Annotated in this window: 52 protein-coding genes (1 of these 52 only partly in view); 25 read left to right on the top strand and 27 right to left on the bottom strand. The window is 49.7% G+C overall.

Features of this window, described 5'->3' with window-relative positions:
* The 3 genes from HMPREF3022_RS03310 to HMPREF3022_RS03300 all read right to left on the bottom strand — a co-directional run.
* Nucleotides 1–1139, bottom strand: the 5' portion of a protein-coding gene (locus HMPREF3022_RS03310; protein WP_049330895.1) for an NADH-dependent flavin oxidoreductase. 4 nt of this gene lie to the left of the window's left edge; only the first 1139 of its 1143 coding nucleotides appear in the window; the start codon lies at nucleotides 1137–1139; its stop codon lies beyond the left edge, outside the window.
* Between the two features lie 118 nt (nucleotides 1140–1257).
* Nucleotides 1258–2322, bottom strand: a complete 1065-nt coding sequence (locus HMPREF3022_RS03305) for a 2,3-butanediol dehydrogenase (RefSeq protein WP_003745670.1) — start codon at nucleotides 2320–2322, stop codon at nucleotides 1258–1260.
* Nucleotides 2323–2556: 234 nt separating this feature from the next.
* The gene (locus HMPREF3022_RS03300; protein WP_049330896.1) at nucleotides 2557–3615 is read right to left on the bottom strand and encodes a histone deacetylase family protein; all 1059 of its coding nucleotides are present in this window, start codon (nucleotides 3613–3615) and stop codon (nucleotides 2557–2559) included.
* 176 nt (nucleotides 3616–3791) lie between these two features.
* On the opposite strand from HMPREF3022_RS03300, the gene yajC reads away from it, so the two are divergent.
* The 4 genes from yajC (at nucleotide 3792) to HMPREF3022_RS03280 (ending at nucleotide 8131) form a co-directional block, all read left to right on the top strand.
* Nucleotides 3792–4058, top strand: coding sequence for a preprotein translocase subunit YajC (gene yajC / locus HMPREF3022_RS03295; RefSeq protein ID WP_049330898.1), 267 nt, complete (start codon nucleotides 3792–3794; stop codon nucleotides 4056–4058).
* 75 nt (nucleotides 4059–4133) lie between these two features.
* Nucleotides 4134–5987, top strand: coding sequence for a protein translocase subunit SecD (gene secD, locus HMPREF3022_RS03290; RefSeq protein ID WP_049330899.1), 1854 nt, complete (start codon nucleotides 4134–4136; stop codon nucleotides 5985–5987).
* A gap of 3 nt (nucleotides 5988–5990) precedes the next feature.
* Nucleotides 5991–6926: a protein translocase subunit SecF gene (gene secF / locus HMPREF3022_RS03285; protein ID WP_003686183.1), complete on the top strand. Its 936-nt coding sequence runs from the start codon at nucleotides 5991–5993 to the stop codon at nucleotides 6924–6926.
* A 323-nt stretch (nucleotides 6927–7249) separates the two neighbouring features.
* Nucleotides 7250–8131, top strand: coding sequence for a carbohydrate kinase family protein (locus HMPREF3022_RS03280; RefSeq protein ID WP_049330901.1), 882 nt, complete (start codon nucleotides 7250–7252; stop codon nucleotides 8129–8131).
* Between the two features lie 79 nt (nucleotides 8132–8210).
* Here the strand turns inward: HMPREF3022_RS03280 and HMPREF3022_RS03275 are convergent, their stop codons facing one another.
* The 5 genes from HMPREF3022_RS03275 to rimP form a co-directional block, all read right to left on the bottom strand.
* Nucleotides 8211–8768 carry a nitroreductase family protein gene (locus HMPREF3022_RS03275; protein WP_049330902.1) on the bottom strand — a complete coding sequence of 186 codons (558 nt, stop codon included), beginning with the start codon at nucleotides 8766–8768 and terminating at the stop codon, nucleotides 8211–8213.
* A 110-nt stretch (nucleotides 8769–8878) separates the two neighbouring features.
* A complete protein-coding gene (locus HMPREF3022_RS03270) occupies nucleotides 8879–11617 on the bottom strand; it encodes a calcium-binding protein (RefSeq protein ID WP_070765128.1) in 2739 nt (912 codons plus the stop codon).
* A gap of 351 nt (nucleotides 11618–11968) precedes the next feature.
* The gene (gene infB / locus HMPREF3022_RS03265; RefSeq protein ID WP_070765127.1) at nucleotides 11969–14842 is read right to left on the bottom strand and encodes a translation initiation factor IF-2; all 2874 of its coding nucleotides are present in this window, start codon (nucleotides 14840–14842) and stop codon (nucleotides 11969–11971) included.
* 11 nt (nucleotides 14843–14853) lie between these two features.
* Nucleotides 14854–16359 (bottom strand): transcription termination factor NusA, encoded by a 1506-nt coding sequence (gene nusA / locus HMPREF3022_RS03260; RefSeq protein ID WP_049330906.1) that lies wholly within the window; start codon nucleotides 16357–16359, stop codon nucleotides 14854–14856.
* Between the two features lie 27 nt (nucleotides 16360–16386).
* Entirely contained in the window at nucleotides 16387–16818 is a 432-nt protein-coding gene (gene rimP / locus HMPREF3022_RS03255) for a ribosome maturation factor RimP (protein WP_003685973.1), read from the bottom strand.
* A gap of 343 nt (nucleotides 16819–17161) precedes the next feature.
* Between rimP and serC the strand changes: the two genes are divergently transcribed.
* Nucleotides 17162–18268, top strand: coding sequence for a phosphoserine transaminase (gene serC / locus HMPREF3022_RS03250; RefSeq protein ID WP_049330907.1), 1107 nt, complete (start codon nucleotides 17162–17164; stop codon nucleotides 18266–18268).
* Between the two features lie 63 nt (nucleotides 18269–18331).
* Here the strand turns inward: serC and HMPREF3022_RS03245 are convergent, their stop codons facing one another.
* The 4 genes from HMPREF3022_RS03245 to rnhA all read right to left on the bottom strand — a co-directional run bounded on the left by HMPREF3022_RS03245 (nucleotide 18332) and on the right by rnhA (nucleotide 20756).
* Nucleotides 18332–19525: an LD-carboxypeptidase gene (locus tag HMPREF3022_RS03245; protein WP_070765126.1), complete on the bottom strand. Its 1194-nt coding sequence runs from the start codon at nucleotides 19523–19525 to the stop codon at nucleotides 18332–18334.
* Nucleotides 19526–19598: 73 nt separating this feature from the next.
* Nucleotides 19599–19997 carry an HIT family protein gene (locus HMPREF3022_RS03240; protein ID WP_070765125.1) on the bottom strand — a complete coding sequence of 133 codons (399 nt, stop codon included), beginning with the start codon at nucleotides 19995–19997 and terminating at the stop codon, nucleotides 19599–19601.
* Nucleotides 19994–20308, bottom strand: coding sequence for a hypothetical protein (locus tag HMPREF3022_RS03235; protein WP_070765124.1), 315 nt, complete (start codon nucleotides 20306–20308; stop codon nucleotides 19994–19996). Before HMPREF3022_RS03235 ends, HMPREF3022_RS03240 begins: the two co-directional genes overlap by 4 nt.
* A gap of 10 nt (nucleotides 20309–20318) precedes the next feature.
* Complete coding sequence (gene rnhA, locus HMPREF3022_RS03230; protein WP_036473212.1) at nucleotides 20319–20756, bottom strand: ribonuclease HI; 438 nt, start codon at nucleotides 20754–20756, stop codon at nucleotides 20319–20321.
* 324 nt (nucleotides 20757–21080) lie between these two features.
* Here rnhA and HMPREF3022_RS03225 point away from each other — a divergent pair, with 324 nt between their 5' ends.
* From HMPREF3022_RS03225 to tehB, 4 genes are all read left to right on the top strand, one after another.
* On the top strand, nucleotides 21081–21476 hold the full coding sequence (locus HMPREF3022_RS03225) for a DUF5376 family protein (protein ID WP_003745696.1): 396 nt from the start codon (nucleotides 21081–21083) through the stop codon (nucleotides 21474–21476).
* Nucleotides 21473–21823, top strand: coding sequence for an EndoU domain-containing protein (locus tag HMPREF3022_RS03220; protein WP_003745697.1), 351 nt, complete (start codon nucleotides 21473–21475; stop codon nucleotides 21821–21823). The genes HMPREF3022_RS03225 and HMPREF3022_RS03220 overlap by 4 nt, the downstream gene beginning before the upstream one ends.
* A 2-nt stretch (nucleotides 21824–21825) precedes the next feature.
* Nucleotides 21826–22200, top strand: coding sequence for a DUF5376 family protein (locus HMPREF3022_RS03215; protein WP_049330917.1), 375 nt, complete (start codon nucleotides 21826–21828; stop codon nucleotides 22198–22200).
* 122 nt (nucleotides 22201–22322) lie between these two features.
* Nucleotides 22323–23192 (top strand): SAM-dependent methyltransferase TehB, encoded by an 870-nt coding sequence (gene tehB, locus HMPREF3022_RS03210; RefSeq protein WP_049330918.1) that lies wholly within the window; start codon nucleotides 22323–22325, stop codon nucleotides 23190–23192.
* 56 nt (nucleotides 23193–23248) lie between these two features.
* Here tehB and HMPREF3022_RS03205 read toward each other — a convergent pair whose 3' ends face one another.
* Together HMPREF3022_RS03205 and HMPREF3022_RS03200 are read right to left on the bottom strand one after the other, a co-directional pair.
* Entirely contained in the window at nucleotides 23249–23749 is a 501-nt protein-coding gene (locus HMPREF3022_RS03205; protein ID WP_049330919.1) for a GNAT family N-acetyltransferase, read from the bottom strand.
* A 13-nt stretch (nucleotides 23750–23762) separates the two neighbouring features.
* Nucleotides 23763–24299, bottom strand: a complete 537-nt coding sequence (locus HMPREF3022_RS03200; protein WP_049330920.1) for an isochorismatase family protein — start codon at nucleotides 24297–24299, stop codon at nucleotides 23763–23765.
* Between the two features lie 153 nt (nucleotides 24300–24452).
* Between HMPREF3022_RS03200 and argS the strand changes: the two genes are divergently transcribed.
* A complete protein-coding gene (gene argS / locus HMPREF3022_RS03195; RefSeq protein ID WP_049330921.1) occupies nucleotides 24453–26171 on the top strand; it encodes an arginine--tRNA ligase in 1719 nt (572 codons plus the stop codon).
* Between the two features lie 154 nt (nucleotides 26172–26325).
* On the opposite strand, the gene HMPREF3022_RS03190 is transcribed toward argS, so the two are convergent.
* Together HMPREF3022_RS03190 and HMPREF3022_RS03185 are read right to left on the bottom strand one after the other, a co-directional pair.
* On the bottom strand, nucleotides 26326–26682 hold the full coding sequence (locus HMPREF3022_RS03190; protein ID WP_049330922.1) for a SpoIIAA family protein: 357 nt from the start codon (nucleotides 26680–26682) through the stop codon (nucleotides 26326–26328).
* 18 nt (nucleotides 26683–26700) lie between these two features.
* Entirely contained in the window at nucleotides 26701–27591 is an 891-nt protein-coding gene (locus HMPREF3022_RS03185; RefSeq protein WP_049330923.1) for a DMT family transporter, read from the bottom strand.
* 175 nt (nucleotides 27592–27766) lie between these two features.
* Here HMPREF3022_RS03185 and HMPREF3022_RS03180 point away from each other — a divergent pair, with 175 nt between their 5' ends.
* A complete protein-coding gene (locus HMPREF3022_RS03180) occupies nucleotides 27767–28114 on the top strand; it encodes a cupin domain-containing protein (protein WP_049330924.1) in 348 nt (115 codons plus the stop codon).
* A gap of 73 nt (nucleotides 28115–28187) precedes the next feature.
* Here the strand turns inward: HMPREF3022_RS03180 and HMPREF3022_RS03175 are convergent, their stop codons facing one another.
* Nucleotides 28188–28940, bottom strand: coding sequence for a CPBP family glutamic-type intramembrane protease (locus tag HMPREF3022_RS03175; protein WP_049330925.1), 753 nt, complete (start codon nucleotides 28938–28940; stop codon nucleotides 28188–28190).
* Nucleotides 28941–29146: 206 nt separating this feature from the next.
* Between HMPREF3022_RS03175 and HMPREF3022_RS03170 the strand changes: the two genes are divergently transcribed.
* The 8 genes from HMPREF3022_RS03170 to HMPREF3022_RS03140 all read left to right on the top strand — a co-directional run bounded on the left by HMPREF3022_RS03170 (nucleotide 29147) and on the right by HMPREF3022_RS03140 (nucleotide 37020).
* On the top strand, nucleotides 29147–29545 hold the full coding sequence (locus HMPREF3022_RS03170) for a DUF350 domain-containing protein (protein ID WP_192832374.1): 399 nt from the start codon (nucleotides 29147–29149) through the stop codon (nucleotides 29543–29545).
* Between the two features lie 50 nt (nucleotides 29546–29595).
* Complete coding sequence (locus tag HMPREF3022_RS03165) at nucleotides 29596–30612, top strand: SPFH domain-containing protein (protein WP_049330926.1); 1017 nt, start codon at nucleotides 29596–29598, stop codon at nucleotides 30610–30612.
* A gap of 203 nt (nucleotides 30613–30815) precedes the next feature.
* Complete coding sequence (locus tag HMPREF3022_RS03160) at nucleotides 30816–32513, top strand: DUF4178 domain-containing protein (RefSeq protein WP_049330927.1); 1698 nt, start codon at nucleotides 30816–30818, stop codon at nucleotides 32511–32513.
* On the top strand, nucleotides 32510–32911 hold the full coding sequence (gene speD / locus HMPREF3022_RS03155) for an adenosylmethionine decarboxylase (RefSeq protein ID WP_049330928.1): 402 nt from the start codon (nucleotides 32510–32512) through the stop codon (nucleotides 32909–32911). The genes HMPREF3022_RS03160 and speD overlap by 4 nt, the downstream gene beginning before the upstream one ends.
* A 6-nt stretch (nucleotides 32912–32917) precedes the next feature.
* Entirely contained in the window at nucleotides 32918–33499 is a 582-nt protein-coding gene (locus tag HMPREF3022_RS03150; RefSeq protein ID WP_239669533.1) for a hypothetical protein, read from the top strand.
* A gap of 167 nt (nucleotides 33500–33666) precedes the next feature.
* Nucleotides 33667–34320 (top strand): DUF4178 domain-containing protein, encoded by a 654-nt coding sequence (locus tag HMPREF3022_RS11855; protein WP_283119035.1) that lies wholly within the window; start codon nucleotides 33667–33669, stop codon nucleotides 34318–34320.
* 133 nt (nucleotides 34321–34453) lie between these two features.
* Entirely contained in the window at nucleotides 34454–35347 is an 894-nt protein-coding gene (locus HMPREF3022_RS11850) for a DUF4178 domain-containing protein (RefSeq protein ID WP_283119034.1), read from the top strand.
* A gap of 68 nt (nucleotides 35348–35415) precedes the next feature.
* A complete protein-coding gene (locus HMPREF3022_RS03140; protein ID WP_049330932.1) occupies nucleotides 35416–37020 on the top strand; it encodes an NAD(P)-binding protein in 1605 nt (534 codons plus the stop codon).
* Nucleotides 37021–37086: 66 nt separating this feature from the next.
* Here the strand turns inward: HMPREF3022_RS03140 and HMPREF3022_RS03135 are convergent, their stop codons facing one another.
* Both HMPREF3022_RS03135 and edd read right to left on the bottom strand, forming a co-directional pair.
* The gene (locus tag HMPREF3022_RS03135; protein ID WP_003745733.1) at nucleotides 37087–37725 is read right to left on the bottom strand and encodes a bifunctional 4-hydroxy-2-oxoglutarate aldolase/2-dehydro-3-deoxy-phosphogluconate aldolase; all 639 of its coding nucleotides are present in this window, start codon (nucleotides 37723–37725) and stop codon (nucleotides 37087–37089) included.
* A 90-nt stretch (nucleotides 37726–37815) separates the two neighbouring features.
* The gene (gene edd, locus HMPREF3022_RS03130; RefSeq protein ID WP_049330936.1) at nucleotides 37816–39651 is read right to left on the bottom strand and encodes a phosphogluconate dehydratase; all 1836 of its coding nucleotides are present in this window, start codon (nucleotides 39649–39651) and stop codon (nucleotides 37816–37818) included.
* Between the two features lie 482 nt (nucleotides 39652–40133).
* Between edd and zwf the strand changes: the two genes are divergently transcribed.
* The 5 genes from zwf (at nucleotide 40134) to pgi (ending at nucleotide 46012) form a co-directional block, all read left to right on the top strand.
* Entirely contained in the window at nucleotides 40134–41579 is a 1446-nt protein-coding gene (gene zwf, locus HMPREF3022_RS03125) for a glucose-6-phosphate dehydrogenase (protein ID WP_070765123.1), read from the top strand.
* 63 nt (nucleotides 41580–41642) lie between these two features.
* On the top strand, nucleotides 41643–42338 hold the full coding sequence (gene pgl / locus HMPREF3022_RS03120) for a 6-phosphogluconolactonase (protein ID WP_049335412.1): 696 nt from the start codon (nucleotides 41643–41645) through the stop codon (nucleotides 42336–42338).
* Complete coding sequence (locus tag HMPREF3022_RS03115) at nucleotides 42319–43299, top strand: glucokinase (protein WP_039861966.1); 981 nt, start codon at nucleotides 42319–42321, stop codon at nucleotides 43297–43299. Before pgl ends, HMPREF3022_RS03115 begins: the two co-directional genes overlap by 20 nt.
* A 77-nt stretch (nucleotides 43300–43376) precedes the next feature.
* A complete protein-coding gene (gene hexR, locus HMPREF3022_RS03110) occupies nucleotides 43377–44225 on the top strand; it encodes a DNA-binding transcriptional regulator HexR (protein ID WP_004519348.1) in 849 nt (282 codons plus the stop codon).
* A gap of 143 nt (nucleotides 44226–44368) precedes the next feature.
* Nucleotides 44369–46012: a glucose-6-phosphate isomerase gene (gene pgi, locus HMPREF3022_RS03105; protein ID WP_070765122.1), complete on the top strand. Its 1644-nt coding sequence runs from the start codon at nucleotides 44369–44371 to the stop codon at nucleotides 46010–46012.
* Nucleotides 46013–46063: 51 nt separating this feature from the next.
* Here pgi and HMPREF3022_RS03100 read toward each other — a convergent pair whose 3' ends face one another.
* The 6 genes from HMPREF3022_RS03100 to HMPREF3022_RS03075 form a co-directional block, all read right to left on the bottom strand.
* Nucleotides 46064–47161 (bottom strand): NnrS family protein, encoded by a 1098-nt coding sequence (locus HMPREF3022_RS03100; protein ID WP_070765121.1) that lies wholly within the window; start codon nucleotides 47159–47161, stop codon nucleotides 46064–46066.
* Nucleotides 47162–47456: 295 nt separating this feature from the next.
* Nucleotides 47457–48071: a CadD family cadmium resistance transporter gene (locus HMPREF3022_RS03095; RefSeq protein WP_070765144.1), complete on the bottom strand. Its 615-nt coding sequence runs from the start codon at nucleotides 48069–48071 to the stop codon at nucleotides 47457–47459.
* A 309-nt stretch (nucleotides 48072–48380) separates the two neighbouring features.
* Nucleotides 48381–49073, bottom strand: a complete 693-nt coding sequence (locus HMPREF3022_RS03090) for an ATP-binding cassette domain-containing protein (RefSeq protein WP_210399652.1) — start codon at nucleotides 49071–49073, stop codon at nucleotides 48381–48383.
* On the bottom strand, nucleotides 49073–49870 hold the full coding sequence (locus HMPREF3022_RS03085; protein ID WP_049331626.1) for an ABC transporter permease: 798 nt from the start codon (nucleotides 49868–49870) through the stop codon (nucleotides 49073–49075). Before HMPREF3022_RS03085 ends, HMPREF3022_RS03090 begins: the two co-directional genes overlap by 1 nt.
* A gap of 235 nt (nucleotides 49871–50105) precedes the next feature.
* Complete coding sequence (locus HMPREF3022_RS03080) at nucleotides 50106–51083, bottom strand: ABC transporter substrate-binding protein (protein ID WP_049331624.1); 978 nt, start codon at nucleotides 51081–51083, stop codon at nucleotides 50106–50108.
* 57 nt (nucleotides 51084–51140) lie between these two features.
* Nucleotides 51141–53060, bottom strand: coding sequence for a TonB-dependent receptor (locus tag HMPREF3022_RS03075; RefSeq protein WP_070765119.1), 1920 nt, complete (start codon nucleotides 53058–53060; stop codon nucleotides 51141–51143).
* A gap of 309 nt (nucleotides 53061–53369) precedes the next feature.
* On the opposite strand from HMPREF3022_RS03075, the gene fumC reads away from it, so the two are divergent.
* Nucleotides 53370–54758 (top strand): class II fumarate hydratase, encoded by a 1389-nt coding sequence (gene fumC / locus HMPREF3022_RS03070; RefSeq protein ID WP_049331620.1) that lies wholly within the window; start codon nucleotides 53370–53372, stop codon nucleotides 54756–54758.
* Between the two features lie 50 nt (nucleotides 54759–54808).
* On the opposite strand, the gene HMPREF3022_RS03065 is transcribed toward fumC, so the two are convergent.
* Nucleotides 54809–55333, bottom strand: a complete 525-nt coding sequence (locus HMPREF3022_RS03065) for a hypothetical protein (RefSeq protein WP_049331618.1) — start codon at nucleotides 55331–55333, stop codon at nucleotides 54809–54811.
* 168 nt (nucleotides 55334–55501) lie between these two features.
* Nucleotides 55502–56881 carry an argininosuccinate lyase gene (gene argH, locus HMPREF3022_RS03060; RefSeq protein ID WP_049331616.1) on the bottom strand — a complete coding sequence of 460 codons (1380 nt, stop codon included), beginning with the start codon at nucleotides 56879–56881 and terminating at the stop codon, nucleotides 55502–55504.
* Nucleotides 56882–57135 lie beyond the last annotated feature (254 nt).

The raw sequence follows: 57135 nt of genomic DNA, 5'->3' as shown, positions 1-57135 counted from the left end.
ATATCCATCGGTTTCCATTCTGCGCCTTTTACCGGCGGCAGCCATGATTGCGTACCGCTGGAGGCAAATCCCCACAAGGTGTCGGGGAGGCCGTAATGGTCGGCGCGCGTCGGGTCGAGTTGGGTTTCGATTTCATCTTCGCGGTCTTCACGGATTTGCGTGGCGATGTGCGGATTAATCATCACGGTTTTGCCCAATGCGATAAATTCTGCCCAGCCGGTTTCATAGGCGGCCAAAATTTGGTCGGCGGTAAACAGGTTGCCCACGCCGATAAGCGGCAGTTTGCCGTTGATGCGTTCGTGGATAAACTGCATGCGGGTTTGCGCGGTATCGCCGCCACGACGGATTTTTTTATCAAATTCCCACAAGGAAACGTGCAGATATTGCAGCGGTTTTTGTACCAATGCGTCAATCAATGCGCCGGTTTCGGTCATGGTTAAGCCGTCGTCGCCCGGTTCTTCAGGGGAGAAGCGGTAGCCGATAATGAAGTCGTTGCGCTGGTGTTTTTCACGGACGGCAACTACGGCATCGATAACGGCCAGCGGGAAGCGCATTCTGTTTTCCAAGCTGCCGCCCCATTGGTCGTTGCGGCGGTTGCTTTGGGCAGAGTAAAACTGTTGGATCAGATAGCCGTTCGCACCGTGGATTTCCACGCCGTCAAAACCGGCACGAAGCGCCAAATCGGCGGCTTGCGCATAAGAGGCGATGAGTGCTTCGACTTCTTTTGCTGTCGTTTCGCGTGCGTGTTCGGCTTCGCTGGCGGAAGCGCTGATTTTGTCGAGACCGTCCAAAAGGTCATCAATGGCTTTGGAGCCGCCGTGATGGATTTGCAAAATCGCTTTTGCGCCTTGCTGTTGCAGGATTTGTGCGGTTTCTTTCAGGCTGTCGAGGCAGTGTTCGCCTGTGGCTTCAGGTTGGCCGTGAAAGGCTTTGCCGTCTTTTTGAACCAAAGTGGCGGCAGTGATAAACATGCCCATATCGCTTGCGCGGTTGCTGAGGAAGGTACGCTCTTGGTCGCTGATTAAACCGTCGGTTTGTGAGCCGAAATGGGTCATGGGGGCGACGACAAGGCGGTTTTTGATGGTTACGCCGTTATTGAGGGTGTATGTTTGAAAGAGTGGGGCGTATTTTGGATTCATGAGATTTTGCTCTTGATAAGTGAATGGTTGGCAGAGAATTGGGTCATTCGGGAATTTATCAAGTAAACAGGCCGTCTGAAAAGTTTCAGACGGCCTGTCTATTCTTTAAACCTTAGGATTAAAGATTAGGGTTGACAATGATTTTTACTGCGGATTCGTTGTTGTGGATCAGGCGCTCGAAGCCTTCGGAAATCAATTCGTCCAGTTTGATGCGTTGGGTGATGAAAGGCTCAAGGTTGATTTTGCCTTCTTCAACCAATTTGATGGTTTCTGCGTGGTCGTTGCAGTAGGCGATGGTGCCGCGCACGTCCAACTCTTTCATCACAACGCTGTGGACGTTGATGGTAGCGGGGTGGCTCCAAATGGATACGATGACGACTTTCGCAGTCGGACGGCATGCTTCGACCATGGTGTCCAGTACTTTGTTGACGCTGGTGCATTCGAATGCAACGTCTACGCCTTCGCCGTTGGTCAGTTTTTTCACTTCTTCAACGACATCGACTTCGGATGGGTCGAGGATGTAGTCGGCCACGCCGGCTTCGCGTGCTTTGTCTTTACGTGCTTTGCTCAATTCGGTGATGATGACTTTGATGCCTTTGGCTTTCAGTACGGCAGCCAACAGCAAACCGATTGGGCCTGCACCGCCAACCAATGCGACATCGCCTTCTTTCGCACCACTGCGTACATAAGCATGGTGGCCGACAGACAGAGGCTCAATCAAAGCAGCTTGGTCCAATGGGATTTTGTCGGAAATAGGGTGTACCCAACGGCGTTTAACGGCAATTTTTTCAGACAAGCCACCACCGCAGCCACCCAAGCCGATGAAGTTCATGTCTTTGGAGAGGTGGTAGTTGCTGCCTTCGCCGGTCGGTACGTCGTCGCGGATGATGTAGGGTTCAACGACAACGTGTTGGCCGACTTTGATGTCGTCCACGCCTTCGCCTACGGCATAAACTACGCCGGAGAACTCGTGACCCATGGTTACAGGGGCAGACTCGCCAGAGATTGGGTGCGGATGACCGCAAGGCGGAATGAAAATCGGGCCTTCCATGAATTCGTGCAGGTCGGTACCGCAGATACCGCACCACGCAACATTGATGCCGACAGTACCCGGAGCTACGGTTGGCTCGGGAATGTCTTCGATGCGGATGTCGCCTTTGTTGTAAAAACGTGCTGCTTTCATTGTAACGCTCCTTTTTTTAAGTGGAGGCCGTCTGAAAAAGACGGTCAATTGGGGAAAGGGAAGCAGTGTGGCGTGTGAAATGTTTTTATTGATATGTTTTATGCCTGTTATTTTACTACTGGTAATATGGAAATGGTTTGTCTTTGCTCAAATTAAAGTTTGTAAATGAAAAAAAAAGGCCGTCTGAAATGGATAATCTGTTTTCAGACGGCCTGGGGCAATAGTTTGAATGCGTTATGGTGTAGGATTATTACTTTTGCCGCGCTTCAGATGCTTTTGGTAGGCGATGACGTAGTCGGCCTTGCTTAAGCCTGCCAATACGCGGATGTGGGCGGCGGCAGATTTAGACATGGATTCCAAGGTATATCCGCCCTCCAGCACGGAAACGATACGTCCTTGACAGCTTGCTGTTGCTTGGACGATTTTGTGTGTCAGCCAGGCAAAATCGGCTTCATGCAGGTTCAGACGGCCTGTTTCGTCTTGTTTGTGCCCGTCAAAACCGGCTGAAAGCAACACCAACTCGGGGCGGAAGGCCGTGAGCTTGGGCAGCCATTGTTCGCGGATGGTCGTGCGGAAGATACGGCTGCCTGTGCCCGGTTTGAGGGGCGTATGCAGCATATTCTTATTGCCGGCGTATTGTTCCGCCTGAGGGAAGGGAAAGATGTCGGTTTCAAACAGGTTGAAAAACATCACGCGCGGATCGTCTTGGAGAATCTCCGCCGTACCGTCGCCGAAGTGGACGTCGAAATCGATGACGGCGATGCGTTGCAAGCGGTATTGGGCAATGGCGTACATCACGCCGGCGGCAACGTTGTTGATCAGGCAAAATCCGCCGGCGCTGTTGCTGTGGGCATGGTGGCCGGGGGGGCGGATGGCGCAAAAAGCATGCCAGGCCTTTTTGTTCATCACCATATCGACTGCTTTGACAACGGCTCCGGCCGCAAAACGGGCGGCTTGGAGGGAGTCGTGGCAGATGACGGTATCGTCGTCGATACGGTGGATTTTACCGGGGAGCGGCTGGGCGGATTCCAACTCGTGCAGATAGTTGCGCGAGTGGACCAATGCCAGTTGTGCATCTTTAATTTCGGGTGCTTCAGCGGTTTGCAGATGACGCCAAATGCCTTCCTTTTTTAAGGCGGATTGAATGGCGCTGATGCGTTCTGGCTTGTCGGGGTGGTTGGTGCCTGGCTGGTGCTGCAGAAATATCGGATGGGAAATCCATACGGTGCGGGCATTTTTGCCAAGTAGTCGACGCAGCAGGGTACGCACGCGCCAAATGATTTTTTTAAGCATGGAAAGTGTGTATCGAACGAGTCGCACGGACTGCTAAATATGGTTAATAAATACGGAAATGCTTGGAAATTTTTCAGACGGCCTTTAGAATAGCTCAATTTTACAGTCCGACCAACTGCGTTTTGGGCTGTATGCAGTTTTTTACTTAATCTAAAACTTGAAAGAACGGATATATTATGAATCAAGCAGTGTCCCAATTGGTCCCTTTCGTACTGATTATGGTTTTTGCCTACTTCTTGCTCATACGCCCTCAAAACAAGAAATTCAAGGAACACCAAGCCGTGCTTGCCACTTTGAAAGTCGGTGATAAGGTTGTTTTGGCAGCAGGTTTCAGAGGTCGTATTACCAAAGTCGGCGAACAGTTTTTTACCGTGGACATCGGTCAAGGTGCGAAAATCGAAGTGGAAGTTGAGCGCAACGCGATTGCCGCGAAAGCCGAATAATCCGTTTTTTTGCAAAAAGCCGCCTCATTTTCCGAGCGCGGCTGTTTGCCTTTATAAATAAAGCAAAGGTTTACCATGAATCGTTATCCTTTATGGAAATACCTGCTGATTGCGTTCACGATTGTGGTTGCGGCTGTTTACTCGCTGCCCAACCTTTTCGGTGAAACGCCTGCCGTACAGGTATCGACCAACCGACAAGCCATCGTGATCAACGATCAAACCCAGTCTAAAGTGGATGCCGCGCTGAAACAGGCAGGTATTCAGACTGATGGTATGTTCATCGTCGACAACTCGCTGAAAGTGCGTCTCAAAGATACCGAAACGCAATTGAAAGCGCGCGACGTCATCGAAAATACTTTGGGTGAGGGCTATATTACCGCGCTCAACCTGTTGGCAGACAGCCCTGAGTGGATGGCAAAAATCAAAGCCAATCCGATGTTCCTGGGTCTGGACTTGCGCGGCGGCGTGCATTTCACCATGCAGGTGGACATGAAAGCCGCGATGCAGAAAACGTTTGAACGTTATTCCGGCGATATCCGCCGAGAATTGCGCCGCGAAAAAATCCGTACCGGTACAGTGCATCAGACTGAAAACGGTCTGACCGTGCCTTTGCAAGATGCTGCCGATGTACAAAAAGCCTTGCCTCAGTTGCAAAAATTGTTCCCTGAAGCCACGCTGCTGCCGGACGGGAACAATATCGTGCTGACTTTGTCTGAAGAGGCAATCAATAAAGTACGTTCTGATGCAGTTAAACAAAACATCAATACGTTGCACAACCGTGTGAACGAATTGGGCGTAGCCGAACCGGTTATCCAACAATCCGGCCTTGACCGCATTGTCGTACAGCTGCCGGGCGTACAAGATACTGCCAAAGCCAAAGACATTATCGGTCGTACTGCGACTTTGGAAGTGCGTATGGTGGAAGACGATCCGATCAAACTGCAAGAAGCTTTGAACGGCAATGTGCCGACCGGTTACGAATTGCTGTCAAGCGGTGGCGATCATCCGGAAACTATCTTGGTCAACAAACAAGTTGAACTAACCGGCGACAACATCAACGATGCGCAACCTAGCTTTGACCAAATGGGCGCGCCTGCCGTGAGCCTGAGCCTGGATAGTGCGGGCGGCAGCATTTTTGGCGAATTGACTTCGGCCAATGTGGGTAAACGTATGGCTATGGTGTTGATCGACCAAGGTAAATCCGAAGTCGTGACCGCGCCTGTCATCCGAGCCGCCATTACCGGTGGCCGCGTGGAGATTTCCGGCAGCATGACGACAGCCGAAGCCAACGATACTTCATTGTTGCTGCGCGCCGGTTCGCTGGCCGCGCCGATGCAGATTGTCGAAGAACGTACCATCGGCCCGTCTTTGGGTAAAGAAAACATTGAAAAAGGTTTCCACTCTACCTTGTGGGGCTTTGCCGCTGTTGCTGCATTCATGGTGATTTACTATCGCTTGATGGGTTTCTTCTCTACCATTGCCTTGAGTACCAATATCTTGTTTTTGGTGGGTATTTTGTCTGCCATGCAGGCAACGCTGACCTTGCCGGGTATTGCCGCCTTGGCTTTGACCTTGGGTATGGCGATTGACTCCAACGTGTTGATTAATGAACGTATCCGTGAGGAACTGCGTGCCGGTGTCGTACCACAGCAGGCCATCAACCTCGGTTTCCAACACGCTTGGGCAACCATTGTCGACTCCAACTTGACCTCCCTGATTGCCGGTATCGCTTTGTTGGTATTCGGTTCCGGCCCGGTACGCGGTTTTGCGGTTGTACACTGTATCGGTATTCTGACTTCGATGTATTCATCCGTGGTCGTGTTCCGTGCTTTGGTCAACCTGTGGTACGGCCGTCGCCGCAAATTGCAAAATATTTCCATCGGTTCGGTATGGAAGCCGAAAGCTGAAATGGCAGAAGGCAAGGAGTAAAACATGGAATTATTTAAAATCAAACGTGATATTCCGTTTATGAGCTACGGCAAACTGACGACTTTTATTTCGTTGGTTACGTTTATCGCCGCCGTGTTCTTTTTGGTAACCAAAGGCCTGAATTTCTCCGTCGAATTTACAGGCGGTACGGTGATGGAAGTCCAATATCAGCAGGGCGTGGATGTGAATAAAACGCGCGAACGCCTCGATACGCTGAAAATGGGTGATGTACAGGTTCAGGCCTTGGGTACGAATAAACACATTATGATTCGCCTGCCGAACAAAGAAGGCGTAACGTCTGCACAGCTGTCCAACCAAGTGATGGATTTGCTGAAAAAAGACAACCCTGACGTTACCTTGCGCCAAGTCGAATTCATCGGCCCTCAGGTTGGTGAAGAATTGGTTACCAATGGTTTGATGGCATTGGGCTTCGTGGTGGCAGGTATTATTATTTACTTGTCCATGCGTTTTGAGTGGCGTTTTGCAGTATCCGCGATTATTGCGAATATGCACGATATCGTGATTATTCTCGGCTGTTTCGCCTTCTTCCAATGGGAATTCTCATTGACTGTCTTGGCAGGTATCTTGGCTGTTTTGGGTTATTCCGTAAACGAATCTGTGGTGGTATTTGACCGTATTCGCGAAAACTTCCGCAAGCCGCATATGCGCGGCCACACTGTGCCGGAAGTCATCGACAACGCGATTACTGCAACCATGAGCCGTACCATCATTACCCACGGTTCGACCGAGGCAATGGTTGTTTCTATGCTGGTGTTTGGCGGTGCAGCCTTGCACGGTTTCTCTATGGCGCTGACTATCGGTATCGTGTTCGGTATTTACTCTTCCGTATTGGTTGCCAGCCCGCTCTTGCTGATGTTTGGCTTGAGTCGTGAGAACATTGCCAAAGAAGTGAAGAAAAAAGAAGAAGTTGTAGTTTAATCGCTGCAATGCTGCGATAAAGGCCGTCTGAAAATTGATTGAATCAGTTTTCAGACGGCCTTTTGTATTTAAATTTCAGAATATTTTGTTTTAATGAAACAGGAGGGGATAAATGTGAAAGAAAAAGAAAAAATAGGAACAATATAATTTTGTGATGAATCAAGTTTATTGTCTGATATTCCCTTAATTGCTTGTCAGTCCCAATATTTTAAAACATAATACTTTTGCCCCCGATGCTGGAGTTTTACTACAAGTACATGATTTGCAAAAATCTGTCGGGTGTGCAGACCCTGCCAATCAACCTCAAAAAAGGAAGGCCAAGAATGAAAGTAACCAGTTTCGGCGAAGTGCTGTGGGACGATTTTCCAAACGGAAAGGTATTGGGTGGTGCACCCCTAAATGTTGCTGTCCGTTTGCAGTCTTTGGGTATCGATGCTGTCATCATCAGTCGTCGCGGCGATGATGCCGATGGCGAGGAATTGCTACGTCAAATTCAAAGTAAAAACGTCAATACTGATTATTTGCAGGTTTGTCACGAATGTGCGACCAGCTTGGTGAAAGTACACTTGGACAAGTCTGGCAGTGCGTCTTATGAGATTGTTTATCCTTGCGCGTGGGACAGGATTGCGGTTGATGATGCGGCAATCAAACGTGTGGCAGAATCAGATGCTTTCGTTTTTGGCAGCTTGGCAACCCGCGATGAAGTTTCGCGTAAAAGCTTGGCGGTTTTGCTGAAAGAAGCCAAATTCAAAATTTTTGACGTTAATCTGCGTAAGCCTCATTACGATATTGACCGCTTGCTTGAGACCATGAAACAGTCCGATATGGTCAAACTCAATGATGATGAGCTGTATGAGTTGGCTGCGGCTTACGGTTCTCCTTATCACAGTATCGAACAAAATATCGGCTACCTCGTTGAGCTGACCGGCGTCAAAATCTTGTGTGTGACTTTGGGTAGTCATGGCGCGGTTTTGTATAAGGACGGCGAGTTGTACCGTCATTGCGGTTTCCGCGTCAAAGTGGTGGATACTGTCGGCTCCGGCGACAGCTTTCTTGGTGGTTTGACTTACAAGCTGCTCAATAATGCGCCTCCTCAAGAAGCCATTGCTTTTGCTTGTGCGCTGGGTGCATTGGTGGCTTCACGTCATGGCGCGACGGCGGATATTTCTTTGGAAGAAGTTGAAGCGTTTATGAATCCTGCTTGATATTTTGACAAGAGACATAAAAAGGCCGTCTGAAAACCATTAAATCAGGTTTTTCAGACGGCCTTAGTATTTTCAGGCTTTACCAATAAGTTGTAAAACATTCTAAGTTGGTATTTTTCGGGCCGCTTCCTTCTTCGGTCGGCGAACCAATCATCATCAGGCCGATGATTTTGTCTTTGTCGGCACACTCAAATGCTTCGCGCAACAATGGGCTGTTGACCCACATGCCCGTAATCCAAACATTGTCGAAGCCTTGAGCAGAAGCAGCCAGTTGTAAAGCATAGGCGGCGCAGCCTGCAGTCAGCATTTGCTCCCATTCAGGTTTGGGTTTCGCCACTTCACGGTTTGGCGCAAATGTAACGCCAATAATCATAGGCGCCATGTTGCCGACGCGTTCGGCCTTTTTCATGGCATCATCACCGAAGTTGAGTTCGGTAACGGTCTTGCCCAAAAGCTCGCGGAAACGTTGTAAGCCGGCCTCGCTTTGAATTACAGTAAAGCGGTAAGGGCGCATATTGCCGTGATCAGGTACTTGTGTTGCCGCTTGCAGCATTTGTTCCAGTTGCTCGGCATTGGGTGCAGGAGCAGTCAGTTTTTTGGAAGAGCGACGAGTGGTGAGGAGATTTAAGGCATCCATTTTTATTCTTTCTTGTGAATTCGAATGAGAATAATTATATAGCAGAACGATAAATAAATCAGCAAAGGACTAAGGCCGTCTGAATTAAGGTTTCAGACGGCCTTTGAGTTTTACAGGATACCGTTGTTTTGTGTATTTTCAGTAATCAGTGCTTTGCTGATTTCATCGGCGGTATAGCTCTTACCGTTTCCGAATACAAAGCTGTCGACATTATTGTTGGTAATGTCATGGATGGTCAGGGTGTCGCCTGTATCTTTGATGGTTAAGACCCAATCATCGCCGGTTTTCAACTGTAAATCTTTCAGCGTCAGCCCTTCTTTGAAAAGGACTTGGGTATCGCTGCCACCATACGGATTAAAGGTGTCGTTGCCGCTGTTTCTGCCAAACATGATAACGGTGTTGTCGGCACCCGGGTCGGTAATGGTATCGTTGCCGCCGGCCGTATCAACGATGTTGATGCCTCGGCCCAAAGTAATGGTTTCATCGCTTCGGTTGCCCCTGTATTCGACAACAGAAGTGTAATGCGACAAATCTAAATCGCTGTTGTCGCTATCGGCGTGGATGGTGTGATTGAAGTTGTTGTACACATCACGGTTGAGTTCTTCAACGGGTTGGCCTGTGTATTGGACGATGTTTTTGTTGCCGATCATGTGCGGGATAGACAGTTTGAAGTGGTTGATCAGCTCGCCTGTGCTGTATGAGGTATTGCCGTCAAACTGAAACTCGGAAATCGCACCATAAATACCGCTTTGGTTTTTGATGGTTAAAACATCGTCCGTGCCTTTAATGCGGATATGCCAAGTATCGCCATCCAACAGGGGGGGGGATACAAATTGGTTGCTGTCGGGTATGTCGGCAATCCCGGTTTTGTCGTAACCTTTTTCAACGGTAATTTCGAGGTCGTCAAGGGTAATGCCGCCGGTAAATTTAACGACATTAGCGTTGAGTCTGTGTAGGCTTGCCTCGCTATCAAAACCGAAGTTGTAGTCGAAAATGGTGTCGTGGCCGTAACCTTTTCCGAAAACATAGGTGTCGTTGTGTTCTCCGCCTTCCAGATAATCATTGCCTGCGCCGCCGTCGAGTAAGTCGGTGCCTACATGGGCATAGAGTTTGTCGTTACCGTTGCCACCATAGAATTTATCGTCGGAAGCAGGTTCGTTGCCGTAATAGGTTTCGCTGTGTTCGCGTAAGATGTCATCTCCGTCGTGGCCATAGAGGGTGTCATGGCCGTCGTTGCCAGCGTCAATTTCATTGTCGGCTGCATTACCATGCAAAGTGTCGTCGCCGTTTGTGCCGGCAAATTTAATGGTTTCGGCTTTCACTGGTTGGAAGGCCTGTTGGAACTGCGCGGCAGTGTAGGTTTGGTCGTTGAACTGGAAACGGTCGATGGAAATACTGCCATCCGCGCCGATTTGGTTTTGAATCAGGGCTGAACCTTGTTCCGAAGTAATTTCCCAGCTTTGGCTGCCATCATCGTTATGGATGGTCTTCAAGTTGAGCTTGGCATTGTTCAGGCCGTCTGAAAACTTGAGGGTATTGATGCCTTGGTTGTCGATAATGGTATCGTTGTTGCCGTAGATATAGGTATCGTTTCCGGCGCCGCCTTTCAGAATGTCTTTCCCCTTGCCGCCCACCAAAACATCGTTGCCTGCATCACCGTTGATGAGATCGTTACCGTCGCCGCCATCTAGATAGTCGTTGCCGTCGCCGCCGTTTAGGTTGTCGTTGCCACCCATGCCGTAAACGGTATCATCACCGCGTCCGCTGTTGAGGCGGTTGCGGCCTTCGTTACCGGTCAGGATGTTATTGCTGTTGTTGCCGGCAGCAAAAATATTGGCCGAGCCGGTCAAGGTAACATTTTCGACATGGGTAGCGGCAGTATGGGAAATGCTGCTGAATACGGTGTCTTCGCCGCCGTCAGCCTGTTCAATCACCACGTCTTTGACATCATCAATGTAGTAAGTGTCATTGCCATCCCCACCTTCCATAATGTCGGCACCGGCTTTGCCGTCGATAATATCGTCGCCGGATGTGCCGATCAGGTGGTCATTGTCGTCGCTGCCATCGATGGTCTTACCGCTTTCGGTATGCTCTGTCAGGGAAATATCAAAATATTTGGCAAAGCTGTTTACATCCAGTTTTTGTGTGCCGATGATGAATTGGGAGACTGCCGGTGTTGTACCGTTTTGAGTGTATTGGTTTTTGATGGTTAAAACGGCGTTGCTGTTTTTCACGGCAATCAGCCAGTCATGACCGCCGGTTTCATTGTTTCGGACTTCAACGGTTAAATCGTTAAGGCTCAGGTCAGTATGGAAGCGGATGCTGTTGTGGCCTTGGTTGTCGATGATGGTGTCTTGCTCGCTTTTGGCAGAGAAAAGGTAGGTGTCGTCACCTTCGCCACCTTCAAGCACATCGTTGCCTGTTTCTCCGTTGAGGGTGTCATTGCCTGTTTCGCCGAAAAGACGGTCGTCGCCTTCGCCGCCGTTGATGAAATCGTTACCGCCACCGCCGTAAACGATGTCGTCTCCGCGGCCGCTGTTGAGGCGGTTGCGGCCTTCATTGCCGATGAGGATGTTGTTGCTGTTGTTGCCTGCACCGAAGATGTTGGCTGTACCCGTCAAAACAAGGTTTTCAACGTGGTTTGGAAGGGTATAGCTGACGTTGCTGTAAACCGTATCATCGCCACCATTTGGATTTTCAATGATTTTATCGTCGCTGCGGGTTACATAATAAACGTCATCTCCCGATGTACCTGTTGTTGCTTGTGCAATAGGGGATGGCTGTAATTGCTCTAAATGTCGTAATTCAAATTGCGCATTGCGGATGCGCATTGCTTTTTCGATTGTCATGATATTTTCTTTAGATATTGATGAGAGTAACAAGGAAGTAAACGTATCCGGCATATGACCGGTATTGCTTAATTTGTATTGTGTTTAGGCTGTATATACTAGTGCCGAAATTTGAGAAAAACAACAGAAACGTTAAGATATGACAATATATAGAGAGCCTTATCAGGCTTAGTTTGCCGTCTATTCTTTTGCCAAATGGCTTTGCCTTGTGCGGCTGTTTTGTTTCTTATATACCACACATCAATTTCAATAGTTTCAAACTATGAATGGTTGTAAAAAGGCCGTCTGAAAAATTAGAAGCAGGTTTCGCATTGCAAAACCTGCTTCTAATTTTTCAGACGGTCTGTCTGATTACAGAGTACGGGCAACTTCGACGATGTCGAAACATTCGAGTTGGTCGCCTTCCATAATCTCGTTGTAGCCTTTGAGCATCAGACCACACTCGAAGCCCATGCGGACTTCTTTGACGTCGTCTTTGTAGCGTTTCAAAGAAGATAGCTCGCCGGTATGGATAACCACGTTGTTGCGGATGAGGCGGACATGGGAATCGCGTTTGACCACCCCATCGGTAACCATACAGCCTGCAATATTACCGACTTTGGAAACGGAGATAACCTGACGGATTTCGACCGTGCCGGTTACTTGCTCTTTCTCTTCCGGAGAGAGCATACCGCTCATGGCGGCTTTCACGTCGTCGATGGCATCGTAAATGATGTTGTAGTAACGGATTTCCACGTTTTCATTCTCAGCCAGTTTGCGTGCGGAAGCATCTGCACGGACGTTAAAGCCGATGATGAATGCGCCGGAAGCGATGGCCAAGTTGACATCCGATTCGGTAATGCCGCCCACGCCGCTGTGCAACACGTTCACTTTCACTTCGTCGGTGGACAGTTTTTTCAGGCTGCCAGCCAAAGCTTCGTAAGAACCTTGTACGTCTGCTTTGATGATGACGGACAAGGATTGGGCTTGGTTTTCGCCCATGTTGTTGAACATGTTTTCCAGTTTTGCGGCCTGTTGTTTGGCTAAGCGCACGTCGCGGTATTTGCCTTGACGGAAGAGGGCGATTTCGCGCGCTTTTTTCTCGTCGGCCAATACCATTGCATCTTCGCCTGCGTTCGGTACATCGGACAAGCCGAGGATTTCGACAGGGATAGACGGGCCGGCTTCATTGATGGCTTTGCCGTTTTCGTCAACCATTGCACGGATTTTACCGAATGCAGTACCGGCCAGCAGCATATCGCCTTTTTTCAGTGTACCGCTTTGAACCAGCAATGTGGCAACCGCGCCGCGGCCTTTGTCCAAACGTGCCTCAACAATGATACCTTTGGCAGGTGCATCGACTGGGGCAGTCAGTTCCAAAACTTCGGCTTCGAGCAAGACGGCTTCGAGCAATGCATCGATGTTCAGGCCTTTTTTAGCGGAAACGTCGATAAACTGTACATCGCCGCCCCATTCGTCAGGCACGACTTCGTGCGCAGTCAGCTCTTGGCGGATACGCTCAGGGTTGGCGGCTTCTTTATCGATTTTGTTGACGGCAACCACAATTGGTACGCCGGCGGCTTTAGCGTGGGCAATTGCCTCGATGGTTTGCGGCATCACGCCGTCGTCGGCGGCAACCACGAGGATCACGATATCGGTTGCTTTCGCACCGCGCGCACGCATTGCGGTAAACGCTTCGTGACCCGGAGTATCCAAGAAAGTAATCACGCCACGAGGGGTTTCAACGTGGTATGCGCCGATGTGTTGGGTAATGCCGCCAGCTTCGCCTTGTACCACTTTGGCACGGCGGATGTAGTCCAGCAGGGAAGTTTTACCGTGGTCAACGTGACCCATTACGGTTACAACTGGCGGACGTGGCAATGCTTCGGCTTCTACTGCTTCAACGCCTTCATCCAAGAATGCTTCAGGATCGTCGGCTGCGGCAGGTTTGCCGATGTGGCCGAGTTCTTCCACCACAATCAGGGCGGTGTCTTGGTCGATAGATTGGTTGATGGTTACCATCATGCCCATTTTCATCAGGGCTTTCACCACTTCGACGCCTTTAACGGCCATTTTGTGTGCCAAGTCGGCAACGGTAATGGTTTCAGGTACCAAAACTTCGTGTACGACAGGTTCGGTCGGCGCTTGGAAGGCGTGTTGGTTTGGCTCAAGTTTGAGTTTTTTGCCTTTTTTGCCGCCGCGTACGCGTTCGTCGTCGCCATTGCGTGCATTGTTGCGGTCACGGCCGCCTTTGCCGCCTTTGCCTTTGGCGTTGCGGCCTTGGTTCTCTTCATCACGGTCACGACGGTCTTCTTTTTTACCGCGCGTGTGTTCGGATTTGCCTTCGCCGGATGCTGCTTTGGCTTTCTCGGCAGGTTTATTGCGTTCGCCTGATTTGGCTTCTTTCGTAGGTTTTGAGTCTTGATCGGCCTGTTGTTTCATGGCTTCGCGGCGTGCTTGACGCTCTTGTTTTTCTTTCAACAAGGCTTCTTGATGCGCACGCAGGGCGGCGGCACGACGGGCCTCTTCATCGCGTTGAGCCTGTTCTTCCACGCTGACGATAGGTTGCGGTACGGCAGGAGCGGCAGGGTTGGCTGCCTTTTTCGCTTCTTTGCCTTTGCTGCCTTTGTCTTGTTTGGCTTTGGCAGGTTTTTTGGCTTCAACGGATTTTTCAGACGGCTTGTTGTCTGCTTTAGCCTCAACTTTTGCTTCGGCCTTAGCTTCTACGGCTTCAACCGGTTTGGCTTCTTCTTTTTTGGCTTCGGCAGGTTTGCCTTCCGCTTTTGGTGCGGTTTTGGCTGCTTTCAGTCTGGCTGCTTCGGCCTCTGCTTTGGCACGGGCTTCGGCTTTGGCGGCAGCTTCTGCTTCAGCTTTGGCTTTTTCTTCGGCAGCTTGGGAGGCTGCTTTTTCTGCTTCGGCTTTTTGGTTTTCCGCTGCTACTTTGGCTTTGGCTTCCGCTGCCAATTCTTCGGAAGAAGGAATAGTAACGGCACGGCTGCGGCGGCGTGTTTCTACTTTTACGCCGTCAACGGTGCTGACTTCGGTTTTTTTGCGGCGGATGCTGATGGTGCCGCTGTTGCTGCCGTTTTTCTTTTGCAGGTAAGCAGTCAACAGTTGTTTGTCGTCAGTGGTTATGCTGTCATTACCGCTGTTTTTATTGACCCCGGCTTCTTTCAATTGTTTAAGCAAATCATCGACGGGGCGGTTTAGTTCGGCGGCAAATTGCGCTACGGTTGTATTACTCATTCAGTACCCCCTTAGTTGTTTTCTTCAGTAAACCAGTGTTCGCGTGCAGCCAAAATCACTTTTTTGGCTTCTTCTTCGTCAACACCGGTAATTTCGACCAATTCGTCAACAGACAATTCGGCCAGATCATCGCGTTGGGTAACGCCGGCTTCGGCCAGTTTGCGCAACATGTCGGAATCTACGCCGTCCAAATTGCGCATGTCTTCAGACACTTCACCCAGTTTTTCTTCTGCGGCGATGGTAATGGTCAGGATCGCGTCGCGTGCGCGGTTGCGCAGGGTTTCAACGATTTCTTCGTCAAAGCCGTCAATGGCGAGCAATTCTGCCGCTGGAACGTAAGCAACTTCTTCCAAAGTGGCAAAGCCTTCTTCCACCAAAATATCGGCAGTTTCGTCGTCGATGTTCAAGTGGGTGGTGAAGAGGTTGCGGATAACCGCGTCTTCGGCAGCATTGCGCTCGTCGGCTTCTTCAACGGTCATGATGTTCAGCTGCCAGCCGGTCAGGATGGAAGCCAGACGGACGTTTTGACCGCCGCGGCCGATGGCCAGCGCCAGTTGGTTTTCGTCAACGATTACGTCAACGGCGTGTTTGTCTTCGTCAATCACGATGCGGCTTACTTCGGCAGGAGACAGCGCATTCATTACGAATTGTGCAGGCTCAGGAGACCACAATACGATGTCGATGCGTTCGCCGGACAATTCGTTGCTCACGGCGTTAACACGGGAACCGCGCACGCCGATACAAGTACCTTGCGGGTCGATGCGTTGGTCGTTGGCTTTAACGGCAACTTTGGCGCGTTGGCCGGGGTCGCGTGCTACTTCGCGGATTTCCAACAGGCCGTCTGCAATTTCAGGCACTTCGTTGGCGTAGAGTTTGGCCAAGAAGTCGCCGCTGGTACGGCTCAAAATGACTTGTTTGCGGCCGGTATTGCCGATTTCGTCCACACGCAGGAAGAGGGCGCGGATGCGGTCGCCGCTGCGGAAGTTTTCACGCGGAATCATTTCTTCGCGCGGAATCAGGGCGTCAAGTTTGCCCGCAACGACTTCAACGATGATGCCGTGGCGCTCGACGCGTTTTACCGTACCGGAAACGATGTCTTCTTTAGAAGCGAGGAACTCGTTCAGGTTTTGCTCGCGCTCCGCATCGCGGATGCGTTGCAGAATGATTTGTTTGGCAGTTTGCGCTGCTTGGCGGCCGAAGCCTTCGTTTGGCAGCTGCTCTTCGTAGTATTCGCCGATTTGGATGGTGGTGCCGGGAATTTCTTCTTGGATTTCCTCGATGGTTTTTTCTACGTCGGGGTAGGTATAGTCTTCATCGGCAACAATCAGCCAGCGGCGGAAGGTTTGGTATTCGCCGGTATCGCGGTCGATTTCGACGCGCACGTCCATGTGCTCGCGGTCGGCTTTTTTCTTGGCAGCAGTAGAGAGGGCGAATTCAAGGGCTTTGAATACGACTTCCGTTTCAACGTTTTTTTCACTTGCCAGCGCTTCGGCCAGCTGTAACATTTCGCGACTCATTTTCTAGAATCTCCAAGTAATCGGTTTTTAAAATTTAAATTCGGGGCGCAAACGGGCTTTGTCGATGTTGCTCAATTCGATTTGGGCAGTTTTGCCGTCGAAAGAGACGGTAACGATGTCGTTTTCGCAAGATTCGATGCGGCCGATGAAGTTTTTCTGACCATCAATCGGCAGGCGTGTTTTGATTTTGGCGTTCTGGCCGGCAAAGCGCACGAAGTCGGCGGCTTTTTTCAACGGACGGTCAAGACCCGGGCTGGAGATTTCCAAACGTTTGTAGTCGATGTCTTCAACCATAAACACGCGGCTCAGATGGTTGCTGACAGTGGCGCAGTCTTCGACGGTGATGCCGCCTTCTTTATCGATGAAAACGCGTAAATCGCCTTGTGCGGTCAGTTCAAAATCGACCAGTTCGTAGCCCAAACCGGGCAGGGTTTTATCAAGAATGCTTTGAATATCCATGCTTCTCCAGAAGTACATAAACAAAAAAATGGCCGCGCGGCCATTTTTCGTGTGATTTGAAAAATTGACCTATTATAACTGTTTTCAAGATAAAAGAAAAGCGTTGATTTGGCGTGGATTTTTTGAAGTGATTGCTTAAATGGAAGGATAGGAGGTGAGGCCGTCTGAAAAGGAAATTGTTGACAAGTTTTGATATGGCGTTTCTGAAATTATTTTGGAAAACAAAGAATTGGTATTGCTTTGTTTTCAGACGGCCTTGTATTTCCTGATTTTTCGTGCTTGCACAATGTGCAAGGCGGTTCTACAATTTCTTCATACCCACCGAATAAGAAAGAAGGTCGCCATGTCCGCACACCCGATTTACAATTTTTCCGCAGGTCCTGCCGTATTGCCGGAAGCGGTATTGCGTACCGCGCAACAGGAGATGCTCGACTACAACGGTACGGGTTTCCCCGTGATGGCGATGAGCCACCGTTCGGATATGTTTTTGAGTATTCTGCATCATGCCGAACAAGACTTGCGCCAGCTTTTGAATATTCCGTCCAACTATAAAATCCTGTTTTTACAGGGCGGTGCGACCACGCAATTTAATATGGTGGCCATGAATTTAGCGCACGGTTTTGCGACTGCCGACGCGGTGGTAACGGGCAACTGGAGCCGCATTGCCTATGAACAGATGAGCCGTTTGAGCAATGCCGAAATCCGTTTGTCCGCGCATGGCGGTGAGCAATATGCCTATAAAAACCTGCCTGCGGTGGAAGATTGGGATGTCAATCCGAATTCCGCGTTTGTTCATTTTGCGATTAATGAAACCGTAAACGGCTTGCAGTATCAAAACGTCCCCAAACTTTCAGACGGCCTGCCGCCGCTGGTGTGCGATATGTCGAGCGAGATTTTGTCGCGTGAGTTTGATGTAGCCGATTACGGCTTGATTTATGCCGGCGCGCAAAAAAATATCGGCCCCGCCGGTGCGACCGTGGTCATTATCCGCGAGGATTTGCTGGAGCGTTGTCCGAACGATATTCCTGATGTGTTCAACTACCGTTCGCACATCAACCGCGACGGTATGTACAACACGCCTTCCACTTATGCGATTTATATGTCGGGCTTGGTGTTCCGCTGGCTGCAAACACAGGGCGGTGTGAAAAAAATTGAAGCGGTCAATCGAATAAAGGCACAAACCTTGTATGAGACGATAGACGGCAGCGGCGGTTTTTACATCAACGATATCCATCCTGATGCGCGCTCCAAAATGAACGTGGTCTTCAAAACCGCAAGCGAAGACTTAGACCGCCGCTTTGTGTTGGAAGCCGAGTTGCAGGGCTTGTGCCTGCTTAAGGGTTATAAAACCGTCGGCGGTATGCGTGCCAGTATTTACAATGCGATGCCGCTTGAAGGTGTGAACGCGTTGGCCGACTTTATGAAAGATTTCCAACGACGTTACGGTTAAGATGAAGATATAAAAAGGCCGTCTGAAACTGGGTTTCAGACGGCCTTTTGATTTGAACAAGCCTTATTCGGTGACTTCTTCAGTAATGCTGTCGCGGTAGATGGTGCTGTCGTAAGTCGGAACAGGAGGCGGCAGCAGGTTGTTGAGTGTCAGCGCGGACGGGTTCAGCGTAGGGTAGCCACTGAAGGTTACGGAATAACCGCCGTTGCCGGTACTGCGGACTTTGGCATGCGCGCCCAAAGGGAAAGTGGTTTTGTTGGTGATGTGGCCGAATGGGAAGCCGGTCAACACAGGAATCTTGGCGGTGCGCGAAATGTGGTTGACTACAGCGGAGAAATCGTAGCTGGAGTCGTACACGTCGCGGATGGTGCCCATGCGGAAATCGCCGAAGATGATGGCGCGTTGTTTTTGCAAAACACCTGACAGATAAAGCGTGTTGAGCATGCGCTCGATGCGGTAGGGTTGCTCGCTGACGTCTTCGATAAAGAGGATGCCGCCTTGAATATCAGGCATGTAAGGCGTACCGGCGAGGGAGGCGAGAACGCTGAGGTTGCCGCCCCACAATGTACCTTCGACGTTGACATCGGCGCGTTGGATGGTTGGAACATCAACGATGTTGACGTTGTTGGTCGTGCCGCGGATGAACGAATCCATGGTAAAGACGCTGGGGTCTGCTTTACCGAATTCGCTGTACACCATCGGGCCTGCAAAGCTCATCATATTGCCTTTGGCCAACAGGGCGAGTTGGACGGCGCACACGTCGCTGAAGCCGAAGAACAATGTGCCGCGTTCACGCATTCTGGCGCCGAGTGAGGCAAAGTCGATTTGCGGCAGGATGCGTGTCGCGCCGTAGCCGCCGCGCAGGCCCATCAAGACTTTGGACGTTTCGATACGGCCGCTGGCAACTTCTTGAAAGTCGGCGGCGCGTTGGGAATCGCTACCGGCAAAGCGTTGGTAACGGCGGCTGCCTGCCTGTTGGTTGGTCACGGTAAAGCCTGCGTTGTAGAGGCGGGTCAGGCCGGTGGTCACACGGTTGGGGTCTTCGGCGAAGCCTGACGGCGCAACAACGCGCAGGAGGTTGTCGCCGGAACGTGGCGGATGGGGTTGCTTAGGTTGCACGGTTTTCGCTTTCGCGGTGGTAGAAGTGGTTTTGGTTTGCGGCGTGGTGGTCGTGCCTGTGCCGCAGGCTTGCAACAACCCTGCGCCTGCCGCGGCAGAGCAGGTACGCAGGAAATGGCGGCGCGTGGTGGAGTTCATTGAGGTTTTCCTTTCGTTATATGTTCAGACGGCCTGAACTTGGCATGTCGGACCTTACAGGCCGTCTGAAAGTTTAAGCGATTAAGTTTTTGATTTGTTGCGGCCAGTTTTCGGGCAAGGCCATACCGTGTTCGCGTACGGGCGCGGCCCAAATCGGCGCGGGGAAGTTGGCGTCGTTTTCAAAGCGGGCCATGACGTGCCAATGCAGGTGGGGCACAACATTGCCGAGGCTGGCCAAATTGATTTTGGCCGGGCGGAAGACTTGGCGCATTGCGGATTCAACCTGATACACCATTTCCATGATTTCGTTGCGTTCGGCAGGGGAAAGGTCGGTCATCTCGGAAACATGGTCATTCCAAATAACGCGGCAGAATGCCGGTGCGCCGGCTTCGTTGTGGACGGCGATAACGCGCAGATTGGGCGTTTGCAGCAAAATGTCTTCGTTGTCGGCAGTGCAGATGGGGCAGGTCATGGGTTTTTCTTTCTCAGTCTGAATAGGAATCGGATGATTTCAATCAGGATTTTTAGAATGAGGTAAATAGCAGTCAGCGTGATGAATGCGAAAAGCCACGGTTTGGGTATAAACCACCAAAATAAATAGGAAGGCGTGATTAAGTCGTCACATTCTTCGGCACTCTCAATGTGATCGCACAATCCAAAGTTAAAATAATCATTGACATCATGAAAGGGCGAATAGGCGAACATCAGCGCTATGGGCGTCACACAAATCAATGCAATGATGGCAATCCAAAAGAATGGTTTGAGATATTTGAGTACAGTCATGGGTGAAGTGTTATGCAAATTTTGCCGCCCCTTGATTAGCGAGTTCGTCGGCTTTTTCGTTTTCAGGGTGTCCGGCGTGGCCTTTTACCCACGTCCAGCGGACATCGTGTTGTTGAACCAAACTATCCAGCTCTTTCCATAAATCGTCGTTTTTAACCGGTTTTTTGGCGGCGGTTTTCCAGCCGTTTTTTTTCCAACCGTGTATCCAGCTTTCCATGCCGTTTTTGACGTATTGCGAGTCGGTACAGATGACGACTTGGCAGCGGCGTTTTAAGGATTTCAGGCCTTCGATGACGGCGGTCAGCTCCATGCGGTTGTTGGTGGTTTCGGCCTCACCGCCGAACAGTTCTTTTTCATGTGTGCCGTAGCGCATAAATACCCCCCAGCCGCCTGCGCCGGGATTGCCTTTGCATGCGCCGTCTGTGTAGAGGTAAACGGGTTTATCCATGGGCATGTCTTTGTCGAATAAGGCGGTATCATAACATAAGGCCGTCTGAAATATCGGCAAATACGGTTTGCGCGTGTAAAATACCCTGCACTTTATCATTCGTTAAGTTGTGCTGGATTGGCGTTGGTTAGGGCTAGAGGGATGTCGAAATCCAAGACTAAAAATGCGGTTAATTAATCAGAAGATATAGCTAAATATAGGAGGAAATCGAAATAAAGGATTGAATGAAAGGGTTTCTAATCGCCAAAAAGATCATTACATCAACGAGCAAGAAAATAAAAATGTTTATAAGGTAACAGAGCCAATTGATTTTAAGTAGAAAATATGAGAATTATATTTGAGTATTATTTTAATGAGGTAAAAAAAGAATTTATTCCAACATGTGACTCAGAGTTTAAGGGGGATTATATACCGTTAATATCTTATTTGAATGATGACTTAGGAGATAAAATTGAATATAAAGAATTTCTTAAGGATATTCTGAATATTTTGATAAATAATAGAGAAGAGGATATATCTTCTAATTCTTGGGGAGTGGATGTAGTAGGAGATAATGTTTATATATTCTTTTTATACGATTCAGATAATAAGCAATATCAAATTAAACTACCTAAAATAGAATTTATCTTTATTATTAGACGATGGATTGATTTTTTAAATAAATCGATTAAGGACCCAAACTACCAAGAAGTTATCGACTCAGAGGATGCTTATAAATGACAGTCATGATCGGTGGCCATGCCGCCTTAGGCAATATACGTGTTGATCGGATATTATATACTTATCCAAATGGCGTATATCTTGCACAAATTTCCGCTTTTGATAGTGAAACTAATCAATATATGACTAAAACTAACAATAATGGGGAGACCTTGATGTTTCCTCAAACGTGGACGGCAGATCGTATCAAAGTGGAAATTAATTCTGCTTATATGAATCAAGTAGATGATTTAGATTCTATTCGTAAAGCTGAAGGTATGTGGGTTGGCATTTCAAATTCAGGCGTACGTGTAGAAGGTTATACCTATCCTGTCGTCACAGCTTTCCCAAGTGCTGAGCAGGAGTAAAGATGAAACTTATTTTTACGTATATTCAACATAAAGGGCAAATTATTCCGGCTTGCTATTTGGAAGAAAATCACCAATTAAATCCATTAACCGGCTATTTGAATGATCCAATGGGTGGTCCAAATTATTTCTCTTTTTTGGATCATTCATTGTCAATCTTAACAGATGAGACGATTCAAGAAGCGGATATTTCTTCCAATTCTTGGGGTGTTGAGGTGATGAACGATCAAGTGAATTTTTATTTTCTCTTTGCTCAAGAAGAGGAATCACTTTATCTCACTTTGCCTCGTGGAATTATGGTTGATGTGTTAAGGTTATGGCTGATTTTCCGAAGCCAAGAACCTGAAGAAGGCTTAATACAGCACTTAGAGTTCTAGATTGGAAAGATGGTCAATTATCAAAGAGTTTTAAAATATCTCAAAATTGCCTGCACTTTATTGCCATTCAGAAAGCCTTGGCAGAAGCCGTGTTGAAACCGTCAAAATAGAAAGGAAATATGATGAGCGAACAGCAAGAATTGTTTTGTTACAAACAGATGCCGGTATGGACGGCGGACGAGATTCCCGAAGCCTTGTTGTCCAAACACAATACTGCCGCCGGTACTTGGGGCTGCCTCAATGTCCTCCAAGGCCGTCTGAACTTCAACGAAGTGGACGAGGCAGGCAATATTACGGCCACGCACGAGCTGACGCCTGAAAGCGATGATTGGATTATTCATCCGCAAGCATGGCACTTTATCGCGCCGCAAACGCAAGACACGGAAATTCAACTGTCGTTTTACTGCGAGGCGGCGGACTATTTCAATAAGAAATACGGCATGAGCGCGACACATTCGGCCGTCCGCGCTGCCGAAGGCATCGTGCCCGTCGGCAAGGTTTTGGATATGGGCTGCGGTCAGGGTCGAAACGCGCTGTATTTAGGTTTGAAAGGTTTTGACGTTACCGCTGTCGATAATAATCCGAACGCGGTTCAAAACGTGGAAGAGCTGGCGCGTATCGAAGAACTGAATGTCCGCGCGTTTGAATACGACCTCAACGCCGCCAATATTCAGGAAAACTTCGATTATATGGTGGCGACCGTGGTGTTTATGTTCCTGATGCCGCGTTACGTTCCTGACGTGATTGCCAATATGAAGGAACACACCAACCCCGGTGGCTACAACCTGATCGTTTCTGCGATGGATACGGAAGATTTCCCTTGCCCGATGCCGTTCCCATTCAAGTTTGGCGAAGGCGAGTTGCGCGAATACTATAAAGACTGGGAATTGGTGGAATACAAGGAAGAGCTGGGTTCGATGCACGCGAAAGACGAATTCGGCAATCCGATTCAGTTTAAATTCGTTACCATGCTGGCGAAGAAACCGGAATAAAGGTTTTACCGTCAAAATGCCGTCTGAATTCAGTTTTCAGACGGCCTTTGCCGTAATCAATCCACAATCCTTTTGCCCAAAATCACCACGTCTGCCAACATGGTGTCCAAATCGCAGACTTGCGGCAGCCGCCCCCATTCTTCAAAACCGAAACGGTGAAACAGGTTCAGGCTCGGATAGTTGTGGCCGAACACAAGCGCGATGACGTTGCGGATGCCTAAGGACGGCGCGCGTTCGAGCATGTGCCGCAACAGGATTTTGCCCACGCCTGCGCCGCGCATATCGTGGCGGACATAAATGCTGACTTCCGCGCTGATGTGGTAGGCGTAGCGCGGATGGTAGTCGCTGAAATTGCCCCAGGCCAATACGGTGCCGTCGGTATCGTAAAGGGCGTAGATCGGGCGTTTGTCCGTGTGCGCGGCAAACCATATTTCACGCTCGGCAACCGTGGTCGGCGACAAATCGGCCGTGGATTGGCGCGTGGCCACGGTGCTGTTGTAAATATCGACGATGGCGGGCAAGTCTTGGCGTAGGGCAGGGCGGATGGTGTATTGCATTTCAGACGGCCTGTTATTGAATCAGTTTGGAGATAGTCTTAAAGGCCGGATGTTTGGCATCGCCGAGCAGTTGGAACAAAATACTTTCGACATTGGAAACGGTAATACCCTGACGGCTCAGTTGCGCCAAACCATTGTCGCGGTTGGTCGTTGTACGCGAGGCGGTACATTCAAAAGGCAGGGATACGGCGTAACCTTGCGCCTTCAAATCCAAGGCCGTCTGAAGCATACAGATATGAGCTTCCGCTCCAACTAAAATAACGTTTTTAATGTTGTTTTTGCGTAATATTTCCTGAATTTCAGGTAAAAACGCCGAAAATTGAGTTTTCTCGACAACTGGTGTGCCTTCGGGCAACAGCAGCGATACGGCGGATACGGTGTTGCCCAAACCTTTCGGATATTGTTCGGTTACGGCAAAGGGTACGTCCAAAGCCGTCAAACCTTGAATCAGCAGGCGGCAGCGTTCCACCATTTCATCCGCGCCGGAAAGGGCGGGCAGCAGGCGTTCTTGAATATCGACAATCAGACAAAGCGTATTTTGAGGGTTCATGGTTTTTCCTTTCAGACGGCCTTTACAGCAAAATCGTTGAATCAGAATGCAATCATATAACAAGCCGCTGGAAAAGTATTGCAGCTTGCCCTGTTTTAAAGCCCGAAATTCTTTTAAAATACCGCCTGATTTGAATTGATAGAGACCGACAACATGAATTTATACCAAACCGTCGAACGCGAAGCCGCCGCCGCCTTTGCCGCCGCAGGCATCGCCGACAGCCCCGTTGTTTTGCAGCCGACCAAAAACGCCGAACACGGCGATTTCCAAATCAACGGCGTGATGGGTGCGGCGAAAAAAGCCAAACAAAATCCGCGCGAGTTGGCGCAAAAAGTGGCCGAAGCATTGGCCGACAACGCCGTGATTGAAAGCGCGGAAGTCGCCGGCCCGGGCTTTATCAACCTGCGCCTGCGTCCTGAGTTTCTCGCCCAAAACATTCAGACGGCCTTGAAAGACGCGCGTTTCGGCGTAGCAAAAACCGATAAACCACAAACCGTCGTTATCGACTACTCTTCACCTAATCTGGCCAAAGAAATGCACGTCGGCCATCTGCGTTCCAGCATCATCGGCGATAGCATTTCTCGCGTGTTGGAATTTATGGGCAACACTGTCGTCCGCCAAAACCACGTCGGCGACTGGGGTACGCAGTTCGGCATGTTGGTCGCTTATTTGGTTGAGCAGCAAAAAGACAATGCCGCATTTGAGCTGGCGGATTTGGAGCAATTCTACCGCGCCGCCAAAGTACGTTTTGACGAAGATCCTGCCTTTGCCGACACCGCGCGCGAATACGTTGTGAAGCTGCAAGGCGGCGATGAAACCGTTTTGGCATTGTGGAAACAGTTTGTCGATATTTCACTCTCGCACGCCCAAGCCGTTTACGACACCTTGGGCTTGAAACTGCGCCCTGAAGACGTGGCGGGCGAATCGAAATATAACGACAATTTGCAGCCAGTGGTCGATGATTTGGTCGAAAAAGGTTTGGCAGTCGAAGACGACGGCGCAAAAGTCGTGTTCTTGGACGAGTTCAAAAACAAAGACGGCGAACCTGCCGCATTTATCGTGCAAAAACAAGGCGGCGGCTTCCTTTATGCTTCCACCGACTTGGCGTGTTTGCGCTACCGCGTCGGCACGCTTCATGCCGACCGTCTGCTGTACGTCGTCGACCACCGCCAAGCCCTGCACTTTGAGCAACTCTTTACCACTTCCCGCAAAGCAGGCTATCTGCCGGAAGATGTAAAAGCCGAGTTTATCGGCTTCGGCACCATGATGGGCAAAGACGGCAAACCGTTCAAAACGCGCAGCGGCGACACCGTGAAACTGGTTGACCTGCTGACCGAAGCTGTCGAGCGCGCCACTGCTTTGGTGAAAGAGAAAAATCCTGAATTGGGCACAGACGAAGCCGCTAAAATCGGCAAAACCGTCGGCATCGGCGCGGTCAAATACGCCGATTTGAGCAAAAACCGCACCAGCGATTATGTGTTCGACTGGGACGCCATGCTTTCGTTTGAAGGCAATACCGCCCCTTACCTGCAATACGCCTACACACGCGTGCAAAGCGTGTTCCGCAAAGCAGGCGAATGGGGCGCAACTGCGCCAACTGTTTTGACCGAACCGCTGGAAAAACAGCTTGCCGCCGAGCTTCTGAAATTCGAAGACGTGCTGCAAAGCGTGGCGGACACGGCATATCCGCACTACCTCGCCGCCTACCTCTACCAAATTGCCACCTTGTTCAGCCGCTTCTACGAAGCCTGCCCGATTCTGAAATCAGAAGGCGCAACCCGCAACAGCCGCCTGCAACTGGCGAAGCTGACCGGTGACACGCTGAAACAAGGCTTGGAATTGTTGGGCATTGATGTGTTGGATGTGATGTAATTTTTTGAATAAAAACGATGAAAGGCCGTCTGAAACTTTGCAGGTTGCAAGGTTTCAGACGGCCTTTTTTATGCTTTGACAGATGTCGTGATGCCGTTGTTTGAGCCTAAGCGGTTTTATATTTGCTCAATAATGCGTTCAGACGGCCTTGTCTTTATTTCAAATTGCTTGCCAACAACCAAGCCTGTGCTTCGGCAGCGTCGCTGAAATATTTGGGATGTTGGTTGGTCAAGAGGCTGGAAAGGCGCGCGCCGAGTTTAATCCAGATATCGTCGGTAATGACGGCAACGCGGCCAAAATCGGTTTCGTGTTGGTTGAGGAATTTGATTTGCTCAACCGCCATATCGATGGTGAAGTCTTTCAGCATGGATAAGTCCAACAGGATGTCGGGCAGATGGATTTTTTGTTTTGCAGTCAACAAGGCTTCTTCCAATTGGCGGAAATCGTCCAAAGTGAACTCGTTGTACAGCGCTACGTTTAAGCCGTAAGATTGTTCGCGGATGGAAATCATGGTGTTCTCCTTGTTAAATTATTGCTTCATCAGAAATTTTTTGATTGAGGCCGGAGTAAAACTGCTGAACACGCCGCCTGCAACAATGATAACCATGCCGGCGGCTTCCTGCCAAGTGATTTTATCGCCGAAAAGCAGTACGCCGGATAGGGCGGAGAAAACGACGGTCAGGTAGGAAAGCGAGGCAACGGTAAATTTCTTGCCGACCTTGTAGGCGCGGGTCATGGCTAGTTGGGCAATCATGGCGGAGATGCCGATGCCGGCCAGATAGGGCAGGGAAGAGATGGTCAGCGGATGCCAGCCGGTGATGGTGCTCCAGACTGCGCCCATAATCAGGCCGGTAAGCGAGAGGTAAAACACCACGCGCCAGCCCGGTTCGCCCAAAAGTGAGAGTTCGCGCACCTGCAAATACGCCCAGCCTGACATAGCGCCGCCTGCCAAACTAACCAGCGCGGCAAATTCCTGTCCACCTTGAAAAGATGGGTTGAGCAGCAGGATAACGCCGATAAAGCCCATAACCAAAATGGCTTGGGTATAAAGCGTAATTCTTTCTTTTAAAATGAAAAATGAAAAGATGGCAAGCCAGATGGAGGATGTGTAGTTGAGCGTGACGCCTGTTGCCAGCGGCAGGTGCATGACGGAATAAAACGTGCACATCATGGCAAGCGTGCCGATGACGCTGCGGTTGAGATGGGTTTTCCAATGCGGCGTGGAAAACGTGTTGCCTTGCGCTTTGGCCATGATGCCTAAGAACAGGGTGGAGACCAGCATGCGCCAAAAGACCAGCTCACCGCTGGAAAAGCCGAATTGCGTTGAGGCGGCTTTGATGGAGAGGTTCATGACGGTAAAGCCGAGCGCGGCAATAACCATCCATGCCGAGCCAAGTGGATCTTTTCTGACGGTTTCCATTTGATGGGTATGTAAAGCGATTTTATTAATAAGAAAATATTATACAGGTCAATCAGGCCGTCTGAAAAATATCGTTGGGTTTCAGACGGCCTTTTTATTAGAAAATAAGAATTATTATTGAATAATAAAGTGGGTTTTTATAGAATAGGGGGTCTGTTTTTAAGAAAGGCTTGTCATGAAAGTTTCCAATATTTCTGCTGTATTACTGTCTGCTTTGTTTTCTGTTGCTGTTTCTGCCGCGCCTTTGGGAGAGGTTTCTTCCGAAAACGGTAAGATTTTCAGCGGCGAAAATTACATGGTTGTTAAGAAAGATATGAAAAAAGGGGAACAGATTAAGCCGCACGATCATCCGGGTTTTAAAACGTTGATTTTTGCCGTTGGAAAAGGAAGCTTTGACGTAACGTTGAATAAGACTGAAAAACATACTGTCGGCGCAGGCTCGGTGTTACGGTTTGGCGGCGATGCAGTGATTGAGGCAGTTGCAACCGAAGATGCGGATGTGGCAATTACTTTGATTAAGTAAACCGATAGATGATAAAAGGCCGTCTGAAAAATGATATTTCAGACGGCCTTGTTTATTCATACAACCGTTGCCATTAAGCGCAAATCAAATAGATGAAGCCGGAGCCGAAGATATCTGCCAAGGCGTGAATCAGGAAAAACGGCAGCAGGTTTTTAACTTTGTATTTGTAGAAGAAGTAGTACATCAAGCCGAAAACAACGCCGATAACGGTCGCCCAAAGCATGCCTTGATAAGTATGGAAGGAGATACGCACCAAGGTCGAATAGGCCAATGCCTGCCATTTGTATTTGTCTTCCACGCAGGTTAAAAGACCGAGGAAGCAGAATTCTTCGTAAAAGCCGTTTAAAAGGCCGTAGAGGATGGCCATCGGCGCAAGGGCGGCGAATTTGTCAAAAATGGATAATGGTTTGATGTATTGGAAAATTTCAGTAGTGAAGTAATTGTAGCCGCCACTTAACGAAGTTACCGCATCGGCGGTCAGACCCATCAGGATAAAAATCACAGGCGTCCAAAACAATACGCTTAAGTTAAAACGAATCGGCAATTGTTTGAAGTCGAAACGGCGAATAATGAGGTAAATCAGAGCAATAGCAAGCAGCATCAACTGCAGGCTCATGTTTTCAGAATAAGCCACGCCGGTTACCGCAGTATCGCGCACTTCTTCGGCAACCGCGGCTGTTTCTACTTGCGGCATCAGGCTGGCGATATAAAGTTGGGTAGAACGGTAGGCAAATTGACCGAACAGGATAGCGGTCACAATCAGCATGTCAAACCAGCGCAGATGGCGCAAAGGCTCTTTAGGGCGGATGACGGCGAGTATGCTCATAATTCTCCTCTTTGCTCTAATAAATAGCGGTGCGCAATAGTTACATAAACATACAAAAATCGTCAACAATTATCACAATAAAACATGAATTAAAAAACAGACCGTTTCAGACGGCCTGAAGCGCTTCTAAAAATGCCATATTTTCCGAAGGGTTTATCTTCAAAAATATGGCATAATCACTTTATTGCAAACCAAGGAATCTTATCGTGAGTATTTCTCTGTCCCAATATCTGCTCTACCTGCAATACATGTTGGCAGGTATCGCCATGACCGTTGTTTTTGCTGCCGTATATCTGCGGATTACACCCGTTGAAGAATTGCGCCTGATTAAAAACGGCAACCTTGCCTGCGCCTTATCATTTGGCGGCGCGTTGGTCGGTTTCTGTCTGACACTGGCGTCAAGTATTGCCCACAGCGTCAGCTTCATCGATTTTATCCTGTGGGCCCTTGCCGCAGCAGTGATTCAGATTTTTGTCTATTTCGCTGCAACAATGATGATTAAAGACGCTACCGAAGAACTCATTGGCAATAATGTCGCCGTCGGCGCGTTGTTTGGTGCAGTGTCCATCTCGATTGGCATTTTGAACGCTGCTTGCCTGACTTGAATACCCATACCTTGAATTTTGTATCCCGATTTATTTTATAAGGATTTGAAATGTTCAACTTTATCAAGAAACAGTTTATCGACGTCATTCAATGGCCGAATCCCGATGACAGCCTGCTGATGTGGCGTTTTCCGATTGCCGATGAGGAGATCCAAAACGGTGCGAGCCTGACTGTGCGTGAGGCGCAGATGGCGATGTTTGTCGATGAAGGCGTAACCGCCGATGTGTTCGGTCCGGGCCGTTACACGCTTAATACGCAAACGCTGCCAGTGCTGACCAACTTGAAAAACTGGGACAAGCTTTTTGAATCCCCGTTTAAATCGGATGTTTACTTTTTCAATACCAAACAACAGCTCGCACGTAAATGGGGGACGTCCCAACCAGTTACCGTGCGAGATGCCGAGTTTGGCGTGGTGCAACTGCGTTCGTTCGGTATGTATTCTTACCGTATCAGCGATCCGGCAAAATTTTTCAAAGAAGTCAGCGGTGTGGCGGCGCAATACAGCGGCGTAGACTTGGAAAACCAACTGCGCAATATTGCAGTCACCCAGTTAGCGGCTGCGTTTGGCAGCTCCAGTATCCCATTCTTGGATATGGCGGCGAACCAAGTTTTGCTGTCGCAAAAAATCGGCGAATTGCTTGGCGCGGAATTTGCCAAGCTGGGTTTGGCGCTGGAAAACTTCACTGTTGAAAGCATTACCTTGCCCGCGTCTATTCAGGCTGCGTTGGATAAGAAAATTTCGATGGGCGTTATCGGCGATTTGGGACGTTACACCCAATATCAAACCGCCGAATCTATCCCGCTTGCGGCACAAAATGAAGGCGGACTTGCCGGAATCGGTGCAGGTTTGGGCGTAGGTGCCGGCATTGGTCAGGCGATGGCGGGTGCCATGTCTGGCATGATGCAACCGAATACGACGCAACAGGCTCAGCAAAATGTTCAGCCGGCTGCCGAAGATCCGCAGGCGAAATTGGTGAAACTCAAGTCTTTGCTGGATGGTGGTTTGATTTCGCAAGAAGATTTTGATAAAGCTAAGGCTGAAGTGTTGAAGCAGCTGATTGGTTGATCAATTGAAGGCCGTCTGAAAAATATCATTCAAAGAAGCGTTGAGTTGCTTCTGTGAAAAGGTTTCAGACGGCCTTTCGAATCATTTGATTGAGTTCGTTCGGCTATTTGGTTTGTTTCTAATCTGAAATCATTGATAAAACCAGTTGATAGAAACGCTAAGGCCGTCTGAAACATTCCAACCCATTCTGTAAAAGCAAACCCATGTCTCAAACTCCTTTCTTTAAAACCGACTGCCCAAGCTGCGGCGCACCTGTCGAAGCGCATTCTGCTTCTGCCGTGACGCTGGTGTGCGGCTATTGCAACAGCATGCTGGTGCGGCAAGATAACAGCGTTGTCGACTCCGGCCGCGATTCCGCATTGCTGGAAGATTTTAGTCCGCTTCAAATCGGAACCAGCGGCACATTTGTCGCGCAACGCTTTACCTTGGTTGGACGGCTTCAGGTGCAATACGATGATGGTGCGTGGAATGAATGGTATGCGCTGTTTGACGACGGTAGGGTAGGTTGGCTTTCTGAGGCAGGTGATTTATATGTGATGACCATGCCGGTCGAAATCGATAATCTGCCGAAATTTGAAGACACGCGAGCTGGATTTAGCGAGCTGACTTTTCAAGATAAGCACTATGTTGCCTCCGATGTCCGCAAAATCAGCTTGAAACGCGCGGCTGCGCAGGGCGAATTGCCGTTTGTTTTGAAAGAGGATACAGAAAATCGGGTTTCCGACTGGCGTTGCGAAAACCTTTTCATCACGCTCGATTACAGCAACAAAACACCCGAAGCCTTCTTCGGTCGGATGGTAAACCTAGATGACTTGAAGCTGGAAAACACGCGCCAGGAAGATGAAATTAAAGAAAGCGCAGGCCGTCTGAAAGGCAGTATTACTTCAGAAAACTGTCCTAACTGCGGCTCATCCATTCATTGGGTAAACGGTCTGACTTCCCATCTGAACTGTCAAAGTTGCGGCAGCGAATTGGCAGTCGGTAAGGATAAGGCGGAGCTTATTACCGCCAATAATCTGCGTTTGTCCCAAAATACGATGTTTACTTTGCCTGTCGGCTCGACAGGTCGTCTGAAAAATAAAGAGTTTCATGTTATCGGCGCAATTAGATATTTAGAAACAGATGCGCAGGAAACATTTGATAACTTGTTCAAAGGTGCCAAACATACATTGGCACCGGAAGGGCAGTGGACAGAGTATCTGCTTTACAACCCAACTCAGGGTTTCTTATGGCTGGTTGAAGCTGATGAAGGTTGGAATATTTCCGAAACCTTGAATGATTGGCCGCGCCTCGACCGCAACCGCCAACCGCAAGGCTATGGCAAACTTTATGACTATGGCGGACGGGTCAGGATTGCCAGCGGAGCGTTTTATTGGCGTGTCCGAAGCGGTGATTTGAATTATTACAGCGATTACCGAGACGGACAAAGCCGTAAGATTGGCTCCGAACTAAACAGTCACGAAATGGCATGGACTAGAAGTGCCCCAATTGCTTATCGGGAAATTGCAGATGCGTTTAATTTGACCAATAAAATATCATCTTATACCGTGAAAATGAGTGCAGATGATATCGATGAAAAATTACGACTTCTGATGATTGCTATTTTGGTTATCGTCAATATTCCGTCATTGTTTATGAATGGCTTCGATATACTGTTCGATATATTTCTTATCGGTTGGGGTGTCTATGCTCTTTTTATAGTTGGACGGAAGAGAGATGAAAATGGCGAACAGAGTATCTCTCGAGTGGGATATGTTATTTGTGCAATGGCTTTGATTGTTTTTGTTACGATGATGAATTATGCAGATTTGTCTGATTTGGATGATGACAGTAGCCGAGTTCATTCAGGCGGAAGCTACGGTGGCTTTTCCAGCGGTAGCTATTCCGGAGGCCATAAATGACCCACATGCCCGGTAATCATGGCCTATTGGACTTATATGGCTGCGATGAAGCCATCTTAAAAGATGAAGGCCGTCTGAAAACCGCTTTGGTAGCTGCCGCACAGGCTGCAGAAGCCACCATATTGACCGAACATTTCCATACCTTCGGCGGCGCAGGCGGCGTAACCGGCGTTTTACTGCTTGCCGAGTCTCATATCAGTATCCATACTTGGCCTGAACACCGCTTCGCCGCTATAGATGCATTTATCTGCGGCGGTATGAAATTGGAAAAAGTGAAGGAAGTGTTGTGCAGGGAATTGGCGGCTGAAAGAGCTGTTTGGACGGTTGCACAACGTGGCGAAGGTATATTGGACGATATACAACATCGGTTGAACAATAAAATCTGTCAGGCCGTCTGAAAAAAATTGGCTGATAGTAAATTAGATAACAAATTTTGTATAAAAAGACTTTTAAACAAAATGCTTAAAATAAAAGATTTGAATAGCAATAGAAGCTTACCGTTGGTTATTTCTTTGTTTACAGGTTTGTTTTTGCTAGGAGTGGGAAGTGCCGAAGCAAAAAAATTAACACATGATCGTACCGAGTATTGCCGTAATCAAGTTTATGTCAGTAATAACCAAGGCGCATCCCTGCAAGCTCAACCGGACGATAAAGCATCTTCAATCGCTCAATTGCACCATATGCAATACCTTTGCGTTGTCGGTAATGACAGCAAAAATACCGAAGAAGGATACTCTTGGATAAAAGTAAAAAAAGTACCTTTGGCAATCAAAGAAAACCAAATCAGTTGTCATTATATGGGCCTGCCTGACAACTGCACCAAACCTACCGATTTCCCGGCTGAATGGAAAATCAAACCGCCCAAAGGCAAAAAATGTCGTCTTTCCACTCATGTTGATGATGAAGGTCAGTTGCTTATTGTCGCAAAAGGCGTTTGCCCGACCGGATGGGTAAAAGAGAGAGATGTACAATTTTTTGCTGATTAGTAAACTTGGCTTTAGTTAAAGAAAACAAAGTTCATCATATGGTAGAACAATCAAGAAAAAAGATTTAACTTATTCTTTATTAAAAGACAGGCCGTCTGAAAGCATATTCAATCCGTTTTCAGACGGCCTTAAACCTTGTGCTGATTAAACTGAAATATTGACGTTATATGGAAAAAACGCCTTTTTTTAAAACCGATTGCCCAAGCTGTGGTGCGCCTGTGGAGGCGTATTCCGCTACTGCCGTGACGCTCGTGTGTGGCCATTGTCACAGTATGCTGGTTGCTAGAAGCGGTAAGGGGAGGAGCGGATATTTTGTTGCCAATTCAGGGCGTGATTCTGCGTTGCTGGAGGATTTTAGTCCGTTGCAGATTGGAGCGAGAGGCGTTTTTGATGATCGGAAATTTACGCTGATTGGGCGATTGCAGGTACATTACGATGTCGGCGCATGGAATGAATGGTATGTTTTGTTTGATGACGGGCAGACCGGCTGGCTTTCCGAGGTTGGCGATTTATATGCGATGACATGTTTGCTTGCTCAGAAGAGGAGACGGGGGCCGAAAAGTTTTAAGTCGGTGAAAGCCGGTTCCAGTTCGTTGATCTTTAATGGCCAAACCTTTATTGCGTCAGACGTCCGCACCATACATTATCGTAATACTGATGCGCAAGGCGAGTTGCCGTTTAACTTATCTGGGAATCAAGCGACAGGCGAGGTTTGCGACTGGCGACGCGGCAATTTGTTTTTGACCTTGGATTATTCGACTTTTCCAATGGACTCCTACTTCGGACGCATAGTCAGTTTGGACAGTTTGAAGCTGCAGTGATGATGAAATCCGTGAAAGTGCAGGCCATCTGAAAGGAGAGATTCTTTCTGAAAACTGCCCGCATTGCGGCGCTCCTGTTCATTGGCCAAGTGGTGTTACTTCTTTCCTTTTGTGTCAGTCTTGCGGCAGCAGTTTGAGCACGACAAAAGATACTGTTGCGTTGATGGAGGCAAATGCCCAAAGAAAAGAACAAGAAAACCTGTTCACGCTTTCCATAGGTATGAAAGGCCGTCTGAACGATACAGAATATCTGATTATCGGGGCTGTAAGATTTGCCGAGATATCGTCCTATAACCAAAATCAGTCTGAATACTGGACGGAATATCTACTTTATAACACGCAACAAGGGTTTGCCTGGCTGATTGAGTCTGGAAAACGCTGGCGGTTGTCAGAAACCTTACACACATGGCCGGACTTTGATTCAAGTGGCAATCCTGCTGGTGAAATGTTGATTGATCATTACCGCGGGCAGGTTGAGGTAGCGGCTGGTGCTTTTTATTGGAAAGTCAAACAAGGCGATTTGCTTCATTACAAGGAATATAGCGGCAAGAAAAGTTATGGCCGGAATGTCATTCTGTGTTCTGAGCAGAGCAGGGATGAAATAGTCTGGAGTAAAAGCAGTCCTGTGTCTTACCGTCAAATGAGAAAGGCATTTGGCCTGTCTTTTGATACTAAGGAGATGCTCTCTTACTGGCTGAAGGGCGACAATAGAAATGTTGGGAGTAGAGATAATGTAGCCCGTATCATTGCTATGCTGATTCTTATCATCGTCAACCTTCCGGCCTGGCTGTCACCGCATCTACGTAGCCCGGTCGGCATAGTGGTCAGTCTGTGTGCATTGGTATGGATATGGGTTTCTGACAGATATAAAAACGATCGTGATTACGAAGAAGAACGGGTAGGGACGATTATTTTCTTTGCTTTCATCATTTTCCTTACGGTCTTGTTCAACTACGTCAAAGCGGAAGACAGTGATTCATCGCATTCCGGCAGCTCCTATCATGGTTATTCGGCAGGGCATAAATAACGTGAGATCTGCTTAACCTCGTTGTACCGTTTCATTTTTATTTTTTCAGACGACCTTTTTTATAAAACATGCTAACCCGCCGTCAATTTCTCAGCTATACCGCCGCGCTTGCAGCTGCGTCCACTTTCTCTTGGCAGACTTACCAATACCTCAACCGCAAACCGCCGGTTTCCATCAATCGTGTCGGCTTGCCGTTGGGGCATTTGTTGCGCGACGGGGAATTGTTGCAAGCGCCGACCCGTCGTTATGAATGCAATACGTTGATACTCGGCGGCGGTGCGGCGGGTTTGGGGGCGTTGTGGTATTTGGCGAAGCATAATCACTGCGATGTATTGTTGGCAGAAGGGTTTGAACGCAATGGCAATAATGCCGCCTATACGTCTTCAGACGGCCTGAAAGCGCCGAGTGGTGCGCATTATTTGGCTTTGCCGTCGAAAGAAAGCGTGTATGTGCGCGAGATGTTGGCGGATTTCGGTATTTTGCAGCCGGACGGTAGCTTTAGGGAAACCGATTTGGTCTATGCGCCCGAATCGCGCCTCTTGTATCAGGATAAATGGGTGGAACATTTATTGCCGAAAGAAGATGCGGATTCCAAACGGTTTTTTGATTTGATAGGCCGTCTGAAACAGGCTTACGGCGATGACGGTAAGAAAATTTTTGCCATTCCGATTGCGCTGTCATCGGCAGATGAGACATGGCGGAAATTCGATAATCTGACGTTCAAACAATGGCTTGAGCAAGAAGGTTACCACTCGCCCGAGCTTTTGTGGTATCTCGATTATTGTTGCCGAGACGATTACGGACAAGGCATCGGGCAAGTGTCTGCCTTTGCCGGATTGCATTATTTTGCCGCCCGCAACAGCGCGGAAACCGTCCTCACTTGGCCCGAAGGTTTGGCACATCTTTCTGAAAACCTGCGCCGTCATGCCGGTTTGCAGGAAGGCTGGCAATGGCCGTCTGAAAACAGTATCCGTTTGGAGAAACCTGCTTCGGTTAATGCTTCCGCCGTTAAAATCAAACCGCTTTCAGACGGCCGGATTGAAGTGTGGCTGCGTGATAATGCAAAAGGGGAAACCGTTGCCGTCACCGCGCAACACGTTATCTCAGCCATGCCGCTGATGGTTGCCGCCCGCATTATTGAACATCCAGAACAATTTGATCTGGACATTCCCGAATACGCACCATGGCTGGTTTCTAATTTTGAGTTGCACAGTTTCCCGAAAGAAAAAAACAACAGCGAACTTGCGTGGGATAATGTAGTTTACGGCAGTCAAGGGCTGGGTTATGTTGTTGCGACCAATCAGTTTATCCAGGTTGCCCGTCCTGAACGTACGATTTTTACCGCCTACGCCGCGCTCAATCACAATACGCCACAAGCCGTCCGCCGCCAGCTGCTTGAAGCAAGCGACGAAGAGCTGCTCCAGCTTGCTGCCCAAGATTTGCTTACTGCTTACGGTGAAGGCTTTTGGCGGCGCGTTTCCCATGTTGACATTACCGTTCGGGGGCATGGCATGAGCGTGCCAAAGCCCGGCTATTTAAGCGATGAGTCTTTATTAAAAATCAGAAATCGAAATACTGGATTATTATTTGCACACAGTGACTTAAGCAGCTATTCGGTGTTTGAAGAGGCTTTGTATTGGGGTGTGGAAGCGGCGCGGAAAGTATTGGCTTAATTGATATAAAAAGGCCGTCTGAAATCATATTCAGACGGCCTTTTCTCTTTTAACTTAATAACCTGATTAGGCTTTTGGTTTCAAAGCGGCAGCTTCGCGAGCCAGACGGGTGATGGTATCCCAGTCTTTGTTTTTGATGGCTTCTTTTGGGGTCAGCCATGAGCCGCCGACGCACAAGACATTAGGCAGCGCCAAGTACTCGGGAGCGGTTGCCAGGCTGATGCCGCCGGTCGGGCAGAAGCGCACGTCGGCATAAGGGCCGTACAGGGCTTTGAGCATGGCTTTGCCGCCAACGACTTCAGCAGGGAAGAGTTTGAGGGTGTCGATGCCGTGTTCCAAAGCCAGTTGGACTTCGCCCGGAGTGGCAACGCCGGGAATCAGGGGGATGCCGCTGTTGTGGCTGGCTTTGGCGAGGGATTCGTGCAAACCCGGGCTGATGGCGAAAACCGCGCCTGCGTCTTCAACGGCTTTGAGCTGTTCGGGATTGGTTACCGTACCCGCGCCGACGATGGCGTTGGGCACTTCTTTGGCAATCAGGCGGATGGCGTCGAGGCCGACAGGGGTGCGCAGGGTGATTTCGAGGGTGGGAATGCCGCCTTCGACAAGGGCATGGGACAAATCGACGGCAGTGCTCAAGTCGTCAATCGCCATTACCGGCACAACTGCGCCGGCAGTCAGAATTTCACGAGGGGTCAGTTTGGACATTTTAGGTCTCCGTTGGGGACTGTATCGTAATAGGTTCGTTAACATGGTTTCAGACGGCCTGATTGTTTTAAAAGGCCGTCTGAAAAGGATTTAGGCAAATTCGCCGCCGAAACTCATGGCGCCGGTTTCTGCGCTGCTGGTCATACTGCGGAAGTTGGCGAAGAGTTCGCGGCCGCAGCCTTGTTGGTTGGCGCTCAAGTCGATGCGCTCGACTTCGCGGGCGTTCCATTCGGCTTCGTTAATCAGGACGTTGAGTTCGCCGCTAACGGAGTCGAAGCGGATCAGGTCGCCGGTACGGATTTTGGCGATGTTGCCACCCATCAGGGCTTCAGGCGTCATGTGGATGGACGCAGGTACTTTGCCGGACGCACCGGACATACGGCCGTCGGTCAGCAGCGCCACTTTGAAGCCGCGGTCTTGCAGAATGCCCAAAGGCGGAGTCAGTTTGTGCAATTCGGGCATGCCATTGGCGCGCGGGCCTTGGTAGCGGACAACACAGACGAAATCACGTTCCAACTCGCCGCGTTCAAATGCGGCCAATACTTCGCGCTGGTCGTTGAACACGATGGCGGGTGCTTCGATGATGCGGCAACCTTCGCGCACGGCAGATACTTTAATCACGCCGCGACCGATGTTGCCTTTCATCAGGCGCAGACCACCGTCTGGGGAGAACGGATTGTCGGCTTTGCGCAGGATGTCATCGTTGCCGCTGGTTTCGGGGGCTTCGCGCCATTCGAGTTTGCCGTCGATGAGGAAAGGCTCTTTGGTGTAGTGGCGCATACCGTGTCCGACGACGGTATCGACATCGTCGTGCAATAAGCCTGCGTCCAGCAATTCGCGGATAACGAAAGGCAGGCCGCCTGCTGCGGTAAAGTGGTTCACGTCGGCTTTGCCGTTTGGATACACACGGATCAGCAATGGGATGATGGAAGAAATTTCGTCGAAGTCGTCCCAGTTCAAAATCACACCTGCAGCACGCGCCATGGCGACGAGGTGCATGGTGTGGTTGGTCGAGCCGCCGGTTGCCATCAGGCCGATCAGGGCATTGATAAAGGATTTTTCGGTCAACATTTCGCCCAATGGTTTGATGGTGCCGTTTTTGATGCCGCGCGCGAGGTGTCCGGCTGCGTAGCGGGTCAGGGCTTCGCGCAGGTCGGTGTATGGGTGGACAAAGGCGGCGGCAGGCAGGTGCACGCCCATCATTTCCATCATCATTTGGTTGGAGTTGGCAGTACCGTAGAAGGTACAAGTACCCGGGCTGTGGTAAGAACCCATTTCGCTTTCAAGCAAGGCATCGCGGCCGACTTTGCCTTCGGCGAAAAGCTGGCGGGTACGGGCTTTTTCTTTATTGCCGATACCGCTGGACATCGGGCCTGCGGGGACGAAGATGCCGGGAATATGACCGAACGAAAGCGCGCCTATCATCAAACCCGGTACGATTTTGTCGCACACGCCCATAAACAGGCTGCCGTCGAACATTTGGTGCGACAGGCCGATGGCGGTACTCATGGCGATGACGTCGCGGGAGAACAGCGACAATTCCATACCGGCATAGCCTTGGGTAATACCGTCGCACATGGCGGGTGTGCCGCCGGCGACTTGGGCAGTCGCGCCGTTTTTCTGTGCTTCGTCTTTGATTTGGTCAGGGAAGTCTTTAAACGGCTGATGTGCGGAAACCATGTCATTGTAGGCAGTGATGATGCCTAAGTTGGGGACGGTTTCCTGAAGCATTTCGATTTTGATGCTCTTAGGCATGGAGGCATAGCCGTGTGCCAAGTTGCTGCAGCCGAGCTGGTTGCGCTCTAAGCGTCCCATCTGTTTGGCGCTGCGGATTTTCGCCAGATACTTTTCACGCGTCGGGCGGCTGCGCTCGATGATGCGCTCGGTAATTTCGGCGAGTTTCGGGTGAATAGGAGTGGGGTTCATGTGCGGTCTCCTGGCTAAACGATATGATAGGGATTTTGTTTGCGCGTTTCTGATTTTTGTATTGGGTGTTTTTCAGACGGCCTGGAGCTGTGGGAATGAATAATATGGGCCGTCTGAATATTTGAAGATTTTCTCTTCGAAGCGTCCGCATATTATAGTACAAAATCTGTAATTTTGTTACAAAATAATTTGCTAAGTGGAAGAAATTTGATTTAAATCGAGGTATGGTCAATTCGTAAAATGATGAGCTGTAAAAGTCATCAAACTTTTATGTTAAATCAAACAATTTGTAAAAATGAGAATGGACAAAATGTGTAGCCATGTGTAGTATTACTACTCATTAGCCCGCTTGTTTGAAATTTTGGTGCAGGCGATTGGTTTTTTACTGCTTATTGCTTAAAGGCTTTTGATTCTAATCAATTTTTATAGATGACAACAGTCCAAAAGTTTTGAAGCAAGCTTCCTCAACGAGAGATGAAACAATGAGTACACAGACAAATTTTGATTTGGTGTTGTTTGGCGCGACCGGCGATTTGGCAATGCGTAAACTTTTGCCTTGCCTGTATCAGGCGCATGTAGCCGGTTTGCTTCATCCCGAAGGTCGTATTTTGGGCGTAAGCCGTAGCGAATTGGATACCGCCGGCTTTTTGGCTAAAGTGGAAACGAATTCTAAAATCCATGTCAAACAAAACTTCTCAGATGAAGCGTGGGCATCGTTCATCCAACGTCTTGAGTATTTGAAAGTCGATGTGACAAAGAAAGGCGATTTCATTGCCTTGGGCGACTTGGTAAAAGCACGCAAGAATACTGAAAATGTCGTGATCTACCTTTCAACTGCGCCGAAATTCTTTGCACAAGCCTGTGAAAACCTTGCTGAAATCGGTTTGAATGCCGATAACGTGCGCGTGGTTTTGGAAAAACCGTTGGGTACGGACTTGGCCTCTTCCCAACAAATCAATACAGATGTGGCCCGTTATTTCAAAGAAGAGCAGATCTACCGTATCGACCATTATTTGGGTAAAGAAAGCCTGCAAAACCTGCTGGCCTTGCGTTTTGCCAATGTGATGTTCGAGCCTTTGTGGAACAACAAATATATTGAAAGCGTACAGCTGACCATCGCCGAGCAGTTGGGCGTGGAAGAACGCGGCGAGTTTTACGACATTACCGGCGCATTGCGCGATATGGTGCAAAACCACTTGATGCAAATGCTTTGTATGACTGCGATGGAAGCTCCGGAGAGCCTGGATGCCGATGCCGTACGCGACGAGAAAGTGAAAGTCATCAAATCTCTGAAACCGCTGACCATCGAATCCGTCAACGAAAATGTTATTCGCGGCCAATATGTTGCAGCAAACGGCATGAACGGCTATCTGGAAGAAGTCGATGTACCGAAAGACAGCTTCACTGAAACCTATGTCGCCATCAAAGCCGAAATCGAAAACGAACGTTGGAAAGGCGTACCTTTCTACCTGCGTACCGGCAAACGCATGGCAGGCAAAGTGGCGGAAATCGTGTTGAACTTTCGTCCGCTGCAAAACCATATTTTTGACAACAGCCAACCTGCGCCGAATCGTTTGGTTATTGAACTACAACCGACCGAATCCGTCCGCCTTTACACTCAAGTAAAAACCCCGGGTGCAGGCAACAAAGTCGAAGTTACACCGATTGGCGTGGACTTGGGCACAGCCGTAGAGGGTCGCCGCGCTGAGGCTTATGAGCGCCTGCTGCTGGATGTGATTAACGGCAAACTCGCTTTGTTCAACCGTCGTGACGAACTCGAAGCCGCTTGGGAATATGTGATGCCGATTTTGGAAAACTGGGCGAACAATACAACGCCCCCACATGCTTACGAAGCCCATTCTTGGGGCCCTGAAGCTGCGCGCGCGCTGTTGGCGCGTGACGGCAACAAGTGGCACGAAGAGCAATAATATTTCTTTCAGACGGCCTTGTTTTCCAACAAAAGGCCGTCTGAAACCATGAAAGGACGAAACATGTTTGTTTGGCACGAACAAGAAAACGCTGCAACTGCCGCGCAGGCTCTCGCTGATGCCGTTGCCGCTGCATTACAAACCGCGTTGAATGAGAAAGGCCATGCGGTTTTGGCTGTTTCCGGCGGTCGTTCGCCGATTGCGTTTTTCGAGGCTTTGTCGCAAAAAGATTTAAATTGGCAAAATGTCGGCATTACTTTGGTGGACGAGCGTATTGTCCCGACCACGCATGCCGACAGCAATACAGGCTTGGTACGTGAATATCTGCTCAAAAATAACGCGGCCGTTGCCACATGGATTCCTGTTGTTGAAGACGGAAAGTCTGAAACTGAATTACAACCTGAAGTTGTCGTTGCTTATGCATTGAAACATTACAAGCAACCTGACGTGCTGGTGTTGGGCATGGGTTCAGACGGGCATACGGCGTCGTTGTTCCCTCAAGCGCCTCAATTACAGGCAGCAATCAATGAAGCCAATGACCCGACATTGATTCATACTACGCCGGTTACCGCGCCGCATGAGCGCGTAAGCATGACTTTGGGTGCAATTGCCAAAACGCCAAATGTGTTTTTGGCTATTCAAGGCGCAGAGAAAAAAGCAGTATTTGATAAAGCTGCCGCAAGGGCCGATACCGAATATCCGACCAGTCTGATTCTCAATCACCAAGGAATTAACTGCCATGTCTACTATGCACACTGAAGCTTATCCTCGTTTGGTTGCCGATATCGGCGGTACGAATGCCCGTTTTGCACTTGAAACTGCACCACAGGTCATTGAAAAGGCTGAAGTCTTGCCTTGCCAGGATTACGACACCATTGTCGATGCCGCCAAAACTTATTTGGAACGCGCAGGCAGTCCGAAAGTTTTGCACGCCGCCTTTGCGATTGCCAATCCGATTTTGGGCGACTGGGTGCAGATGACCAACCACCACTGGGCATTCTCCATCGAAACCACCCGCCAGGCTTTGGGTTTTGAAACGTTGATTCTGTTGAACGACTTTACCGCCCAGGCTTTGGCGGTAACAAAAACCGATAAGAAAGACTTGATACAAATCGGCGGTCAAAAACCAATCGAATTTGCGCCTAAAGCCGTTATCGGTCCGGGTACCGGTTTGGGTGTCAGCGGTTTGGTACACAGCGCTGCCGGCTGGGTAGCGTTGGCAGGCGAGGGCGGCCATACCAGCTTCCCGCCGTTTGACGATATGGAAGTATTGATTTGGCAATACGCTAAAAACAAATACGGCCATGTTTCTGCCGAGCGTTTCTTGAGCGGCGCAGGTTTGAGCCTAATTTACGAAGCATTGGCCAAACGCGACAACATCAAACAATGCCGTCTGAAGCCTTCTGAAATCACCGATAAGACATTGAGCGGAACATCGCCGATTTGCCGTCAGACTTTGGATATTTTCTGCGCCATGCTGGGTACGGTTGCTTCCAATTTGGCTTTGTCATTGGGTGCGCGCGGCGGCGTGTATTTGTGCGGCGGCATTATCCCGCGCGTGTTGGATTACTTTAAAACGTCTCCATTCCGCAGCCGCTTTGAAAACAAAGGCCGCTTTGAGGCTTATCTTGCCGCTATTCCTGTGTATGTCGTATTGAGCGAATTTCCGGGCATCGTCGGCGCGGCGGTCGCATTAGACAATCATTTAAATAACGTTTAGACACACAAACGGCGGTGCAGGGCAGGGTGCAAAAATGTGCCTTGTCCTGAACGTCAAAGAATCAAAGGGTAGAGTATATGTTAAGCAAAATCAGCGAATCATTGTCCAACCTCTCCGGCGCAGAACGCAAAGTTGCCGAATCTGCGTTGGCCGAGCCGAAATGGTTCGTTCATGCCGCTGTGGCGGAAATCGCCGAGCGTGCATCCGTCAGTCAGCCGACTGTAATCCGTTTCTGCCGCAGTTTGGGTTACAAAGGCTTGCCTGAGTTCAAACTCGCTTTGTCTGCCAGCATCGGTCATGAAGGCATGCCTTACGTTCATGAAGAATTGAACGCCGATGACAACATGGGCAGCGTGGTCGAAAAAGTATTGGGCAATGCCGCAGCCTCCCTCTTGGGCGAGCGCCGCTTCCTGAAAGAATCCGAGCTGGAAAACGCGATTGCCATTCTGATGCACGCGCGACGCGTTGAGTTTTATGGTGTCGGCAACTCCGGCATCGTTGCCCAAGATGCGCAACACAAATTCTTCCGCTTCGGTATGTCCACCGTTGCCTATGTCGATACACATACCCAGCTGATGGCGGCTTCCGTATTGACCGAGCAGGATGTGTTGGTGGCGATTTCCAATACCGGCTCATCTATCGAATTGTTGGACGCAGCCAGTATCGCCAAAGAAAACGGCGCAGCCGTTATCGCGCTGACTCGCAATGATTCGCCGTTGGCTCAAATGGCCGACTGCGTATTGAGCATTGCCACTCAGGAAAATGCCGAGCTTTATACGCCTATGGTGTCCCGCCTTCTGCAGCTGGCTGTTATCGACATTCTTGCTATCGGCTTGGCCTTGCGTTTGGGCGACACTGCCAGCACGCAACTACAAAAAAGTAAAAAAAGCATACATAACAAGCACATCGAATACGATAAAGATTGATTCTTCACTGACATTTTCAGACGGCTCCAACCCATATCAAGGCCGTCTGAAACCTCAAAAAACGGAAACCACCCCGTTCCCGTTTCAGACGACCTCACGGCCGTTTTCTCAACAAAACTGTCCACTATCCAGGAGAGCATCCGATGAAACACCTTCACGATTTACCAGCTTGGTCAAAATTATGGATACATTTTGACGAAACCAAAGAACAACACATGCGCGAAATGTTCGAGCAAGATCCCGAACGTGCCGAGCGCTACTGGCTGCAGGTTGGCGGCCTGACTTTGGATTATTCTAAAAACCGTATCAACGACGAAACCATGGCACTGTTGTTCGAGCTGGCGCGTGAAGCAGGCGTACCGGAGCGGATGCAGCAAATGTTCCACGGCGAAAAAATCAATACGACAGAAAACCGTGCCGTACTCCACGTTGCCCTGCGCAACCGTACCAACGCCCCTATCGTCGTGGATGGCGAAGATGTCATGCCTAAGGTCAACCATGTCCTGCAACGCATGGGCGAGTTCGCGCATGAAGTCCGCAGCGGCAGCTGGTTGGGCTATACCAATCAAGTCATTACCGACGTCGTCAACATCGGTATCGGCGGCTCTGACCTCGGCCCTCTGATGATGTGTACCGCGCTCAAGCCTTTCGGCCATCCGCGTTTGAACATGCACTTCGTCTCCAATGTGGACGGCTCCCAACTGCGCGACGTATTGTCCAAAGTCCACCCCGAGACCACCCTCTTCATCATCGCCTCCAAAACCTTTACCACCCAAGAAACCCTGACCAACGCCCTGACCGCGCGTAAATGGTTCTTGGATCATGCAGGCGATGAAAGCGCCGTAGCCAAACATTTCGTTGCCGTATCGACCAACCAAAAAGCCGTTGCCGAATTCGGTATCGATACCGCCAATATGTTTGAATTTTGGGACTGGGTTGGCGGCCGTTACAGCCTGTGGTCGGCCATCGGCCTGCCGATTATGCTGTATCTCGGCGAAGAGAACTTCATCGAAATGCTCAACGGTGCGCACCTGATGGACCAACACTTCATCAATACGCCGCTAGAGCGCAACATGCCCGTCATCCTCGCCCTTATCGGCGTTTGGTACATCAACTACTACGGCGGTGGCAGCCACGTCATCGCCCCTTACGACCAACATCTCCACCGCCTGCCTAAGTTTATCCAGCAGCTCGATATGGAGAGCAACGGCAAACAAGTGACCCTTGACGGCAAAGCTGTCGGTTACGAAACTTCGCCGATTATTTGGGGCGAAACCGGTATCAACGGCCAGCACGCATTCTTCCAACTGCTGCACCAAGGTACGCATATCACGCCGATTGACCTGATTGCCTCCCTTGAAAAACGCAGCAACCTGCGCGGCCACCACGAAATCCTGCTGGCGAACGTCTTTGCCCAAGCCGAAGCCTTTATGCGCGGCAAAACCCCCGACGAAGTACGCGCCGAGCTTCAAGCTCAAGGTATGGACGAAGCGCGTATCGAAGAGCTGGTTCCGCACAAAACCTTCTCCGGCAACCGTCCGACCAACCTCATCCTCATGGACAAAATCAACCCGCGCAATATGGGCAGCCTGATTGCCATGTACGAACACAAAACCTTCGTACAAGGCATTATTTGGGGCATCAACAGCTTTGACCAATGGGGCGTAGAACTCGGCAAACAACTGGCTAAAACCATTCTTGCCGAATTGACCGGCGAGACCGAAGTGCAAAAACACGACAGCTCCACTACACGCCTGATTAATCTTTATTTGAACGCCAACAAATAAAGCATTTATTTAAAGCAAAGGCCGTCTGAAAGTTTCAGACGGCCTTTTGTGTTATTCCGGATCATCCGTAAACGCATTTTCCCGAAATATCGGTACAAACGTGAAAAGATACAGTACGAACACGGCGATGGTCAGAATCGCAGGCACGGTGATGAAGAAAATAGGGTTCACGTTCATTAAGAAAGCACGCGAGACGGCGGCCATAAAGAGCAAGGGGACGGCAATGCGGCAGAGCTTGGGGTAGTCGAGTTTGGTAAAGCCGCTGTGCCACAGTCCTGCGGTCAGCCACACCATCATCACGCCGCCCATCATGCCGCCGAGGGTAATCAAATGCAGGGGTGCAGAAGCGGGCAGGTTTTGCAGTTTCGCCGCGCCTGTCCACAGATAGCCTGCGGCGGCAAAGAGCTGGAGCAGGTAATAAGTGCGGACGTAGTGTTTGCGCAGGAGTTCGTGATGGTGAAGCTCACGCAGCTTGGCGAGCAGGATGAATCCGACGGCAAGCGCGGTAAAACCGGCGGTTTGCGCGGGCAGCCAAAGTTCGGCGGCGGCGTGCAAGAGCAGGAAAGTAATGGCGATGTTTTTATAAACGATATTTGGAATAAAAACAGGGTCTTTCAGACGGCATTCTTTAAGGGCTTCCGCACCCAAAAGAATGCTGACGCGGACGGATACAAACATGACCGCTGCCATGTTCAGATGTACTTGCGCACGCAGTAAGTTCAAATCGCCGCTGACGGCATAGGCCGTCTGAAAAGCAGTAAACGCGGCAAGCAACATTAAAAGAGCGAAGTTGTCAGTGTTCCGGTCGAGCCAAATCAGCCAAGTGCAGAACAGCAGCAATACCAGCCAATAGGCGGCAACGAAAAACGAGGCAGTTTGCGGCGAAAAGGGCAGTATGGCAGATGCGGCGAGCAGTAATGCCGCCATCAAAGTAGCGACAGGTTTCAGACGACCTTTATAACCCGTCCATTCGAGCATGGCTGCAGTCAGGAAGCCGCCGTATGCCGCAGGCAGCATGAGTTCTAAGAAGATTTGGCGGTGCAAAATGACGGCACCGGGGCTGATGAAAAACACCAACGCGCCGAGTATGGCAAGCACCGCCGCACCGACGAAAAACAGCCGCATGGGGTGGGTGAAAAACTTATTCATGGTTTGGCTTGATTCTGCATGAAGATGCTTTCGGATATGGATTTATTGGGTGGACAGGGTCGTATCTTTTGCCAAAGAGGCAAGCCTGCGGCTTGCTTGCCCTCTCCCTAGCCCTCTCCCACGGGGAGAGGGGATTAAGCTGCCAAACCCGAACATTTTCAGGTTTACCTGCCATCTAATTCCCAATCCTGCGCCCTCTAATTTTCAGCAACCTGATTCCCTCTCCCCGTGGGAGAGGGTTAGGGAGAGGGCAACGAACCGCAAGGTTCGTCAGATACTCAAATGCCCGTATCATTCATATCATTGATATTATTGTTTGAATTGTATTATTTTCAATAATAATAAATAACCCTAAACCAATATAAATAGCAGCCATTATCCAACGACTAAACTTCTCTACAATTTCACCAACACCTGAAATATTAGCCAATCTTTGTGCTGTATATACTAAAACAAAAATCAATATTAAAAATACAAGAAGAGTAACTAATAAGTCGACAAGATCTAAAGTCACAAAGTAAGGAACAAAAAGTCCAATATTATCTGCACCACAACTAGCAACTGTAACCAAAGCAACAATACCGACTAATTTTGACAACCCTTTTTTATCCAATTCTTTTTTAGCTCTTTTTTCGCCCTCACAATCGTCGTAAATAGCAACTTTAATACCTAAGTAAATCGGTATTAAACCTAATAAACCCAACACCCATTTTTCCGGAACATAATGCAAAACAAAAGCTAGAAATAAACTAACTAATATTAAAATTACAGAACCTAAATATTGTCCGATATAAATATCTCGATATTCTTTTCTAGTATTTGCTCTAGCAAAAAATATTAATAGTATTACCAACAAATCTACTGCTGTAGCAATATATAAAATAGCAGCAGTAATCACAGTCGAAAACATAAAGCACCTCATAATGAATCCCCTGCCCCCTTGGCACCACGGCTTTTTCAAAAACCGAATCACGTTCGGATAACAGATTCGTATCTTTCGCTAAAGAGGCAAGCCTGCGGCTTGCTTACCCTCTCCCTAGCCATCTCCCACGGGGAGAGGGAATTGGGCTGTCGAGCCTGAACATTTTCAGGTTTACCCGACATCTGATTCCCAATTCTACGGCTCTCTGATTTTGAGAAACCTGATCCCCTTTCCCCGTGGGAGAGGGTTAGTGAGAGGGCAACGAACCGCAAAGTTTGTCAGAAATTTAAATTCCTATCACTCATAATAATGAATCCCCTGAAACTCTCTTGCCACCACGGCTTCTTCAAAAGCCGAATCGCGTTCGGACAGCGGCGTAGGCAGGGTCATCACGTTTTGTACGTTCATGCCCTTAGTGGAAAGCAGCATGATTTCATGGCTCAGGCGCGCGGCTTCGAAGCGGTCGTGCGTTACCAGCATACACGCCATGCCCTGCCGCTCGATTTTTTCCACCAGTATGGCGACCAAAATATCGCGCAAATCGCGGTCCAAACCGACAAACGGCTCGTCCAGCAAGGCAAGGTCGCAGCCGCACAGCAGCAGGCGCAAAAATGCTACCCGTTTCGCCATGCCGCCGGACAATTCGGTCGGATATTTGTTCAAATCGCCCGCAGTCAGCCCGACTTTCGCCGCCAGCGCGATGATTTCGCCTTCATCGGGTTTGTCCATAAAAATAGCGATATTCTGCATCGCGGTCAAGTTTCCCGGCAGGCGGTTTTCCTGAAACAGAAAACCCGTTTTGCGGAAAGTATTGCGTATCGTGCCCGATTTTGGCGTTTCCAAGCCCGCAATCAGCCGCAAAACCGTCGTCTTGCCGCAGCCGCTCGGCCCGAACAAGGCTTTCACTTCGCCATGTTGCAGGTTCAAACTGAAATCGCGCACGATGGGGTCGCGGAGAATTTCAAAACGCACGTTTTCAAGGCTGAGCATCATCTCCTCCACGGCATAAACAAAATTTCCAAAGGCTTGGTAATCAGGTATTCAAACAGCGACACAAACACGATAACCAACACCACATAAGCCATTACCGTCGAAGTCTCCAGCATCGCCCTTGCGTCTGCAATCCGCGCGCCCACGCCTTCGCTCGCGCCCAAGAGTTCCGCCATGATCACCACCTTCACCCCCATCGCCACCGCCACGCCGATGCTGGAAATCACATAGCCCGTCAGATGCGGGATATACAGATAGCGGATTTTTTTCAGACGGCCTAATTTATAAGCGTCAAACAACTCCTCATGCTGCTTGTTTACGCTCGCCATTCCGACCGCCGCACTCGCAAACGTCAGCGGCGCAACCAACACAATGATGGTAAACAATACGCTCGGATTGCCGAAACCGAACCAAAACAACGCCATCACTACCCAAATAATCGGCGGCATCGCCAACAAAACCGTAATCACAGGCTTGAGCAACGCCATCGCCGTCTTAAAACTGCCCGCCACCAGTCCCGCCGCCAATCCCGCCGCCAGCGCAACAGAGATCCCCACCACCGACCGCCACAGCGAAATCCCGATTTCGTTTTCCTGAAAATGTTTCAATAAATCCAATGACTTTTGAAACACCTCCACCGGCGCAGGCAGCATAAACTCGCCGAACACAGCACTGCCCCACGCCCACAACGCCACCACCACCATCGCCACGCTCAGACCGGCAAAGCCGCTCCAAAGGTAGTCGATGATGTAAAACAGCGCAGGCTGCGGTTTGCGGATTTTGTCGGTTTTAATCATGGTTTGAGTGTTGGTTTGTCGTTATGTTTTGGCAAGGATAGGCCGTCTGAAAAAAGTAGGTCGGATACTCGTATCCGACAGCCCCCATTTAGCCGAAATGTCGGATTCAAGAATCCGACCTACGCTGCTGGGAATTGATTTAACCTACGCAGCGGATAATGCTCTGAGGTCGTCTGAAAATAGAAGATTGAATACTTGCAATTATTCTACACTTTCAGACGGACTTTCTCCCATTTTAAGCTAAGAAGAACCCGTTATCCGGCAGCTTGCCGCCCAAAAGTTTCGGGTTGAACTGCATAAGGATTTCGTAAAACTTCAAAATCTCGTTCTTCACTTCGCTGCCTTTGGTTACCGTCAGCCGCGCGCCGTCCAAGCCCATGACTAGGGCGGGTTCGGGGGCGGGGAGGTAGTTTTTGCCGATTTTCGCGGCGCTTTGGCGATTGGCGAGTATCCAGTTGAGTGCGTTTTTCAAATCCTGATAGAAGATGTCGAACTGCGCTTTGTGTGCGTGGAAATATTCTTCGTTGGCGATGATGCCTGCCATCGGAATCAGCGGTTTGGTGTCAAATGCCTGCCCCCATGCCTTCACCAAATCAAAGCCGCGCACGACGTTTACGCCCATGGTTTTGCCTTTCAGTAGGCTGGCTGTTGCCATCGGTTCGGGCAGGATGGCGGCGTGGTAGTCTTTGCTCAAAAACAGTCCGACTGCTTCGGGCGGCGTGGCGGTGTAAGTGATGCCGACTTTGTGCGCGTCGATTTTCAGTTTTTTCAACAAGGCTTGCAGCACGATGTCGGGCATGTCGTTTTTAAACGGTACGAGGATTTTTTTGCCAATCAAATCCTGCGGCGAGGCAATCGCGCTGCCTTTGCACATCAGCTGCGTGATGCCGTTGGTCAAAATATTGACCATGCCGACTTTCTGCCCTTGGTTGCGCAGGTTCACGCCGACATTGCTCGGACTCATCATGACTTTAAATTGTCCGCTTGCTACACCTGCGCGCAGTTGGTCGGGCGAACGCCAGATTTTCAGCGATACATCCGCCTGTTTCGCCAGCTTGCCTTGCAACGCCGCTACGGCAATGGTTACGCTGGGCATTGCCGGTGCGCCGTACACGGTAAATTGTTCTTTACCGGCAGCCAACAATGAAGGCGAAACGCCTGCCGCTGCCAGAGCGGCGGTCATTTTTAAGAAATCGCGTCTTTTCATATCCATTTTTTATCTCCTAATTCTTAATAAGCCAGTGTAGGCATTCTTTCAGACGGCCTGATTTTAAAACGCCGCATGCAAACTCAACCAATATGTCCTGCCCGGTGCATACACTACGCTGGGCGACAGGGCGAGGACGTGGTCGCCACTGATATATTCGGCGTATTTTTTGTTGAACACGTTGTTCACGCCCAAGCGTAAGCCGTATTTATCTTTGAAGTTTACGCCTGCGTACACGTCGGCAACGGTAAAGCCTTTGGCGGCTTCGCGTTTGTCTATGCCCAGACCGCTTGCCGCGTCAAAATCGCCGCGAGTTTGTTTGGCGACAAAGCGTGTTGCTGTGCCGATGTTGTAGCTGCCGTGGGCAAAGTAGTTTTTGTAGTCGGCTTGGACGGCGGCTTCAAACGGACGGATTTGATAGAGCGGCCTGCCGTCGGTTTCGTTGTGTCCGTAGTTGTAGGTGGCTTTGATGCCTGCCGCCCAATGCGGATTGAAGTTGTAACGCGCGTAGGCCTGCGCGGTGAACAATCGTGCGTCCACGTTGCGTGTGATGATGCCGCCGCCTTTGGAAGCAGTGCCGCTTTGTCCGTGTGCACGGTCAAAAATAATCAGGTCTTTGACTTTATCCGCCACAAGCGTGCCGCCCACGTTCCAGCCTGCGCCTGCCAACGAGTTCATGTAGCCGTTGTAGTAGTCGTTGCGGCTGTCGGCGGTGAGCTTGATGCGGTTGTGTTTTTCGGTTTTCAGCAGGGGGTTGCCTGCGATGGCGGCGGCCGGATTTTGGTTAATCAACGCGCCGTTCATGCGGTTTTGCACGATGGCGGCAAGCGAGTTGAAGCGTTCGGTGTTGTCGCCGATGCGTTCCAAATGCGCGAGGGAAACGCTGTATTTTTGCGTTTCAGACGGCGTGAAATCGTATTTGAGTTCGCCTGAGAAGGCATGGCGGCGCACTTTGCCGTTGAAGTCGTAGCCGTAATGGGTTTTCCAGATTTGTTGCGCCGAGGCGAAGGCAAGATTGCGGTTCATCGGATGGGCGGGCTGCGCCGTATTTTTGCGTACGTCCGCTTCGTTGATTTCGTAGCTTAAGCCCAAGCCCAGTTTGTGTTGGTCGTTGAACTTGTAAGACAGGGTATCGGCAATGCGCCAGCGGTCGATGTGCACATCGGCGAAACGGTAGCCGTTGAGGAAGTCGCGCATGGCGGTGTGGGCGTTGCGCTCGCCGTTTTGGCTGTCGTTGCGGTAGCTGACGGCGGCCGTATTGTGGAACTTGCCGAAATCCGCATCGTGTTTGAGCGAGAAATCATACACTTTGCGGTCAAGTTCTACGAACACTTGCTGCGGCGTGTTGTTTGGTCGCAAGGAGTAATTGTCGGCATGGCGTTTGAGTTTGATGACGCCTGCTTCCGCGCTGACCGTATTGCTCAAATCGGCATTGCCCCAACGCGCGTTGAGTTTGGCGATGTGGCGTTCGGTGTCCAATGCGTCGTTGACGAACTGCGGTTGGCGGTCGTTGTTGATGTCGTCGTGTAGGTAGGTGAGGCGGTATTCCTGATTTTCAGACGGCACGAAACCGAGTACCAATGCTTGATTGAAACGGCTGTATTTCCAATCGGTCTGATTGCCGTCGCCGTCTTTATAGCCGTTGGCCTTGGTGTGATTGAGGTTGGCCACGCCGTACACCTTTGCCCCACGCGCTTGCGCGGTAACGGAATTGTAAAAGCTTTTGCCGTAAAAGCCGCTGTTTGCTTTCAGCGGACGGAAGGCTTGGTCTATGTTTTCGGTAACAAAGTAATGATCGCTGCGGTCGGTGCGGTCGAATTGGTTTTCGGGGAAATAGCCTTGTGCGGCGGTCGGTGCAATCGGTTTGGGAGGGGAGAAGGTTTTGACAGGCTGGATTTCATCAGGGTCTGCCAAGGTCTCGGCAAAGCCGTTTGCAGCGGCAAAACTGCTCATTAACAAGCAAATCAAATGGTTTTGTTTCATGACTTATATCCTGATAATCATTTTTATTTATTATGCTCTTAGAGAGAAGCAAAGTAAAGAAACGATAAGGTATTTATTGTCGATAAACACCTAGCGCAAAATACAAATCGGCAAGGAGGAGAATTTTTAGAAGAGGGGAGCGGCGGCGCAGGTTGTATTTGCTCCGAAATCGGGTTTTGTCTACTATTAATATTTCAGGGTAATAAAGCAAAAGGCCGTCTGAAAACCCCTCTCTTTTCAGACGGCCTTTTGCTGGGTATAATAAATTTACGAATCATTATTATTTCTGTTTAAATGTAGGAGAAACGCATGAGTACCCGTACCGAACACGACACCATGGGCAATGTCGAAGTCCCATCCGAAGCCTATTGGGGCGCGCAGACCCAGCGCAGCCGTAACAATTTCAAAATCGGCGGTGAAACCCTGCCGCAGCCGTTGATTTATGCTTTGGCGCTGGTGAAAAAAGCCGCCGCAGCAACCAATGTTTCCCTCGGCAGAATTAAGCCTGAGCAGGCGGATTTGATTACGCAGGCGGCGGACGACGTGTTGAACGGCAAGCTCGACGGGCAGTTCCCATTGGTGGTGTGGCAGACCGGCTCCGGCACGCAGTCCAATATGAACATGAACGAAGTGCTGGCAAACCGTGCCAACGAAATCGCCGGTACAGGTTTGGCGGCGTACCAGCCCGTCCATCCCAACGACCATGTGAACCACGCACAATCGACCAATGACGCGTTCCCGACCGCCATCCACGTTGCTGCCGCGATTGAAATCAACCGCCACCTCATCCCTGCCATCCAAGCCTTGCGTGATACATTGGATAAAAAAGCCAAAGAATTCGCCCCCATCGTCAAAATCGGCCGCACCCACTTGCAGGACGCGACGCCGTTGACTTTAGGACAAGAGTTTTCCGGCTACGTTTCCCAGCTCGATCACGGTTTAGGCCGTCTGAACGATGTGCTTAAAGACTTGTATGAACTCGCTTTGGGCGGCACGGCGGTCGGTACGGGCTTGAACAGTCATCCCGAATACGCCGAAAAAGCCGCTGCCAAACTCGCCGAAGTGTCCGGCCTGCCGTTTGTCAGCGCGCCGAACAAATTTGAAGCCTTGGGCGGACGCGATGCTGCCGTTGCCGCTTCGGGCGCATTGAAAACGCTTGCAGCAAGCCTGAACAAAATCGCCAACGACATCCGCTGGCTGGCAAGCGGCCCGCGTTGCGGTTTGGGCGAAATAAAAATCCCTGAAAACGAGCCGGGTTCGTCCATCATGCCGGGCAAAGTCAACCCGACCCAATGCGAAGCAATGACCATGGTGTGCTGCCAAGTGTTCGGCAACGACGTCACCATCGGCATGGCAGGCGCATCGGGCAACTTCGAGCTGAACGTCTATATGCCCGTTATCGCTTACAACCTCTTGCAATCCATCCGCCTGTTGGGCGATGCGTGCAACAGCTTCAACGAAAACTGCGCCGTCGGCATTGAACCCGTACCGGAAAAAATCGATTATTTCTTGCACCATTCTCTGATGTTGGTTACTGCGTTAAACCGCAAAATCGGCTACGAAAACGCCGCCAAAGTCGCCAAAACCGCCTATAAAAACGACAAATCGTTGCGCGAAACCGCCATCGAATTGGGCTTGTTGACGGGAGAAGAGTTTGATGAATTGGTCGTTCCTGCCGATATGGTTCATCCGCGTTAAGCTTTAATAATGAAACATGCCGTCTGAAAATGTGTTCAGACGGCATGTTTTTATACTGCGCTTGTCTTTTCTTCGAATAGGGCAAAAATCATTGGCGTCAGATTGACGACCATTAGAAATATTATTGAGCTCAAAAATGTACGCCAGGCGTAATGCCACGCCTCCGTTCTATCTGCTTGGGATAGGAGCGATGCAGTATAGCGGTTGTGTAGGGTTTTTGCGGTGTCATTGTTTTCCAAATAATCCAACGAAAGTACCAATAATTTGCCCGTGTCCTTATGCTGTAAGAATTTGGCATGTTCAACCCAGATGCCCGGCTTGGCGTGTTCGCATAAAGATTCAATGCCGACGCAAGAGGCCAAGCTGTTTTGGTTGTTTTGCAAAATCGACAGCTCGTTTTTTTCAGCCTGCATGGTGGCGGCGGAGGTTTGATGAAGGTATACGCTCATGCCGTTGCTCTCTATTGCTTGAAAATCATGGAGCTGGCTGAATCCGCCATTTTCCCAAGCAACGAATAAGGCATAGCATCCGCTGAATAGGCAGATCATGACCAATTTTAAGACAATGCTTTTCATCCTTGCTCCTTTTGTTTGAAGACGGCGGCAAAGTCAGGAGGCGTGTTTTCTCGTTTGAAGGTAAGTTTAGGTTTTATCTGTTTTTATTTTGAGGTTGAGTGTAACACGGGTAATCAAAAGGCCGTCTGAAAATTTTCAGACGGCCTTTTATTATGTGTTTAGATGGGCTTAAGCCAACAATTCACGCCAGCGTTTCACTTGGAAACGGACTTGTTCAGGCGCGGTGCCGCCCAAGTGGTTGCGTGCGTTTAAGCTGCCTTCGGGTGTCAGTACGCTGTAAACGTCGTCGGCAATCAAACCGCTGAAACCTTGCAAGACTTCAAGCGGCAATTCGCTCAAATCAACGCCAGCTTCATCGGCATGGCGCACGGCTTGGGCAACGACTTCGTGGCTGTCGCGGAAAGGCATGCCTTTTTTCACCAAGTAATCCGCCAAGTCGGTAGCCGTTGCAAAACCCTGCATTACGGCGGCGCGCATATTGTCGGGTTTGACGGTCACGCCGCGCATCATGTCGGCGTAAATGCGCAGGGTGTCGATAAGCGTGTCGGCAGTGTCAAACAAAGGCTCTTTGTCTTCCTGATTATCTTTGTTATATGCCAAAGGTTGCGATTTCATCAGGGTAACCAGGCCGATCAGGTGGCCAATCACGCGACCGGATTTACCGCGCACGAGTTCGGGTACGTCGGGGTTTTTCTTTTGCGGCATGATGGAAGAGCCGGTGCAGAAACGGTCGGCAATATCGATAAAGCCGAAACGCGGGCTCATCCATAAAATCAATTCTTCGGAAAGACGGCTCAGATGAACCATAATCAGAGAAGCGGCAGCCGTGAACTCAATGGCAAAATCGCGGTCAGATACGGCATCGAGCGAGTTTTGGCAGATTTGTTCAAAGCCCAACAGCTCGGCGGTAATTTCGCGTTGAATCGGGTAGGTGGTACCGGCAAGGGCTGCAGCGCCGAGCGGCATACGGTTGACGCGTTTGCGACAGTCGGTCATGCGTTCGAAATCGCGTCCGAGCATTTCGACGTAGGCGAGCATGTGATGCCCGAAGCTGACCGGCTGGGCAACTTGCAGATGGGTAAAGCCGGGCATGACGGTTTCGGCGTTTTGTTCCGCCAAATCAACCAAGGCCGTCTGAAGGTTTTGAATCAGGCTTTGAATAACGGTAATTTGATCGCGAAGCCACAGGCGGATGTCGGTAGCGACTTGGTCGTTGCGGCTGCGGCCGGTGTGCAGGCGTTTGCCGGCATCGCCGATTTTGTCGGTGAGGCGGCGTTCGATGTTCATGTGGACATCTTCCAAATCCAGCGACCAGGAAATCGTTCCTTCTTTGATTTCTGCTATAATCTCGGCCATGCCCTGACGGATGGCGGAGAGGTCGTCTTCGCTCAAAACGCCCGACTGTGTCAGCATTTGCGCGTGTGCCAGCGAGCCTTGGATGTCCCATTCTGCCAGTCGTTTGTCAAAATCAATCGAGCCGGTATATTTTTTGACCAGCTCGGAAACAGGTTCGTTAAAACGGCCTGACCAGGTTTTGTCCTTGCTCATATCAGCATCCTTAAAATATAAATAAAAAACAGGGTCTACGTCTTCAATATAGCAGACCCGTCTATACATTATGAAAGAAAACGGTTGAAATCATGTCTATTATACGTCAAATAAACCAGAATTTCGCAGTGCCGGATTTGCGCAATTCCGCAACTCTGGTGCGCCTGCTCATTGTTTTGTTAATCAGTTTGTTTATCTTTCCTCTGATGACGGTATCGGGCGTGCCTTATCCGGAACAGATTTTCCAACATTTT

Source organism: Neisseria sp. HMSC065C04, from assembly GCF_001815375.1.
Classification (GTDB): domain Bacteria; phylum Pseudomonadota; class Gammaproteobacteria; order Burkholderiales; family Neisseriaceae; genus Neisseria; species Neisseria flavescens_D.
Note: the sequence above shows the minus strand (reverse complement) of the source record. Positions and strands in the feature narration are given on the sequence as shown.

Excerpts from the sequence above, each read along its gene's own strand:
- HMPREF3022_RS03305 (WP_003745670.1), bottom strand. The coding sequence starts at position 2,322 with ATGAAAGCAGCACGTTTTTACAACAAAGGCGACATCCGCATCGAAGAC.
- HMPREF3022_RS03300 (WP_049330896.1), bottom strand. The coding sequence starts at position 3,615 with ATGCTTAAAAAAATCATTTGGCGCGTGCGTACCCTGCTGCGTCGACTA.
- yajC (WP_049330898.1), top strand. The coding sequence starts at position 3,792 with ATGAATCAAGCAGTGTCCCAATTGGTCCCTTTCGTACTGATTATGGTT.
- secD (WP_049330899.1), top strand. The coding sequence starts at position 4,134 with ATGAATCGTTATCCTTTATGGAAATACCTGCTGATTGCGTTCACGATT.
- secF (WP_003686183.1), top strand. The coding sequence starts at position 5,991 with ATGGAATTATTTAAAATCAAACGTGATATTCCGTTTATGAGCTACGGC.
- HMPREF3022_RS03280 (WP_049330901.1), top strand. The coding sequence starts at position 7,250 with ATGAAAGTAACCAGTTTCGGCGAAGTGCTGTGGGACGATTTTCCAAAC.
- HMPREF3022_RS03275 (WP_049330902.1), bottom strand. The coding sequence starts at position 8,768 with ATGGATGCCTTAAATCTCCTCACCACTCGTCGCTCTTCCAAAAAACTG.
- HMPREF3022_RS03270 (WP_070765128.1), bottom strand. The coding sequence starts at position 11,617 with ATGACAATCGAAAAAGCAATGCGCATCCGCAATGCGCAATTTGAATTA.
- infB (WP_070765127.1), bottom strand. The coding sequence starts at position 14,842 with ATGAGTAATACAACCGTAGCGCAATTTGCCGCCGAACTAAACCGCCCC.
- nusA (WP_049330906.1), bottom strand. The coding sequence starts at position 16,359 with ATGAGTCGCGAAATGTTACAGCTGGCCGAAGCGCTGGCAAGTGAAAAA.
- rimP (WP_003685973.1), bottom strand. The coding sequence starts at position 16,818 with ATGGATATTCAAAGCATTCTTGATAAAACCCTGCCCGGTTTGGGCTAC.
- serC (WP_049330907.1), top strand. The coding sequence starts at position 17,162 with ATGTCCGCACACCCGATTTACAATTTTTCCGCAGGTCCTGCCGTATTG.
- HMPREF3022_RS03245 (WP_070765126.1), bottom strand. The coding sequence starts at position 19,525 with ATGAACTCCACCACGCGCCGCCATTTCCTGCGTACCTGCTCTGCCGCG.
- HMPREF3022_RS03240 (WP_070765125.1), bottom strand. The coding sequence starts at position 19,997 with ATGACCTGCCCCATCTGCACTGCCGACAACGAAGACATTTTGCTGCAA.
- HMPREF3022_RS03235 (WP_070765124.1), bottom strand. The coding sequence starts at position 20,308 with ATGACTGTACTCAAATATCTCAAACCATTCTTTTGGATTGCCATCATT.
- rnhA (WP_036473212.1), bottom strand. The coding sequence starts at position 20,756 with ATGGATAAACCCGTTTACCTCTACACAGACGGCGCATGCAAAGGCAAT.
- HMPREF3022_RS03225 (WP_003745696.1), top strand. The coding sequence starts at position 21,081 with ATGAGAATTATATTTGAGTATTATTTTAATGAGGTAAAAAAAGAATTT.
- HMPREF3022_RS03220 (WP_003745697.1), top strand. The coding sequence starts at position 21,473 with ATGACAGTCATGATCGGTGGCCATGCCGCCTTAGGCAATATACGTGTT.
- HMPREF3022_RS03215 (WP_049330917.1), top strand. The coding sequence starts at position 21,826 with ATGAAACTTATTTTTACGTATATTCAACATAAAGGGCAAATTATTCCG.
- tehB (WP_049330918.1), top strand. The coding sequence starts at position 22,323 with ATGAGCGAACAGCAAGAATTGTTTTGTTACAAACAGATGCCGGTATGG.
- HMPREF3022_RS03205 (WP_049330919.1), bottom strand. The coding sequence starts at position 23,749 with ATGCAATACACCATCCGCCCTGCCCTACGCCAAGACTTGCCCGCCATC.
- HMPREF3022_RS03200 (WP_049330920.1), bottom strand. The coding sequence starts at position 24,299 with ATGAACCCTCAAAATACGCTTTGTCTGATTGTCGATATTCAAGAACGC.
- argS (WP_049330921.1), top strand. The coding sequence starts at position 24,453 with ATGAATTTATACCAAACCGTCGAACGCGAAGCCGCCGCCGCCTTTGCC.
- HMPREF3022_RS03190 (WP_049330922.1), bottom strand. The coding sequence starts at position 26,682 with ATGATTTCCATCCGCGAACAATCTTACGGCTTAAACGTAGCGCTGTAC.
- HMPREF3022_RS03185 (WP_049330923.1), bottom strand. The coding sequence starts at position 27,591 with ATGGAAACCGTCAGAAAAGATCCACTTGGCTCGGCATGGATGGTTATT.
- HMPREF3022_RS03180 (WP_049330924.1), top strand. The coding sequence starts at position 27,767 with ATGAAAGTTTCCAATATTTCTGCTGTATTACTGTCTGCTTTGTTTTCT.
- HMPREF3022_RS03175 (WP_049330925.1), bottom strand. The coding sequence starts at position 28,940 with ATGAGCATACTCGCCGTCATCCGCCCTAAAGAGCCTTTGCGCCATCTG.
- HMPREF3022_RS03165 (WP_049330926.1), top strand. The coding sequence starts at position 29,596 with ATGTTCAACTTTATCAAGAAACAGTTTATCGACGTCATTCAATGGCCG.
- HMPREF3022_RS03160 (WP_049330927.1), top strand. The coding sequence starts at position 30,816 with ATGTCTCAAACTCCTTTCTTTAAAACCGACTGCCCAAGCTGCGGCGCA.
- speD (WP_049330928.1), top strand. The coding sequence starts at position 32,510 with ATGACCCACATGCCCGGTAATCATGGCCTATTGGACTTATATGGCTGC.
- HMPREF3022_RS11855 (WP_283119035.1), top strand. The coding sequence starts at position 33,667 with ATGGAAAAAACGCCTTTTTTTAAAACCGATTGCCCAAGCTGTGGTGCG.
- HMPREF3022_RS03140 (WP_049330932.1), top strand. The coding sequence starts at position 35,416 with ATGCTAACCCGCCGTCAATTTCTCAGCTATACCGCCGCGCTTGCAGCT.
- HMPREF3022_RS03135 (WP_003745733.1), bottom strand. The coding sequence starts at position 37,725 with ATGTCCAAACTGACCCCTCGTGAAATTCTGACTGCCGGCGCAGTTGTG.
- edd (WP_049330936.1), bottom strand. The coding sequence starts at position 39,651 with ATGAACCCCACTCCTATTCACCCGAAACTCGCCGAAATTACCGAGCGC.
- zwf (WP_070765123.1), top strand. The coding sequence starts at position 40,134 with ATGAGTACACAGACAAATTTTGATTTGGTGTTGTTTGGCGCGACCGGC.
- pgl (WP_049335412.1), top strand. The coding sequence starts at position 41,643 with ATGTTTGTTTGGCACGAACAAGAAAACGCTGCAACTGCCGCGCAGGCT.
- HMPREF3022_RS03115 (WP_039861966.1), top strand. The coding sequence starts at position 42,319 with ATGTCTACTATGCACACTGAAGCTTATCCTCGTTTGGTTGCCGATATC.
- hexR (WP_004519348.1), top strand. The coding sequence starts at position 43,377 with ATGTTAAGCAAAATCAGCGAATCATTGTCCAACCTCTCCGGCGCAGAA.
- pgi (WP_070765122.1), top strand. The coding sequence starts at position 44,369 with ATGAAACACCTTCACGATTTACCAGCTTGGTCAAAATTATGGATACAT.
- HMPREF3022_RS03100 (WP_070765121.1), bottom strand. The coding sequence starts at position 47,161 with ATGAATAAGTTTTTCACCCACCCCATGCGGCTGTTTTTCGTCGGTGCG.
- HMPREF3022_RS03095 (WP_070765144.1), bottom strand. The coding sequence starts at position 48,071 with ATGTTTTCGACTGTGATTACTGCTGCTATTTTATATATTGCTACAGCA.
- HMPREF3022_RS03090 (WP_210399652.1), bottom strand. The coding sequence starts at position 49,073 with ATGCTCAGCCTTGAAAACGTGCGTTTTGAAATTCTCCGCGACCCCATC.
- HMPREF3022_RS03085 (WP_049331626.1), bottom strand. The coding sequence starts at position 49,870 with ATGATTAAAACCGACAAAATCCGCAAACCGCAGCCTGCGCTGTTTTAC.
- HMPREF3022_RS03080 (WP_049331624.1), bottom strand. The coding sequence starts at position 51,083 with ATGGATATGAAAAGACGCGATTTCTTAAAAATGACCGCCGCTCTGGCA.
- HMPREF3022_RS03075 (WP_070765119.1), bottom strand. The coding sequence starts at position 53,060 with ATGAAACAAAACCATTTGATTTGCTTGTTAATGAGCAGTTTTGCCGCT.
- fumC (WP_049331620.1), top strand. The coding sequence starts at position 53,370 with ATGAGTACCCGTACCGAACACGACACCATGGGCAATGTCGAAGTCCCA.
- HMPREF3022_RS03065 (WP_049331618.1), bottom strand. The coding sequence starts at position 55,333 with ATGAAAAGCATTGTCTTAAAATTGGTCATGATCTGCCTATTCAGCGGA.
- argH (WP_049331616.1), bottom strand. The coding sequence starts at position 56,881 with ATGAGCAAGGACAAAACCTGGTCAGGCCGTTTTAACGAACCTGTTTCC.